Source organism: Agathobaculum ammoniilyticum (genome assembly GCF_025567315.1).
Classification (GTDB): domain Bacteria; phylum Bacillota; class Clostridia; order Oscillospirales; family Butyricicoccaceae; genus Agathobaculum; species Agathobaculum ammoniilyticum.
Genome location: NZ_JAOQJE010000007.1, coordinates 1 through 56102, shown reverse-complemented (window position 1 = coordinate 56102; position 56102 = coordinate 1). Strand labels below are relative to the sequence as shown.

Sequence of the window (56102 nt, the reverse complement as noted above, 5' to 3'; positions counted from 1 at the left end):
TCGGCCAGCTCGCGCATCCGTTCCAGAAAGCCCCGCATGCGCGCCTCCCGTCCGGCGAATTCCCGCTGATCGGACAGCGCGAGCACCGTGCCACCGGCGACGAACGGGGCGATCAGCCCTGCCGCGACGCGGCCGGACTTTTCCATATCCGCGCCGACATAGCACAGCCGCCCGCTGCGCCGTACATCCGCGCAGCAGGCGACCACCGGCACACCATGCCCTGCTAGGCGGTCGATCTCCTCTGCCATGGCGACCGTATCGGGCGCCGCCACGATCAGGCCGCCGACGCCTTTTTCCTCCATCCGGCCGATCGCTTCAAAATACGAGCGGTGCGACCGGCTTTTCAGCTCTTCCACCCAAAGGTTCACATCGGCAGCGCCGCACTGCCGCACCGCCAGCCGAAGCCCTTCGCGCATTTTCCGGATCAGCAGCGTATCAAGGCACGGCAGCAGCACGCCGATACGGCAGTCTCCCTCCGCGCGCAGCGCATGCCGCTGTGCCGGCGTGGTGTACCCATATTCCCGAATGACTTTCTGCACCCGTTCGCGCACCGCCGGCGCGACGTTCGGCCGACCGTTGACCACTCGGTCGACCGTGCCGCGCGACACGCCGCACTGCTCCGCGATCCACTGTGCAGTTATTTTCATAGCGGATTCCCTCTCTTTTGTGACCATGACCATCTTTTTCACAAGATGAATTCATTTTAGCACAGGCAAACTGCCCATACAAGCGCTTTTCCCCATTTTAGACATCTGTCTTCGATGTGTTGTATTCTCATTGTGCATTTTATTTTTGCACAGTTTTATCGTTTTTTTGCACAGTATTCTCTGGCTTTTCCACGGTGAAATCATGCTTTTTGCACTTTGATTAGCAAAAGCTAACTCTAAAACTTTTCTTTTTTGCTAAAACGTGGTATACTAGGTTCATCCTATAAATTTTACATTGGTGAGGCGAAAGCTATGACAAAAATTGATATCGTTTCCGGCTTCCTCGGCGCGGGGAAGACCACGCTCATCAAGCGCCTGCTGGCGGACGCCCTGCAGGGCGAGCAGGTCGTGCTGATTGAAAACGAGTTCGGGGAGATCGGCATCGACGGGGGATTCCTCAAGGAAGCCGGCATCGTGGTGAACGAAATGAACGCCGGCTGCATTTGCTGCTCGCTCGTCGGCGACTTCGGCAAAGCGCTGCATGAGGTGGTCGACCAGTACCATCCGGACCGCATCCTGATCGAGCCTTCGGGCGTCGGCAAGCTGTCTGATGTAATCGCCGCCGTGCAGAACGCGCATCTGGATGTGACGCTCAACTCGTTCGTCACGGTTGTCGACGCGCTCAAGGCGAAAATGTACCTGAAAAACTTCGGCGAATTTTTTGAAAACCAGGTCGCGCATGCCGGCGCGATCCTGCTTTCCCGCACGGCGGCGTGTACGGCGCGGCGTCTGGACGAAACCGTTGCCCTGCTGCGCGGCCTGAACGAGCACGCCCGTATCGTCACCACGCCGTGGAAAGAGCTGACCGGCGCACAGCTTCTCGCAACTATGGAGGGCAGCCGCGACCTGGTGCAGGAGGTGCTCGACGAGATCGCACGCGAACCGCATCATGCGCATCACCACCACGAGCATGCACACGAACACCATCATGACCACGAACACGAGCATGACCACGAACACGAGCATGACCATGAACACCACCACGAACATGGTCCGGACTGCACCTGCGGCTGCCACGACCATGAGCACGGTCACGCGCATCATCACCACGAGCACGACCACTGCAGCTGCGGCCACGACCACGACGCGGACGAGGTGTTCACCTCCTGGGGTGTGGAGACCCCGCATCTGTACACAGAGGAGGACCTGCAGAATGCGCTGACCGGCCTGGGCGACCTGTCGCTCGGCACCGTGCTGCGCGCCAAGGGCATCGTACCCGCGGCCGACGGCGGCCAGTGGCTGCATTTTGATTATGTTCCGGGCGCGCCCGATATCCGCCGCGGCGCCGCCGACTATACCGGCCGCCTGTGTGTGATCGGCGCCGAGCTGGACGAGGAGCGCATTGCTTCCCTGTTCGGCCTTGCCTGAGGAGGAAGCCTTATGCCCAAAAAGGACCCGATACCGGTTTATATATTTACCGGCTTTCTGGAAAGTGGCAAAACCCGTTTTATCAAAGAGATTCTCGCCGACCCCGGCTTCACGGAGAACGAGCGCACCGCGCTCCTACTCTGTGAGGAGGGCATCGAGGAGTATGACGAGCAGGAGCTGCTGCGCTATGGCACAGCGCTCGTCCCCATCGAATCGGCCAGCCGGCTGACGCCCAATATCCTCAAGCGCGTCGAGCAGAAATACGACCCCGACCGCATCCTGATCGAATACAACGGTATGTGGAAGCTGGACGACCTGACCTCCGTTTTCCCCGCCCGCTGGGAGCTGTACCAGATCGTCACAACGGTGGACGCTTCCACCTTTGCGCTGTACTCGGCGAATATGGGGCCGATGATGTTCGAGCATATCACCACCGCCGACCTAGTGGTGTTCAACCGCTGCACCGATGCGCTCAAGGAGATGCTCTATCAGAAGAACATCCGCGCCATGAACCCGCGTGCGACCATCTATCTGGACGACGTGGACGGAAACAGCGAGGACTACGCCCGCAACATGCCCCTGCCGTTCGATCTCAACGCGGATATCATCGATATCGGGGATGAGGATTACGGCCTGTGGTATATCGACGCCACCGGCGATCCCAGCAAGTACGACGGCAAGACCATCCGCTTCCGCGCGCAGGTGTATGTCGGCGGCAATGTGCCGTCCGGATCGTTTGTCCCCGGCCGGTTCGGCATGGTCTGCTGCGCGGACGACGTCACGTTCCTCGGCTTCCTGTGCCGCTATCCCAACGCAAAGGACCTCAAGCTGCGCGACTGGGTGCGCGTAACCGCCTCGGTCACGGTCGAAGCCCTGCCCCAGTACCGCGGCGAAGGCCCTGTGCTGCATGCGGTCGAGGTCGTCCCCGCCGACAGGCCGGCGGAGGAGCTGGTGTATTTCAACTGACCGCTGTCACAAAACCAAAGGCTTCCCTTTTGGGGTAGCCTTTCATCTTTGCGGCGGCGCGTGCCTGTTTCCCCAGTACTGGACGACAGTCTGCCGGCTCATTCCGCTCTACAGTCTCTTAAAAACACGAACCGGCTTCCCTTGTGGGAAGCCGGTTCGTTTTATATCTCTCTATAATAATCCGTGTCAAGGATCGCGTCGTTGACCTCCTGGAAACGGCGTGCGTACGCGTTCATCTCCGCGACCTCCTCTTCGGCCATCCCGTCGTTCCACACGACCTTTCCATTTTGGACATAGGCGGCGTCGGTCAGCCAGGTGCCGTCAGGAAAAATGGCGCAGCCTGCGTATGACGGGTCAAAGGCATCCCGCCCCAGGGTACGGGGCGCAGGCAGACCGAACAGGTTCGCCAGCGTCGGCAGCAGGTCAACGGTCTGCATCGTCTTGTCCACCGTGCGCGGCGTGCAGCCCTCATACCAGATAAAGCATGGCGTGCGCTCCAGCAGGCGGCCGCCTGCGGCCGCGGAATATTCCTCCAGCACCGCGCGGTCGGTCAGACCGTAGGCATAATGGTCGTCGTACACGCAGAGCACTGTGTTTTCCAGCAGCCCGTCCTCCGCAAGCCGCTCGAGCAGGCGCGCAAACATATCGTCGGTCAGGCGCGCCTTGGCAAACAGGCCGTTTATTTCATACGGTCGGCTGTCATCCGCATATTCCGGATACTGTTCGAGCGCGTAGGTAGTCAGCGCGTCGATCTCGTCATAGCCAAGGTGGCCGCTGTAAGTGATCAAAAAGTCCAGAAACGGTTCCGTGTCGATCATACGCGCATACAGCTCGTCGCAGTCCACCAGAAAGCGATCCACCCCAACCTCCAGCTCGCCGGACGCATAGTGCAGCGCGGAATGGTACTGCTCATAGCCGAACGCCTGGTGCATCGCGCCGCGGTTGTAAAACTTGGCCTCGCTCTTATGAAAGGAGTTTGCGGTATAGCCGGCGTCCCCAAACAGGCTGCCCGCCGCATCGGGAAACGCGCTGCGGCTGAGCGAATAGGCGACGTTTCCGTTAGCATAGGGATAGAGTCCGGTCTGCGCGGCAAATTCCGTATTAAAGGTATAGCCGTTGGAATACTGAGGGGTATAGAACTCGGAAAAACAGATCCCCTCACGCTGCAGGCGCGCGAGCGTAGGCGTATTCTGTTCGTTCAGGACGAAATCGTCAATGCTTTCCAGCTGCACCAGGATCAGGTTTTTGCCCGCGAGCAGGCCGGTCATCTCGTTTTCCTGATGGGCGGGCCGCTCCGCGAAAAACGCGTCCACCCGCGCCCGCTTTTCCGCCCCGTCCGGATCGGGCGCGACCGACAGCCATGCGTCGTGCAGCACAAACTGGTACGGTCCAGTCAACGCCAGGTCGTAAACGGGCGAAGAAAAGCGTTCGTATTCATACCCACTCGATTCCCATGCATCCCAGTCCAGCGTTTCCGGCACCGGCGCGTACAGGCGCGGCGCGAATCCCTGCGCCAGAAGGAACGCCGCCAGCAGTGGGAGAGCCTGCCGCCGTTCCTTCCCCGCGGGCAGCGACCAGACGCCCAGCACGCCCCACAGCAGCAAAAGCATCGCAACCGCTGCGAGCCGCCCGTCGATGATCTGGCGGGCATAGCCGGCAAAATCCAGCCCCTCCCCCGCGAACAGGAAATCCGAGAGGAATAAAACGCGGTCGAGGATGCGCCATACGGCATACTGCACCACGGCATAGACCGCCCACACCGCGTAAATCAGCCCGTAAAGCAGGCGTCCCCAGCGGCGCGGGGGCAGCAGCGCCAAAGCAGTGAACAGCGCGCCGAAGCCAAGGGAGAACAGGTTGGGCGCGGCTGCGTACAGCGGATACCACGCCGCGCCGCCCGTTGCCGCGCGCAGCGTCAGATCGAGCAGCCAAAACGGCAGGGCCGCCAGTAGAATATGCAGCAACAGCCGTTTCCGTTCCCGCGTCTCCATGTATACCGTCCTCCTGTCTCATAAAAGACAGTATACGGTATATTCCGCCGGAACGCAACCGGCTTTTGTGTTTTCATCCGGCAAAGCCGTACAGCAGCCCCGCCGCCCACAGCTCATGAAACAGCAGGAAGCGCCCGGCGAACAGCGCCACGATGTACAGCGCGGGCGTCGGTTCGCAAACCTCTCCCCGCTTTCTCCCACAGCGCTGCCCCGCCCATGCCAGCGCCCGATACAGCAGCAGCCCCAGCGCCGCGCCCAGCGTGTTCATCAGCAGGTCGTCCACATCCGTCCGGCGGTTGTTAAGTAGCTGGCTGAGCTCGATCAGCAGGGAAAAGGCAAACCCGCCCGCGGCCACGCGTCCCAGCCTGTCCAGCGCGGGCCAGAGCAGGGGCAGCAGCAGGCCGAACGGCAGGAACAGCACGACATTCAGCGCATAGCCCATCGGATCAGCTTCCCGTGAAAACGGCAGCAGGTTGACCTGACCGGCGTTCCACTCCAGCCCGCGCTGGAGCGCGTCGTACATCGTTCCCGCGCCGGTCACATGGAACACCCCAAACAGGTATATGGCAAACAGCAGGAGCAGCAAAGGCGGCGCAGCCCGTCCAGTTTTCCCGCCTCGCCGGTACAGCGCCGCGCACAGTACAAGGCCGGGCAGCAAAACCGCTGCCGCTTCATAGGCCAGAAGCAAAAGGTTCCGCATCCGTATCCCTCCTTTATCTCAGGATACCAGACAAATATTAAGAAAAACCGAGGGAATTTCTTAATATTTTCGCTCGCCCCGTTTAGCACACCACGAAAACGGAAAAAGCAGGCCGCGCCGATCGCGCGGCGCGGCCTGCTCAGGGCTCCTCGGGCGGATGCCCGGCGGTCCTCTCTTCATTTGTGATCTCCCAGTGGATCAGGAACGTGAGCGCCGCGCGCAGGAGGATGATCGCGCCAACGAGTACGATCTCCCGAAGCTCCCGCACGACCACGGTTCGCAGGATCTCGCTGCCCAGCTTGAATTCAAGCCCCATCGCCAGGCCTTTGGCCAGCTTAAGGCGCGTTTCCGGATCGCGCCGGACATAACACACCGCGCCCCGCACGCCGGACGCGACGATCACGCCCACGCCCACATATTCAAACAGCAGTATCGCCCACGACACGATGGTATCCAGCACCTGATCTGCCCACGGCAAGCAGACGCACGCCCTTTCCGGTTGTTATGTAGCTATTCCGGCTGGCCGGGCAGGGTGTCGAAGCCGGTCTGCAGTTCCTCGTCTGTCGGCACATGGTTGCGCATCGTGCCGTTATGATATGCCTCGTAAGCCGACATATCAAAGTAGCCCGTGCCGGTCAGGCCGAACAGGATGGTCTTGGCCTCGCCGGTCTCTTTGCACTTAAGCGCCTCGTCGATCGCACAGCGGATCGCATGGCTGGACTCGGGCGCAGGCAGGATGGTCTCGACCTTGGCAAACTGCACCGCCGCGTCAAACACATCGGTCTGCTTGACCGAGGTTGCCTCCATGTAGCCGTCATGGTACAGCTTGGAAAGGATGGGGCTCATGCCGTGGTAGCGCAGGCCGCCCGCGTGGTTGGAGGCGGGCATGAAGCCGTTGCCCAGCGTATACATGCGCGCCAGCGGGGTGACGTGGCCGGTGTCGCAGAAATCATACGCGTATTTGCCGCGTGTGAACGACGGGCAGGAGGCAGGCTCGACCGCGATGATACGCGGGTCGGCCTTGCCGGTCAGCTTATCCCGCATGAACGGCGCGATCAGGCCGCCAAGATTGGAGCCGCCGCCCGCGCAGCCGATGACGATGTCCGGATATTCGTCCAGCAGTTCCATGGCCTGCCTGCTTTCCAGGCCGATGATGGACTGGTGCAGCAACACCTGGTTGAGCACCGAGCCGAGCACATAGCGGTAACCCTCCTGCGTCGTCGCCATTTCGACCGCCTCGGAGATCGCGCAGCCGAGCGAGCCGCCGGTGTTCGGGTCGTGGGCGAGGATGGCGCGGCCCGCCTCGGTGGTGTTCGAGGGGGAGGGCGTCACATCCGCGCCGAAGGTCTGCATGACCGCCTTGCGGTACGGCTTCTGCTCATAGGACACCTTGACCATGAACACCTTGAGGTCCAGCCCAAAGTACGCGCACGCCTCGGAGAGCGCGGTACCCCACTGGCCCGCGCCGGTTTCGGTCGTCAGGCCCTTTAGCCCCTGCTCCTTGGCGTAATACGCCTGCGCAATGGCCGAGTTGAGCTTGTGCGAGCCCGAGGTGTTGTTGCCCTCGAACTTGTAGTAGATCTTCGCGGGCGTGCCGAGCGCCTTTTCCAGGTTATACGCGCGGCACAGCGGGGATGGGCGGTACAGCTTATACATATCGAGGATCGGCTCCGGAATATCGATATAGCGCGTTTTCCCGTCCAGCTCCTGATGGGCGAGCTTTTCGCAGAAAATCGGGTACAGCGCCTCCTCCGGAAGCGGCTGGTGCGTGCCGGGATGGAGCAGCGGATCAGGCTGTTCTTTCATATCGGCGCGCAGGTTGTACCACTGCTTCGGCATCTGGTCTTCGGTCAAATACAGTCTGTGCGGAATCTTAGCCATGGTAGGTTCTCTCCTTTTTCTATGTTTTATGAATGAATGGACAAAATAAAAAAGCCCCTGTCCCAAATCCATGGGACAGGGGCTTGTAAACAAACCCTTGCGGTGCCACCCAAGTTGACGCGCCGACGCGCCCGCTCGCTTCCGCGCATCCGACAATGCACGCTCCCCTGATAACGGGCGGAGTCCCCGTCGCAGTTACTCGGGCGGAACGCCCTTTCGCCTTGCCCTGGTGAAGTCCATTCACAAGGCCCTTGCCTGCCGCGATCCCACCGCCCGCGGCTCTCTTGGAGGTTCGGTCTCCCTGCTACTCGTCTTCGTCATTGGTTTGTTCAGTATGGTCACAGTATATTCTTACTTCCCCGCTTTGTCAAGCGCATTTTGAGAATTTTTATAAATTATTACAATGATATTTTATTATCATAATATCACCTATTCCTTTTCCCCGTCCTCCCGAACGCCTGTCAATTGATCCAGCCGCCGTTCCAGCTCATCGATCCGGCAGAGCAGGCGAAATGCAGCATAGAACAGCAGCGTGACCAGAAAAGCGCCGAAAAGCAGAAGAGACCAAAAACCCCCTTTCACACCCGAAAGGACGGTTGCCGCAATCAGAAGCACTATAACGCATAAGAAATACATAATCAAAAAATCTTTAATCCCTTTCATCCTCCGCACCTCCTTGCTTTTCTATTGTAACCGGTGCGCCGGAACACGGTCAAGCGGCAAAACACACAAATCCACGGCACATTTATTGCCGCGCCGCCGCGGCTGTGTTATAATCAAAAACGAACATCAAACCGGAATGGAGGGAGGTGTACGCCATGTACACGGTCGAGGGCGAAAACGAGCTGCTTCTGACCTGCAGGGAAATACCGGACGGCGTTGCCATCCTGCGCTGCGAGACGCGCGACGACAGCGTGCGCCTGCCGGACGAGATCGGCGGCGCACCAGTGGTCTCGCTCGGGAATTACGCGCTCAGCGAACGCGCGCCGGACCTGCGTGGGCAGGACGTTTTTCCCGTCCGCGTGACCTGCGGCGGGCCGGAGCCGAAGCACGACGCAAACGCCGTCCGTTCGGTCGCGCTGCCGCAGCCGCTTCAAAGCGTGGGCAGCTATGCGTTTTACAACTGCCGCCGGCTGAAAACGCTTACACTGTCCAGCGCGGTGACCGATTTCGGCGGCGGCGCGCTGATGAACTGCCGCGCGCTGCGCGAGGTGCGGCTGTATGCCGACCCCTCCTCCCCCACCTGCCTGTACAAGCTGCTCGGCGAGTACGCGGGTGAGCTGGATGTGCGTTTTTTCTGGAACGGGACAGTGTACTACCTGCTCTTCCCCGCCTATTCCGAGGACCTGGAAGCGCTCACGCCCGCGCATATCTTCCAGCGGCGCATCCACGGCGCGGGCTACGGCTACCGCCAATGCTTTGACGGCGGCGCGCTCAGCACGCACCAGTACGACCGCGCGTTGTCCGGCCTGCTCGAACGGCACGATTTCCTTGTCGCAGCCCGCGTCACCATACGGCGGCTGGCAACGCCGTTCGGCCTGTCGGACGCCGCCCGCGCCACCTGTCTGGACTGCCTGCGCGCCCACGGCGGCACGCTCGCCCGCCGCTGCGCCGCCGCGGGCGAAAGCGCGGCGCTCACCTTCCTGCTGTCGCTCGGTGTGCTGTCTCCAGCTGAAATCGACGCCGCGTGCGATACCGCCCGCGAAAAGGAGCAGACCGCCGCGCTGTCCGTGCTGCTCGCCGCCGGACAATCATCCCCCAAGGGGCGCGCAAAAACGTTTGACTTATAAAAGAGGGGGTTATGTATGGCACAAAGTGAACGCTGGCAAAAAATCGGGCGGGAAATTCTGTTTTCCGCCCGCACCGAGCTGTATATGAGCCTGCCCTTTCTGGATACGGCGCTGGCCGCGCTGACCGTCTCGGACGGGTACGATACTGCGACGCTCGCAACGGATTCCCGCGCGCTGTATTACAGCGGCCCGTGGCTCGCCCAGCAGTACGAGCGCTCGCGCGCAAATGTGTGCCGCGCATACCTGCACACGGTGTTCCACTGTCTGCTGCGGCATCCCGCCAAGGCGCGCGGCCGCGACCGAGCGCTGTGGGATCTTGCCTGCGACGTAGCGGTTGAAAGCATGCTGGACGCGCTCGACTACCGCTGCCTGCAGGCGGACAAGCCCTCCGTGCGCCGGCAGCACCTGTACCGGCAGCTTCGCGAAAGCATGCCAGTGCTGACTGCCGAGGCGGTTTACCGTCAATTCCGGCGCGAACGGGCGGGGCTTTATGACTGCGCGGCGCTGTCCCGCGTATTCCATGTGGACGACCACGCGCTCTGGCCGGAGGAAAGCGACGACGAGCAGGAGCGTCAGTGGCAGCGCGCCGCCGAGCAGACCCAGACCGCGATGGAAACCGTATTCTCCAACCAGGCGGCCGGCGGCGAGGCCGTGCGCGAGCAGCTCGCGGTCTCCGCGCGCGGGACCGCGGACTACCGTTCGTTCCTGCGCCGTTTTGCCGCGCTGCGCGAGGAGGTTGCGGTGGACGCGGACTCGTTCGATTACGGCTACTACGCCTACGGCCTTCGGCACTTCGGCAACATGCCGCTGATCGAGCCGCTCGAAACGCGCGAGGTACGCCGGATCGAGGATTTCGTCATCGCGATCGATACCTCCATGTCCACCTCGGGCGAGCTGGTGCGCGGCTTTTTATCGCACACCTACGCACTGCTGCGGGAAAACGAGAGCTTTTTCCGACGCTTCAACCTGCGCATCCTGCAGTGCGACGACCAACTCCGCGCGGACAGGCGCATCACCTGCGAGCGCGAGCTGCGGGAGTATATGGAGCATTTTGAGCTGATCGGCCAGTCCGCCACCGATTTCCGGCCGGTATTCGCGCATGTGGACCGGCTGGTCAGCGAGGGCGCGTTCCATCACCTGCGCGGCCTGCTCTATTTCACCGACGGACTGGGCATCTATCCGAAAAAACGCCCCCGATACGACGCGGCGTTCGTCATGCTGGAGGGCGAGGCCTATCCCGACAACGTCCCGCCGTGGGGCATCCGGCTGATCCTGCGGGAAAGCGAACTCTCCGCCGGATAACGGCGGCCCGCCCGTCCCCTTACACCAACGGATAACGCACGAGGTAATGCTTTATGAATATCAAACGAGCAAAAAACGAGATCAAAAACGCACTGCGCGCCTATCTCGCGCGGGATGCGTTCGGCGCGTACCGCATCCCGCCCATCCGGCAGCGTCCCATCCTGCTGATGGGGCCGCCGGGCATCGGCAAAACCCAGATCATGGAGCAGATCGCGGAGGAGACTGGCGTGGGGCTGGTGTCTTACACGCTGACCCACCACACGCGCCAGTCCGCGCTCGGCCTGCCCTTTATCGAAACCGTGCAGCTCGGCGGTGCGGAGCGCACGGTCACCGCCTACACCATGAGCGAGATCATCGCCTCGGTCTACCGCGAGATGGAGCGTATGGGTACCAAGGAAGGCATCCTGTTCCTTGACGAGATCAACTGCATCTCAGAAACGCTCACGCCCATGATGCTGCAGTTTCTGCAGTGCAAAACCTTCGGCAACCAGCGCCTGCCGGACGGCTGGATGGTCGTGGCGGCCGGCAACCCGCCCGAATACAACAAATCCGTGCGCGAGTTCGACGTGGTCACGCTCGACCGCGTCAAGCGCATCGACGTCGAGGAGGACTTCGCGGTCTGGAAGGAATACGCCTACCGGCGCGGCATCCATGGCGCGATCCTCTCCTATCTTGAGATCCGGCGCGACCATTTCTATCGGGTGGAGGCGACCGCGGACGGGCTGCAGTTCGTCACCGCGCGCGGCTGGGAGGACCTGTCCGAGCTGATGCAGGTATACGAAACGCTCGACCTACCCGTCGACCGCCAAGTGGTCGGGCAATACCTGCAGCTCCCCCGCGTGGCAGCCGATTTCGCCAACTACCTGCAGCTTTATGAAAAATACAAGCGCGTCTACCGCGTGGAGGAGATCCTGGACGGCGCCTGGGAAAAGGTGCGCGCCTCCGAGCTGGCGGGCGCGGCGTTCGACGAGAAGCTGGGCGTGCTTGGCCTGCTGCTCGCGCGGCTGGCGGACAGCGCGCGCGAGGCATACCGGCTGGACCGTCTCACCGACGCGCTGCATCAGGACCTCGTCCATATCCGCGAGGGCGAAAAAATGCTCGGCACCCTGCTGGACGAAAAACAGGCCGCGCTCACGCGCCGCCGCGACGCAGGCTCGACCGACAAGGACGCGCTGTTTACCGCCGCGCGCGAGGCCGAGCGGCTCGCGGCTTTCCAGCAGGCGCTCGCGCTGGAAAAGGTGCCTAAGGGGCAGGCGTTCGAGCGGCTCAAGGCGCTGTTCCAGGAGGATGTGCAGGCGCGCGCGGACGCGGCGGACCGCACGGACCGGCAACTGGCGAACGTCTTTGCTTTCCTCGACGCGGCCATCCCGAACAGCCAGGAGCTTGTGCTGTTCGCCACCGAGTTGACCGCGAATTACTTTACCTCCTGGTTTATCCAAAATTTTGGCTGCGAGGCCTACTTCGCGCACAATAAGCAACTGCTGTTTGACGATACGCGCCAGCGGCTTCTGCGGGAAATCGGCAGCGCCGAACCGGACTGAGGCGCGGAACCTTCTGCCTAAGCCGGAAAAGGAGGTATGTATCGTTCTTTTCTGCTCCTGCCGCTGCTTTCCCTTCCACTATACAGCTGGGGAGCGGCTCCGGACAGCGGCGCGGGCCATCTGGAGGCACCGCCGTCCCCCACTGTAGAGGAGAACCACCAGCACCACCCCACGGACGAGCTGCAGTTGATCGCGAACAGCCCAACCGGCGGTTACTGCGGCAACACCCTTACGCAGGTGCGCCCGTTCAACGCTGCGCTGGGCGGCGACGCCCAGGCCGGACTGACCGCGGAACAGGTTGAAGCGATTCGTGATATTCCGGCCGCAACGGCGTGCAATAGAAAAAGGACAAGGCCCCGCCTTGTCCTTTTTTGCGGTTATCCGAAGCGCCCCAGCGCGCCGTACATCTCCGGCCGCCGGTCGCGGAACGTCCCCCAGCTCCGGCGCAGCTCGCGGATCCCGTTCAGATCGAACGTATGCGTCAGGACGCAGGCGTTTTCCCGATCCGCCTGCTCGACCAGCGCTCCGGTCTCATCCGCGATGAAGGACGAGCCGTAAAACGTCAGCGAGGACGACTGGTTCTGGTTGTCGGGCGAGGGGGTCACGGTTTCCGTACCAATGCGGTTGGCCGCGACCAGCGGCATGATGTTCGCCGCCGCGTGGCCCTGCATGCAGCGGCGCCAGTGCGGCATGGAATCGCATTCCAGGATCGGCTCGGAGCCGATCGCGGTCGGATAAAACAGCAGCTCCGCGCCCATCAGCGCCATGCAGCGCGCGGATTCCGGAAACCATTGGTCCCAGCAGATGCCCACGCCGATTTTGGCATAGGCCGTGTCCCACACGCGGAAGCCCGTGTCCCCGGGAGTGAAATAAAATTTCTCCTGATAGAAATGATCGTCCGGAATATGCGTCTTGCGGTACTGGCCGAGGACCGTCCCGTCCGCATCGATCACGGCGACCGTATTGAATGTGGTGTTGCCCACGCGCTCGTAATAGCTGACCGGCAGCACGACCCGAAAGTCGCGTGCGACCGTCCGCAGCGCGTTCACCGCGGGGTTTTCCTCCAGCGTTGTCGCCAGATGGTAGTTTTCATAGCTCTTTTCCTGGCAGAAATACCAGTTTTCAAACAGCTCGGGCAACAGGATGACCTGCGCGCCCTGCGCGGCCGCCTCCTCGACCCTTTGCACCGCGTTTTCCAGCCCATAGGTCATCTGTACCGCGGCTACGGTTACTTTGCTCATATGCTTTCACTCCTCATACGGTTGGTGATTCCCGCGCTCACGCGCGGGGGATCTGCTGCGTGATGCAGTGGATGTTCCCGCCACCAATCAGAATATCGCGCGCGGGGATGGCGACCACCCTGCGCGTCGGAAACAGGCCCTGCAGGATTTCTTTCGCCGTCTCGTCCATCGGGTCGTCAAACGCGGGCATGACGACCGTCCGGTTGGCGATATAAAAATTAACGTAGCTTGCCGCCAGCCGCTCGCCCGGCGTGCGCGTCGGCTCGCCCTCGCACAGGTCGAGCCCCTCACATTCCTCCGCCGTGATGGTCACGGGCGCGGGCAGCGGCAGCTTATGCACCCGAAGCCGGCGCCCCTTTGCGTCCACCGCCGCCTCAAGCGCGTCCAGGCTCGCCCTGGAAAGCGCATACTGCGGGTCGCTTTCGTCGTCCGTCCACGCCAGCACGACCTCGCCGGGCGCTGTGAACGCGCATACGTTGTCCACATGCTCGTTGGTTTCGTCATGGTAGATGCCGCGCGGCAGCCAGATCACCCTGGAAACGCCGAGGTACGCGCACAGCGTGCGCTCGATCTCCTCCCGCGACAGGGACGGGTTGCGCCCCGCGGAGAGCAGGCAGGCCTCGGTGACGAGCGCGGTACCCTCCCCGTCCACATGGAGCGAGCCACCCTCGCAAATGAAATCCCGCTTGTCATAGCAGTCGTTTTCCAGCAGGTCACAAAATTTGCGGGCCACGCGGTTGTCCTTTTCCCAGCTTGGGTAAAGCCCGTCCACCGCGCCGCCCCAGGCGTTAAAGCCCCAGTCGATGCCGCGGCGGCCGCCCCTGCCGTCGATCACAAAGGTCGGCCCCACGTCGCGTGCCCAGGCGTCGTCCGTCTCCATCACAACCAGCCGCACCGCATCCGGAAGCTGGGCGCGGGCATTGTCATACTGCCCCTCCGAGCAGAGAACGGTCAGCTTTTCGCTTTCCGCGATCGTCCGCATCACCTGAATAAACGCGCGCCGCGCCGCATAGGCTCCATACTGCCAGGAATCCCCGCGCTCCGGCCAGATCATCAGGCAGCCGTCGTGCGGCGCGAACTCCGCAGGCATAAAAAATCCGTCCTGTGCGGGCGAAGTGTGTAAAATCCTCATTGTCGTTTCTCCGTATCGTTTTCTCCCTTATAGCGTACAACATTTCGATTTAACTTGCAACGCTTTCCCGCATATGTTACACTAAATACACAAATGCTTCAATATTTTTCAGGAGGAAACTATGAGCAGCTACCCTTACCTATATACGCAAACCTATTCCTATACGCCGTTTTTTAGCCTCGTGCTGCCGGTGCTGGCGCTGCTCGTCATTGTAGCGGGCGGGCTTGCGCTGTATTTCCTTTTCGTGCGCAAGCCCAACACCTATAAAGGGTCGGCTGCCAAGCTGCATGATATTTTTACGTTCCGCACCTTTTTCACCGAAAAGCTGATCCGCGCCCTATACTGTATCGTTGCAGTCGCCATCGCCGTATACAGCGTCATGCTGCTGTTCTCGCATTTTTTTGCCGCGCTTTTCGTGTTCGTGGTCGGCAATCTGGTTGCCCGCATCACGTTTGAGTATGCGCTGCTGCTGCTCGTGCTATGCCGCAACACGCAGGAGATCAACCGCAAGCTGGGACCCCTGCCCGCTGAAGAAGCCGCGCCGCAGGAGGCCGCGCCCCCTGTCCCGCCCCAGCCGCCGGAGCAGGCGCCCGTGCCGCCCCAGCCGCAGGACAATCCCCCGCATTAACGCCATACCAAGGCCCCGCCCGTCCTCCAAAGGACAGGTGGGGCCTTTCTCGCTTCAGGACATCTTCCCGCGGCGCTTCCCTGTCACACGCTGACAATAAAGGTCAGCGTGTGGTTGTCCGACAGGCTTTGCTCATACCGGAAATCGTTCCAGTCAAACAAAGTGAGCTGCTCGGGCGACTCGATGCGGTTTTGCAGGATATACCGCGTCATGCGGCCGCGCGCCATTTTCGCCATGGTGGGCAGGCAGCGCAGCTTCCCCTTGCGGTAGGTCAGGAATTCGCAGGTCACCATCCGGTCGCCTGTCTGCAGATAGCGCCGCACCGCCTTGCTGTATTCATTTGAGGCGAGGTTGACCACCGCTTCACCCGCACCGAACAGATCGTCGTAAAACGCACGGCCCCAGAACTCGTACAGGCTGCGCCCATCCAGCCGGTGCGCCAGCTCAAGCCGGTAGGGGCGGATTGCGTCGAGCGGCCGCAGCGGACCGTAAAACGCGGAAAACAGCCGCAGGCTGTCCTGCGCGAACCGCAGTTCTGCCGCCGTGAGCGTTTCCGCCTCCAGATATTTATAGGCCAGCCCATCATACGCCAGAATCGCGGGTACGCCGCCCGCGTCTGTCCAGTCCTGGTAGAGCGCCGCCGCCCGCAGCGCGATCGCCGGACTGGTCTGCAGGATGCTCTCCAGCTCAAACGGCGCCTTGGCACGCAGGGCCGCGGCGAGCGCTTCCGCCTGCTGCAGATAGCGCGGCGCTGTCATATCCGGCAGCGCCGCCGCTGCGGCGCGCATATTTTTCGCCGGGGATAAAAATACTTTCATGGGGCATCCCTCCGTCTTCCCCATTGTACCCAAAATTGCGCGGCCTTGCAAGCATCGCTATATTGCCAAAATCAGCCGGATATGCTAAAATAAAAAACATGGAAAAGAGAAAAAGGAGGACAAGGCACGATGAAAGTGCAGGAGAGTGCTGAGAATTATCTGGAAGCAATCCTGATTCTGCAGCACCAAAAAGGGTCGGTCCGCTCGATTGACGTTGCCCACTACACCGGCTTTTCCAAGCCGAGCATCAGCCGCGCTGTCGGCCTGCTGCGGGACAACGGCTATGTTTCCATCGATCAGAACGGCTTGCTGTGCCTGACCGACGCCGGACGCACGATCGCGGAAACGATCTATGAGCGCCATACCGTGCTGACCGAGCTGCTGACCATGCTCGGCGTTTCGCCCGAAACCGCGGCCGAGGACGCCTGCCGCATTGAGCATGTCATCAGCGCGGAAACCTTTGCCAAGCTTAAGGAGCATGCGCGGCAACACGGCGTGAAAGCCGGCAGATAAACCAAACGCACCTGCGGCCGGTCCGTCACGGACCGGCTCTTTCTGTTTCCGGATAAGGAGGTATTATGGCGCAGACAACCGAACGGCTTCCCAACGGCCTGCTCCTGCATCAGGACGACCGATATTTCAAGCTTGGGCAGGACAGCGTACTGCTTTCTTCCTTTGCCAGACCGCGCCGGAACGCGCGCGTGCTCGACCTCTGCTGCGGCACGGGCACGCTCGCCCTGCTGCTTTACCGCCCCGACCTGCGTATGACCGGCCTGGAGCTGCAGGAGGGCGCGCTCGCCCTGTTCCGGCGCTCGATCCGCGACAACGGCGTGGACATCACCGCTCTACAGGGCGACCTGCGCGAGATCCGCACGCTCCTCCCCCACGGCAGTATGGACTATGTGGTGTGCAATCCCCCGTATTTCGACCGGAACGCGGGCAAAAACGCGCCCGCGCCGGAACGCCGCGCCGCCCGTCAGGATGGCACCTGCACGGTGGAGGACCTTGCCGTGGCCTGTTCCTTTGTGCTGCATACGGGCGGCAAGGCCGCGGTCGTGTTCCGTCCCGAGCGCATGTGGACGCTACTGGAAGCGCTCGCCCGCGTCCGTCTCGTCCCTAAACGGCTCCGCTTCGTACACCAGACCGCGCAGGCCGTCCCCAGCGCGGTGCTGGTCGAATGCCGCAAGGGCGGCAGCGCGGAAGGCCTTTCGGTCGAACCGCCGCTGCTTGTCCAAAGCGAGGAATATAACAAAATATACAAAAAATAATTTTTTAAGGGAATATTACAATGAGTGAATCCATTCTGTATCTGGTCGCCACGCCGATCGGCAACCTGGGCGACCTGTCCCCCCGCGCGCGGGATATTCTTTCGTCGGTCGATTTCATCGCCGCAGAGGATACGCGTGTGACGCAAAAGCTGCTGACCGCCTGCGCTCTGCCCAGGAAGCCCCTGATCTCCTATTATGAGCATAACCGCCGCGCGCGCGGCGAGGAGGTGCTGGCCAGGCTGCGCGCGGGTGAAAGCTGCGCCCTGGTCACGGATGCGGGTACACCCGCCGTTTCCGACCCCGGCGAGGATCTGGTCGCACTGTGCGCGGCGCATGGCATACCGGTCGTGCCCATCCCCGGCTGCTGCGCCGCGGTCTGCGCGCTCGCGGCCTCCGGCCTGCCGACCGGACGCTGGTGTTTCGAGGGCTTTTTATCCGTGAATAAAAAGGCGCGCCGCGCGCACCTGGACGCGCTGCGAAACGAAAAACGCACCATGATCTTTTACGAAGCGCCGCACAAGCTGTGCGCCACCCTGCGCGACCTTGCGGACACCTTCGGCGGGGCGCGCCGCCTTTCCCTGTCCCGTGAACTGACCAAGCTCCACGAGGAAACACTCCGCATGACGCTGGACGAAGCCGTTCAGTACTTCGACGCACATCCGCCGCGCGGCGAATTTGTGCTGACCATCGAGGGCGCGCCGGACGAACCGGATGCCGCGCCGGACGAACCGGCGCGACTGACTGCGGCGGCGGAGGCCGTGCGCCTCCGGATGGCAGACGGGCAGACGCAGAAGGACGCAATCAAAGCGGTGTCCGCGCAGACCGGCGTCAAAAAGAACGCCCTGTACCGGTATGTATTGGAGCAGGATATGTAAAAACCTGTTTTTTGTTCACAGAACGGACAAACTGACACGGTATACTGGTATTATCCGATACAAGGGGTGAAAGCCTGATGTCAATGATATTGATTGCCGACGACGAGGCGCGCATCCGGCGCCTGGTCAGCGATTTTCTCAAGAGGGACGGCCACAGCATCCTCGAGGCCGCGGACGGCCGTGAGGCCCTGCAGATGATCGAAAACCGCCAGTCTGGGCTTGACTTGGCGATTCTGGACGTGATGATGCCCGGCATGGACGGGTTCGAGGTGCTCCGCGCGCTGCGCGCACAGGAAAGCGGAGACAAGCACCTGCCTGTCATGATGCTGACCGCGCGCGCGGAGGACGCCGACCAGGTCCGCGGGCTGGAGGAGGGCGCGGACGATTATGTGACCAAGCCGTTCTCTCCCATCGTTCTGGCCGCGCGTGTACGAGCCCTGCTCAAACGCGAGGGCCGCGCCGCCATGCCGGTCGAGCAGTTGGGCTCGCTTTCCGTCAACGAGTTGCGCCGCGAGGTGCTGGTGGACGGCGCTCCGGTCGACCTGACGCCCAAGGAATACGAGCTGCTGATTTATTTCAAGAACAACCGTGCCATCGCGCTATCCCGCGAGAGCATCCTCAACGCCGTATGGGGCTATGATTACTTCGGGGACCTGCGAACGGTGGACACCCATGTGAAAAAGCTGCGGGCCAAGCTGGGCGGCTGCGGCACCATGATCGAGACGGTGCGCGGCTACGGCTACCGCTTTGAGGGATGACGGATACAACATGAAGGGCCATTCGATCCGGTTTAAGTTTTTTGCCGCGATCAGCGCCGTTGCGCTGGTCTTTATCGGCGTGCTTTTGCTGCTCAACCTGTTCTTTTACGAGGATTATTACATGCTGACGCGCCGCGGGGAGCTGCGCGACGCCTATCAAAGCATGCGTGGCAGCTATACCGGCAACGTGGAGGATATCGCGGCCGTGCTGGACAGCTACGAAAGTCGCTCTGCCATCCGCCTGTCCGTGGTCCGTGCAGACGGGACGGTGCTGTATTCCTCCGCGTTTTCTCCGGACGCGGCCCGACCAGAGGAGGACGGACCGCTGCAGTTCCATCTCCCCGATTTCAATCGGGTGGAGCAGCAGTACCGCAGCTATGCCATCCTCAGCTCAATCGCGCAGAGCATGGACCGCGAATTTATCACCAAGCATAATTACCAGTTTTTGAACGTCTCCCTTTGGGATAACGACCAATACCTCTGCCTGGTCGGCGCACTCGACCGTAATGCGGGCGACTGCCTGTTCGCCTATATGCCGTACGCCTATATCGAGCAGAACTCCTCCCTTAACCTGGTTTTCCTTCTGATCGCGGGCGGCTGCGCGCTGCTGATCTGTCTGGTCTGCGGCTTTTTCATCTCCCGCCAGTTCACCCGCCCGTTGATCGCCATGGCCGGCGTGGCCGACCGGATGAGCGAGCTGGATTTTTCCACCCAGTATCAGGGCGGCGAGCGCGACGAGATCGGCCAGCTCGGCCAGTCGCTCAACCGCTTGTCCGCTTACCTGGAGCAGACGATCCGCGAGCTGCAGGAGTCCAACGACCAGCTTGCTCTGGAAATCAAGGAAAAAGAACGCGTGGACAACATGCGCCGTGAATTTATCGTCAATGTTTCGCATGAGCTGAAAACGCCGATCGCGCTGATACAGGGCTATGCGGAGGGTCTGACCGCCGGCGTGGCCGACGATCCGGAGGACCGGAAATTTTACTGCGACACAATCGCGGACGAGGCCGACCGCATGAACAAGCTGGTCATGCAGCTTTTGAACCTCTCCAAGCTCGAGTTGGGCGCGGAGCAGACCTATTACGAGGATATCGACCTATACGCCCTCTGTCGGAACGCGGTCGAAAAGACCGCCGTTTTGTGTGCAAGCCGTGGCCTGGCCGTCCGGTATGCGGATACGCACGTCACCATCCGCACGGACGGCGACCTGCTTGAGCAGGTGCTTATGAACTATCTGTCCAACGCGATCCGTTACACGGCGGATGGCGGCCGCATCGAGATCACCGCCGCCTATACCGAAAATGGGATGCGGCTGGCCATATTCAACGAGGGCGACGGGCTGCCGGAGGATGAGCTGCCGAAGATCTGGGAAAAATTTTACCGCACCGACCGCGCGCGCACGCGCGAGGCCGGCGGCACAGGCATCGGCCTGTCCCTGGTGCGCGCGATCGCGGACACGCTGCACGGCAGTTGCGGCGCGGAAAACGTGGAGGGTGGCATTTCCTTCTGGTTTGAGCTTCCCTATTTTCCGGAGCGGGATGCGCCCGCGTAAATTGTCGACGTTTTTTCTTTACACACTCTTGACAACCCTTTCAAATCATGGTATAGTTAATAGGCTCCTTAAAGCAAGGGGCTTATATCGCGGGGTAGAGCAGTTGGTAGCTCGTCGGGCTCATAACCCGGAGGTCGTTGGTTCAAGTCCAGCCCCCGCAACCATTAAAAAGCACTGATTCGACAAGAATCAGTGCTTTTTCTTTACTTTTTCGAGGTTTACACTTGTTCTTTGCTCCCGCTCGCCCTGTATCTGTTCTTTGTTTGTTCTTTATGCAGGCAAACCCAAAGGCCGATATACAACCGTAATTGGTGTATATCGGCCTTATTTTTTTACTTTTGTGCCAAGCGGGTGCAGCAGGTCTTGCAGGGTTTCCGCTGCCGCTGCATCGGCTGACTGTATCGCATGGGCGTAAATTTTGCCCGTCGTTGTCACGCTGGCATGACCGAGCCGCGCCGCAACGGTCTGCAAATTCGTCCCTGCCGCGATCAGCAGAGTAGCGTTTGTATGCCGCAGCGAGTGCAGCGAAATATCAGGCAGGTTATTTTCCCTGATGAAGCGCGCAAACCAGCCCGAAATTGTGTCGGGGTGTATCAGCGCGCCATTCCACGCGGTGAACACGCGCCCGCTCGCCTGCCACTGGTCGCCAAGCTGCAACGCCTGCTGCCGCTGCCATGCACGGAAGCCGCGCAAAGCCTGTATCGCGTCGGCGGGTACTTTGATACTGCGCCGCGAAGTGGCGTTTTTCGTTTCGTCCTCAAAGATGCCCTTATCAGCCAGATACAGCGACGAACGTCGAATATGGATAACCAACTTTTCAAAGTCAATATCTTCCCATGTCAGGCCGCACAACTCGCCGCGCCGCATACCCGTATAGAGCAGCAGCTTTATCATGGTGCGGTTCTGTATATCTGCACTTTCAAGTGCTTCCATCAAGCGGGCTGCCTGTTCCTCATCCAAATACCGCGCTTCCTTATGCTCCACGCGCGGCGGCTTGACGCGGTCGCAGGGATTGGAAAACAGCACTTGCCATTCGACCGCCGTTTGCAGGATAACAGAAATAAGCCTGTGATGATGCAGAATGGTCTTTGCCGACAAGCCCTTGTCATTCCCCACCGGCTCAAACAGCGCGCTTACAGGCTCGCCCAACGCGTCAGAAATGCGCCTCGCGCTTTCGGCTGATACATTCTTGCCCTGCGTGATGCTGGCAAGCACCGCGAGCGACACACCCGTTTGCTCGGCAAATGCGGTTTTCGTGATCGAGCGGGCGCGCAGCATTTGCCACAAATCGCCCTTGAAATGCTGTTTTCCGTCCTCCCTTATCCCCGCTTCTTCCAGATTGGAATAAAACTGCATCAGGTGGTGCGGCTGCAAGCGGTCAAGCCGAATATGCCCGATGGCTGCATTGATACGCGGCAGCATGGCTTTATAGCGGTCAAACGTAGTGGGGCGCACCTGCTTTGCGGCATAGTCCCGCAGCCATATTTCCGCGAAATCCGCAAAGCGCACATTGCCTTGCAGCACTTGCCCCGTGCGGCATTTTTCCTCGAAAAGCACGGCCTGCCGCTGGGCTTCTTTTTCGGCCTGTGCGTCGGTCATGTCCGGCTGGGGCTTCCTAATAATCTGCCTGCCGGTCATGTCATAGCCGCAGGAAACGCGGATAGAATACGACTTGCCGCGTCGGGTTACGGTTGCCATGTGGTGCACCTCCTTTCGAGCGGGTGTGTGTTCAAATTGAATACCGTTAGGCTTGAATTATAAACACGGTCAATTTTGACAGTGTTAATCGTTCTCTTTTTCGCTGATTAGTTTAGCTCTATTAGCCAGTTCAGCCCTCATCTTCTCCACGGTCACTTTTGACTTAATAACGCGCTCTTTTTTAATATCATCGACTGTTTTCTCAATTATTGAGTCTATTTTTGCATCATACTCAAATATTGCATCTGTATATTGATCGTCCCGAGAAGACCATATTTCATACGCATCAAAAATTTCAGCAAAAAAGTTTTGAAGCGCACTACTTTTTATTTCAATGCGATCTACTGCATTATCAACTTTGCCTATCATCTTATATTCAAGCATTTCAACGCATGCGCGCAACTCGTTTTCAAGCGGGTCTTCTCCAAACAGTAAATAATCTACTGATACACACAACACCTGAGATAATTTCATAATATTACTGATATTTGGCTCAAGGTCTCCGCGATCATATTTCGCCATAGTGCTTTTTGTCACCCCGATAGCTTTCGCAAGCTCCTCCTGTGTAAAACCTTGCTCAATGCGCGCAGCGCGTAATCTTTCATGAAATGATTTCATAATCCCACCGCCTTTTTATAATTGTATCTGCACTTCGAGTGTAAGTCAACAAGCAACGCCACAAAAGGTGTATAAAACAGACACAAGAATTTTGTATGATGTGTCTATTGTGGACACACACAAAATATTGTATTGTATTATCATCAAGTGTCCATTTTAGATACAAAGAGGTGATACAATGAAATTAGCTGAATTGCGCGGTTCAATGACACAAGAGGAATTGGCAAAAAAACTTAATGTAAGTTGTTCCTCATTGGGAAAGTACGAACGCGGCGAGCGCACGCCCCGCGACAACGTAAAAAAGCGCATTGCCGCTTATTTTGGCAAGACCGTGCAGGAAATCTTCTACGACGATTAAGGAGGAAACCCCATGAACGAACAGCAGACCAAGCAAACCCTGCCCCGTATGCGCACCCTTGCAAAGGCCATTGAGGAAATCAAGGCCGAAGACCCTAACACCGCCCTGACGCAAAATCAGCTTCGCGTGCTTGTGAAGTCGGGCGCAATCCCCAGTGTACACGCAGGGCGGCACACCCTGATTAACCTTGATTTGCTCATTGCCTACTTGGCAAGCGACTCTTACCAGAACGGCGAAGCGGCGCAGCCTGCGCCCGAATATGGCAAGCTGCGCCGCATTGACGAATGAAAAAGACCTTTTCAGCAGCTTTGGACGGCACTGAAAAGGTCAGATAACATATACACCCGCGAGCGGGCTTGTTTATATATAGTATACCGCACCCGCTCGCCCTTGTCAAACGGAAAGGACGATAACAAATGCACACCGAAACACACGAAGCCACAATCCGCGCTTGGTTCTCCACCGAAACCATGCCCGCAGCATGGAAAGCCGCCGAGCCTGCGGCCTGCGTAGAATTGGCGCAGCTCCTGCGCGATAAGGTGCTGAAAGCCTATCAAATGGGGCTGCTGGACGGTGCAGCGCGCCGTGATGATATGCATTATAAGACGATCTTTGACGCTGATAACGCATTAGGCGATTGCCTGCGCTACCTGTTGGAAGCAAAGTATGTTGCGCAAACAATCTTATATGAATTTACGCCCTTGTGGCATGGCGACAATTTAGACGCGCGCAAAGGCGATGAGTTTATAAGAAAAATGGGTGTTGCCAGCGGCATTGTAGTAGAAAAGACCGCCGACGCACTGAACGCTTTGAGCGAAGCGCAAAATGCAATAGACCCAAAGCGCGCCACTGAACCAACCAGCGCGGCATAACAAATACATATCTGCACGATGTGCGGGGCGTTTGCCCCGCACATCGCCGTTTAAGGGGCATTGCACATAGCGTGTGTGCAATGCGATACAGCGAAATATATCTTTTATGGAGTGTAACGAATGAAGAAAAGAAAACGCGTTGTCCGAGCGGGCAACCTTGTTTGGGCGACGATCTGCACGCCGCCCGCGCCGAACGACCCCGAACACGTCCGCGCCGCGAAATCCCGCGCAACCACCGCCGCGCGCAAGGCTCTTAACCTGAAAGCCGCCTGCCGCCGCCTTGAAATGCTGCTTGCTGCCAGCTTTGCACCAAGCGATTTTCACCTGATACTTACCTACCGTCCCAACGATCTGCCCGCTACACGCAAGGAAGCATTAAAGCGTCTACGCAAATTCCTTGCGCAGCTGCGCGCCTACCGCAAGGCGCGCAGCCTACCGCTGAAATATGTGTACGCCACAGAGGGCTTGCACGGTGACAAGCGTTTCCATCATCACCTTGTAATCAACGCCACAGCGGGTGACTATGACCTGATACGCAGCCTTTGGGTGTGGGGCGATCAGATAGACTTGGAACGCATTGCAGACCGCGATTATTACGGGCTGGCTCGCTATCTCACCAAAGAAGCCGCCGAGGGCAAGCCCAACGGCGCGCAAAGCTGGACACCCTCGCGCGGCCTGCAAAAGCCAACGGTTGAAACAAGCTGGGTGGACGGCGACGAAACCTTGACCGCGCCCGCTGGCTGCTATGTAATCGAGCGGGACGAACGGCAAAACGAGTTTGCGGGGTACTCCTATATCAAATACCGCATAGCGCGGCCACAGCCGCGCCAGACGCGTCCGCGCCGCACCAAGGCCAGCTTGCCCATACCGCCGACACTGTACGAAATTGACGCGCCTATGCGCCCGCACGTGCGGCGGTAAGCCGCACCCGCTCGGAAACCTGTACAACTCAATAGCAAAACCTTTCAGGCTTGAAGCCATGTATAACTGTAGAGTGGCGCATAGAGAAAATACCCCGCGCGCCTTGTAATCTGCCGGGCGGTCGGGTATTCTGGAAACAGAACAGGAGAGCCAACGCGCGCGACCGCGTGCAGTGTGTGCAGAGCACTCCCCCCATTCGCCGCAACTGTCCGCCTGCCCCAAGACCGCACCCCAGACAGGAATTTTACTGCGGCACTTTCGCAAGCGGGGTGTGGTTCATGCAAGCGCACGTTACGCCGCCCGTTCGGCTCCCCTGACCGCCGCTTTATATCGCCCTGCAAACCCTGCAAAAGCCGCTATAAACGCCGCTTTTCTCCCCTTGGAAACCGCGACAAAAAAACAAACGCTTGGGTGCAAGCGCCCGCCTGCCCGCCTGTGCGCTATGCCTGCGCCCGTTATGCTCCTCCCCCCGCCCTGAAAAAGTTTCGGGGCATCGGGTGTAAGACCGCACAGCCCCATGCACGCAAGATTTTTTCCCTATGCCAAGAAAATTTACGAGGTGACACCATGAAAACCAAAAGCGCAGCCGTCATAGCTACCGAACACCGCTGGAACACCTACCAGTCGCGGAAGCATCTTGCGGCCAAAATCGCCGCCAGCTTTTCCCCTGACAGCCGTTTATACACCCTCCCGCTCGACCTGCACCGATTTAACCTGTCTGCCGATCTGCTGCACTGGCACTGGAAGCAGGCGTTTATACGCCCTCTGCGCGGGCAGCTCGCCATGCACGCGCAGCCTTTACCCCTGCGCTATATCTATGCTTTCGATATGCGCACGCCGGACGCGACCAAGGTCTATTTGCTCACCGATGCACCCGACGAAGAAGTGCAGGTGGCATTTTCCTGCTTCTGGCTGCACGGCGACAATCCCCATGCTGAACGCTTGGCCGATATAGGCGCGCAATACATCGCGGAGTTGATGACAGTGCAGGCGCACGGCATCGAGGGCAAGCGGGCGAAAAAAATGTACACATCTTCCCGCGCGCTTTGTGCTGCCGGATAAGCCCGCCGCACGGTGTTCCATTTGAATACACGCCCGCTCGCCTGCCGCTTCACCCTGTCCCCATTTGGGGGACACCATTTCACCAGACGGTGAAGCGCCTACCTATGGAAATTTTCTTCTATAGGGCAAGCGTGCTATTACTCATGCCAATTCCCGAAATGCATTTCCGGCTTTTCCGAAATGCCCCACATAAGGAGTACGCTACAATGAAACGAAAACGCATCATAAAACCCAAACACCGACCCACACGCGCAGCAATCCCTTGCCCTGTCTGCGGTGTGACGCTATTCTATCTATATGCAGACAGCATTTGTAAACGCATCGGCTTTATCTGCCCTGTCTGCGGGCATGACGGCGATATAAGCGTAAGCATCAGAGAACAAGGGGCATAACCATGAAAATCAAAAGCACAGCGGACGGCAGCACATGGTTTTACTGCCCGATCTGCGGAAGAAAACTATTCAAAGTGATACGTCACACGCAATGCCGCGATTTTCCCGCGTGGTGTCGCGGCTGCAAGCGGGAAATCCTCGTCAATATCGACGGGCAAACCATCTTTGCCGCCGCATCCGCACAAGCGGGTGTTTCCTGATACGCCCTTTCATGGCGGCTGTATGCCTTTTCCATTGCATACCCGCTTGAATATAGGGAATCCCGCACGCGCAGCCGTGCGGGAACAGCAAAAGCCCCCGCACAACGTGCAGGGGCTTTGCTTGCAGTTTCGACGTTTTTCTGCTATACTACGGGTACGGTGCTGCCGCGCCAGCGGTAGGCGGTTAAGTCTTGCCCCTGAAAGGGGGCGCTGCTATGGAATATCTCATAATGCTTGTAGTGATACTTGTACTTATCGAGCGTATTTTAAGCAATAAACAGAAGTAACCGCCTCACTCCCAATGTTGCGGTTACTTCCAACCCAATATTCGGGGCTAACCGTCTACCGGCAGCACCCTTTTCTATGTTTAGTATACCGCCCGCAAGCGGGTTTGTCAATCCCTCGCACACGCGGCCATGCATCCATTACTTTCGCAGAAAAACGCGCGAAAGTCAACAATCCCTCGCATGCGCAGCCGTGCGGGGGATTGTTGGTATTATGCCGCATCAATATACCGCTTCAAAGCGTCACGCGTGATAATATACTTGCCCGCGATCTTCTTCCCTCGCAGCTTGCCAGTGCTGAACAGCCGCCGCACGGTTCGGGCGGTCAATCCCAATTCCCGCGCAACGTCAGCTACGGTCAAAAAGTCCTTTTCGCTCATACGCCCGCGCTCCTTTCGTATTCCCGCACTTTTCGGTAAAAGGTGGCCTTGCTAAGCTGTAACTGCTCCACAGCGGCCACAGCCGTTATTTCGCCTGCTTTCCATGCCTGATATACTTTCGGGAAGTCTGCCCGCACAATCGGCTTGCGCCCTTTATACTTGCCCTGTTCCTTGGCAATGGCGATCCCCTCGGCCTGCCGCGCGTGTATCTTCTGCCGCTCCTTTTCGGCCATATAGGCCAGCAGTTCAAAAACGATATTGGTAATAAGCTGCTTTTCAAGGTCGGTCTTATTGGCTGTATTCAGCAGCGGGGTATCGGTTACGATAATACTTGCCCCGATCTGCTGCAATTCCTGCCACTCCCGCTTGATTTGCTCCATGTTGCGCCCCATGCGGTCAAGTTCTTTGATAATGACAACATCACCAGCGCGAAGCGTCGCTTTCATGGCCTGATATTGTGGCCGCTGGAAGTCCCGCCCGCTCGCCTTATCTTCATAGGCGCGATCTATTACAATACCGTTTGCCGCAGCATATTCCGCGATTGCAATATGTTGCCGTTCGGGGTTTTGGTCATTTGTGCTGACGCGCGTATATTCAAAAGTCATGGTCTGCGCCCTCTCTCTGACGTGTGCTGTCTATATGCCTTTTCCATGCTTTAAGTATACACTATATATGCTTTTGTGTCAATAGGGTATATATTATTTTTAATACGTTTCATAAATCATTTTAAAATCCGTGTGAGACGCTTTTGAGGGCTTTTTAAGTGTATCAATAGGGTATACTCTATTGACCCATCCAAAGAAGCCGTTTACAAGCTCCACGCAATTTATTATACTATATTTGAGAATATAGAATTTATTTACATAAATAAAGGGGATAGCGCTATGTCTGCACCTAAGGTTTTTGTAAGCTCTACATGCTACGATCTCAAGCAAGTCCGACAAGATATAGAAAGCTTCATTTTATCATACGGCTATACGCCTATTTTAAGCGAACGACACGGTGTCACATATAATGTCACAAGCACCTTAGAAAATGATTGCTATAATGAACTATCCCAATGCGAAATCATTGTTGGTGTAGTCGGTGGTAGATACGGTGCTGAATCGTCCGATCAAAGTGGTAACTCAATCACTATGAACGAAATGAAACACGCTATAACTTTAAACAAGCAAATATATATTTTTATTGAGCGAAATGTATATACAGAGTATGCCACATACTGCTCTAATAAAAATTTAGACGGATTCTCCCCCGCATTTGTTGATGATGTTCGTATTTTTGAATTCATCGAACAAATTAAAAGCAGCCGAAATATAATTATCAATGATTTTTTAACTGCTTCCAACATAGTAGAATGCTTGCGAATACAATGGGCAGGATTATTCCAAACATTTCTTTACAATAAGGAGCAGCAACGACAAAGCGAGGGGCTAATGACCATTAAATCCCTTACAGACGAATTAAGGGAAGTCATTAGCACGATCAACTCCTGTTCCGACACTCTTCTGAATACCTCTAATTCACTTTATTATAATATTGAAACTACAAGATTGTCAGTAAATCCAATACTTATCCACATCTCGAATATTTTACTAAATCTTAATCGTGAACCCACACAATTCAACAACAACTCCGTAATATTCTTTAAAACGAAAAATGAACTGCTCGATTTATTAGAATTTGTTTTTGGATTTGAGGAATCACTTGAGAACAGCAATATGTTTTGTTTGGGTAGCAAGCAACTGTTTATTGATCTTGATTTCATGTTCACTTCTAAAGACACTCTCAAATTTATTTCACAAAACGCGATACAACAATATGAAAAAGATAATCAGCACCCCTTTATTTCGATAGAAGATACTGCTTTCGAACTGCCCAGCAACTTCGACGATAGCGATGTTCCGTTTTAAATGTCTGTTCTTCTTTTGTTCTTCCCCCTCAAAAAAGAACAAATCGCTGCCGCTCGAAAACACACTATATAGATTATTCTGCATTACAGAAATCTATATATAGTGTTTTTCTTCTTTCTGCGCCTTTGCTTCATCGCTCATAACCCGGAGGTCGTTGGTTCAAGTCCAGCCCCCGCAACCATAAAAGACCTGATTTCATTTGAAATCAGGTCTTTCTTTTTTGTCTGGAGGATACCGGCGCTGTCTCCTTCCCCATCGTAACGAAAAAACAGCAGAGGCGGCGCCCGTTCCGGCATGCCACCTCTGCTCTTATTTTTCCGCTGTTATTTCACCGTGAGCACGTTCTCCCCGGGCTTTACCGCGCCGGTTTTGCACAGCTCAAACGACGAGTATTGATCCGAATTCGTGACCACTACCGGCGTTACCGTGCGATAGCCCGCGTCCAGGATGGCCTTTTCGTCGAAGCTGCCAATCAGGTCGCCTTTCTTGAGCGTGTCGCCCTCCTTGACTTGGATGGTAAAGGGCGCGCCACCCAGCTGCACGGTGTCGATGCCCAGATGGATAAGCAGCTCGCAGCCCTCCGTCATCACCAGACCGATGGCGTGCTTGGTGCCAAACACGGTCGCCACCTCGCAGTCGGCCGGCGCGTAAACCTGGTTGCCCGACGGTTCGACCGCGAAGCCGTCGCCCACCATCTTTTCGGAGAACACACCGTCCGCGACGTCCTCGAGCGGGATCACCTTGCCCGCGAGCGGGGACGCGATAACGATGGGTTGACCGGCCGCAGGATCGGAAGAAGCCGTTTCTGGAGCCGCTGAAGGTGCTGCGGGCTCCGGCGCGGCCTGGTCGCTCACCGGAGAGGCCAGGAAGGCTTCCAGATCGGACTTGATGTTGGATACGCGCGGGCCGTAGACCACCTGTACGCCCTGGCCCTTGCAGATGACGCCCGAAGCGCCGGTTTCCTTCAGAAGCTGCTGGTCGACCTTGGACGCATCCTGTACCGTGCAGCGCAGGCGGGTGATACAGCAGTCCACATCCGAAATGTTAGCCTTGCCGCCCAGACCCACCATGATCTGGCGCGAGAGCGAATCCTCGCGGCCGCCTTGCGCAGCCGCCTCGCCCTCCTTGCGGGCGTTGACATCCTTGCGGGTGTACAGCTTGATTTCGCTGTCGTCGCGGCCCGGGGTCTTATAGTCGAATTTCTTAATCATGAACGAGAACACCAGGTAGTAGACGATGAAGTAGATAACACCCACCACTGGAATCCACAGCCAGCTCGTTTTGGCGTTACCCTGCATCACGCCGAACAGCGTCAGGTCGATCAGTCCGCCCGAGAAAGTCAGGCCTACACCGACGTTCAGGATGTGCATAATCATATAAGACGCGCCCGCAAACACACAGTGTACCACATACATCACCGGCGCGACGAACAGGAAGGTGAACTCGAGCGGCTCGGTGATACCGGTGAGCATGGAGGTCAGCGCCGCGGAGAGCAGCAGGCCGCCGACCGCCTTGCGGTTTTCCGGCTTGGCGCAGCGATACAGCGCGAGCGCCGCGCCCGGCAAGCCGAAGATCATCAGCGGGAACTTACCGGCCATAAAGCGGGTCGCCTCGACCGAGAAATGCTTGATGTCCGGAGTGGCCAGCTCGGCGAAGAAGATGTTCTGCGCGCCCTCCACCAGCGCGCCGCCCACCATGGCCGTGCCTCCGAGCGCGGTCTGCCAGAACGGAATATAGAACACATGGTGCAGACCGAACGGGATGAGCGCGCGCTCAATAAAGCCGTACAGCCAGGTGCCGCCATAGCCGGACGCGAGGACAAAGCCGCCGAGCGCGTTGATGCCGCTCTGAATCACCGGCCAGATATAATACATTGCGATGCCCACCACCAGGTAGACCGCCGCTGAGATAATCGGCACGAAGCGCGTGCCGCTGAAAAAGCTGAGCACCTGCGGAAGCTGAATCTTGTAAAAGCGGTTGTGCAGCGCCGCCGTACCCAAGCCGACGATAATACCGCCGAACACACCCATTTGCAGCGAATTGATGCCCAGCACGCTCGCGGTCGCGCCGGACAGGTCGGGCGCGCCGAAGTCACCAATCATCGCACCGATGGTCGCGTGCATAACGAAGAACGCGATGACCGCCGACAGGGCGGAGACCTCCTTCTCCTGCTTGGCCATGCCGATGGCGACGCCAATGGCAAAGATCAACGGCAGGTTATCGAACACGACCGAACCGGCTGCGTTGAGTACCTGCAAAATCGCGTTGATGAACGTGCCAGGCCCCATCAGCCCCATCAGGCCATAGGTTTCCAGCATGGTTTCATTGGTAAACGACCCGCCTACGCCCAGGAACAGGCCGGCTACCGGCAGGATCGCGATCGGCAGCATGAACGAACGGCCGACACGCTGCAGCACGCCAAAAATCTTATCTTTCATATACCTTACTCCTCTTTATCAGATATACCCATATTCATGGCAAGGCGGTGCAAATGGATGGTCAGGAAGGTCATCTCCTCCGGCGGCAGCCGGATGGAGAACGCCTGCGCCAAATCATCTCGGATGCGCTCGGCGCACTGGTAGTCATACCGGTAGCGCCGGACGATCATGGACTGGAACTCGGAATCATTATCTTGTGCATACTGGCCCTGTGTAATGCGCTGTCCCAGAAATTTGAGGTGGGTGATGAACCGCCCGTAATCCAGGGATTGGTCGTCCAGCGCAACGCCATAATACGCCTGCACCTCTGCGACAATGCGGCTGATGAGCTCGGTGATGCGGACCATGTCGGCCATACGCCCGTCGATCTCCGCGTTGACGATATGAAGCGCGATGAATCCTGCCTCATCCTTGGAAAGGCGGTAACCGAGCCGCCGCTCGATGATATCGAGCGCTTGAATCCCCATGGCGAACTCGGTGGGGTTCTCCCACAGCAGTTGATTGGAATACGCCGTGCCGGTGCGCAGGCGCTCCACCGCAAAGCAGATGTGATCGGTCAGGGTGATATAAATATTTTCGCTCAGCCGCCGTCCAGTCATCCTTTTCGCTTCCTCTATGATCTCCGTGCTGACATCCAGAAATTCCGCCGGCACGTCGCCGAGCAGCTCCATCAGGCGGGAGGATTTCTCCGGATCGCGCAGGTCGTAGATCTTCTCCACCTTACACGCGGGTACAAGGTCGCCCGACTGCTTTTTGAAGCCGATCCCCAAGCCGCGCAGGATAACCTCGCGTCCATCAGGGTCAATGATACATACAAAATTGTTGCCAATGACGCGGCTGATCCGGTAGGCCTCCTGCCCGCCCAGCTCCGCCGAGGTCATAGCGTCTCCCGAAAGAACGCCTGAAGTTGCTGCGCCGCAGCCTCCTCGTCCGGTCCCTCCACGGTAACGGTGACCACGCTGCCATGCCGGATGCCCATTCCCATCACGCTCATCAGGCGGGTAGCCTCGGTCTGCTTCCCGTTATACTCCACCATGACCTTGCTCTGGAACGCCTTCGCGGTCTTAACCAGCTGTCCTGCCGGACGAGCGTGGATACCAATGGGATCGGTGATCTCATACTGAAATGTTTTCATAGTGCAACTCCCCTTCATCTTCTGAATCTGAACCGTGCTGTTAAAACAAAAAAGACCAAACGCCCGAATACGGATAATATTTCCCGTTCGGTTGTTTGGTCTTGCCTGCCATACCAGTCACAAGCCTGTATGATTTTCTGATGGAAGCATACTATAACTGCGGCGCTTTTGTCAATAGCTTTGCTCGGAAAGCCGGTAAAACTGTAAGTTTGTCCAACCAGAAGCGTGTCGTTTTGTTCACAATACCAATATTATGTTGCATGTACTTCCACAAAGGTTATAATGTCCTCTATCATTGCAAAGGCATCCGCCCTCCGCTCCTACAGGCGTTGGCATTGGCGCCGCCGCGCGCTCACAGCTTCATGTCCCCATCCTTGACCCAGCCGAGACGGCGTACCGCCAGGTTGATCAGCGGACACAGCACCGCTGGCAGAAGGAACGATACCAGCAGCAGCCCAACCCAGTCCTGCGCCGTAACGGCGGCCTTGGTTCCGGCCGCGATATCGTTCATCCAGCCGGTATAAACCCCGATCTGGCCGACCAATCCACACGTCCCCATGCCCGAGGAAACCGGCGTACCATTCATCTGCAAACCAAATACACAGGTCGCAATCGGTCCGGTGATGGCCGAGGTCAGGATAGGCGCGATCCAGATGCGCGGGTTCTTGACAATGTTGCCCATCTGAAGCATGGAGGTGCCGATCCCCTGAGACACCAGCCCGCCCCAGCGGTTCTCCTTGAACGACATGACCGCAAAGCCGACCATCTGCGCGCAGCAGCCCGCCACCGCCGCGCCGCCCGCCAGACCGGTCAGACCGAGCGCCGCGCAGATCGCGGCGGAGGAAATGGGCAGCGTCAGCGCCACGCCCACCAGCACGGACACCGCAATCCCCATCAGGAACGGCTGCAGATTGGTTGCCCACATAATCAGGCTGCCGACCTGCATCGCCGCCGCTCCCAGCGCGGGCGCCCACCAAGCGGACAGCGCAATGCCCGCGCCGATCGTGACCAGCGGGGTGACCAAGATGTCCACCTTGGTCTCACCCGCGACCGCCTTGCCCAGCTCGGCGGCGATGACCGCCACAAACAGCACGGCGAGCGGCCCGCCCGCGCCGCCCAGCGCGTTGGACGCAAAGCCGACCGTAATCAGCGAAAACAGCACGAGCGGCGGGCAGCGCAGCGCATAGCCGATCGCCACCGCCATCGCCGGCCCGCTCATCGCGGAGGCCAGGCCGCCCACTGTGTAGGATACGTCGCTCACCGTCGCGACCGGCATGGTCAGAAACGGGATGCCGAACTGTGCACCTACCGTATCGATGATTGTCCCAATCAGCAGCGAGCAGAACAGCCCCTGCGCCATTGCCCCCAGCGCGTCGATCCCGTACCGCCGAACCGAGATTACAATGTCCTTGCGTTTGAGAAACGCCTTTACCTTTTCCGTAGTTATCCCCTCCCAACACAGCCGCACGGCGGCTACACTGCTGCTATTATAGCACACCTGACGGCGGCGCGGCGCTGTTTTTGTATTTTTTTGCGGCACCGTGTTCCTCCGCGCAAAAAAGCGACACGCAGGGCCGACTGCCTGCGTGCCGCCGTATTGGGTCAGTCTGAGACTTTAATCAGGGTCTTGATGACTTCCTGCGCATGGGTGATCGTATACTGGAAAGCCTCGTCCGCCTGCTCAAACGGGAATTCCTTCGGCTCGATCGCCTTGAGGTCGATATAGCCCTTTTCGACCGCCTCGATTGCGAGTGGATAAATATTACGGTAGCGGAACACCGTGCGGATCTCCACTTCCTTGCGGGATATCTCCAAAAAATTATAGCTGACATCCTGTGCAATGTTGCCCACCACAACGATCACGCCGCCGCTTTTGACATACCGGCCGGTCTGCGACATTGTCACCGGCGAGCCCGCCGTTTCAAAGACCACGTCGCAGCCCTTGCCGCCCGTCGCCTGCAATACGGCCTCGGTCACATCCACCTCTTTGGGGTTGGCCGTGACCGTCGCGCCCAGACGCTTCGCGCTCTCCAGCCGGTGCCCCACCAAGTCGGACACGATGATCTCGGTCGCGCCCATGGCCTTGCAGGCCAGCAGCGTCATAATGCCGATGGTACCCGAGCCCAGGATGCAGACGCTCTTCCCCAGCCCAACGCCGCCGCGCCTGGCCGCATGCATGCCGACCGCGAGCGGCTCCAGCATGGCGCCCTCCTGCATGGTCATATCGTCCGGCAGCTTGAAGCACATTTTGGCCGGAAAGGCCATGAACTTACGCAGCGCGCCGTCATACGGCGGCGCCGCGAGGAAATGCACATCCGGACAGAGGTTGTATTTTCCTGTCAGGCAAAGCTCGCACTTGCCACAGGGTACGCCCGGCTCGAGCGCCACACGATCGCCGGGCTGCAGAGCAGTCACATCCGCGCCGCATTCGGTCACATATCCCGACACCTCATGCCCCAGGATAAACGGCAGCGGCGCCACCTTTTTCCCGATGCGGCCCTCCTTGTAAAAATGCGCGTCCGAACCGCAGATGCCGCAGTACTCCATCCGGACGACTACCTCGTCCGCGCCCGCCGCCGGCATTGGGCAGTCGGCCAGCTCAATGCGGCCCACCGCGGTCATATGCGCTTTTCTGTTTTTCAATGCCGTTCCCTCACTTTCGCGCGATCGCCTTTTTCGCCTTTTCGCAGATCGCCTGCGCCGTCAGGCCGAAACGCTCCTGTAGGTAATCCACCGGACCGACTTCGCCGAACTCGTCCTGTACGCCGACCTTTTCCAGCGGCGCCCAGCAGGCCGATGCAAGCACATCCGCGACCGCGCTCCCCAGGCCGTTGATGACGTTGTGGTTTTCCGCAGTCACGACCGCGCCGGTCTCCTGCGCCGCACGGATGACTGCCGTCTCGTCCAGCGGCTTGACGCAAAACATATCCAGCACGCGCGCCTGTATCCCCTCTTTTTCCAGCAGCTCGGCCGCTTTGAGCGCCTCGGCCACACAGAAGCCCATGGCGATGATCGTCACGTCCTTGCCATCGCGCAGCAGGTTGGCTTTGCCAACCTCGAACGTCGTACCCGCCTCGTAAATCGCGGGCGCGGTCTTGCGGTGCAGGCGGATATACCAGACGCCGTACTCCTCCTTTGCCATGCGCACGATCTCGCGTACCGCGACCGCGTCCGCAGGCTCCACGACCGTGATCTCCGGAATGCTGCGCATGATCGCGATGTCCTCAAACGGCATGTGGGTGCCGCCGTTGAGCGCGGTCGTGATGCCGGGGTCGGAGCCGACGATCTTGACATTCTGCTTGGCATAGGCACAGGAGACAAAGATCTGGTCGCAGGCGCGGCGCGCCGCAAAGGGCGCGAACGTATGGGTAAACGGGATCTGTCCGGTCGCGGACAGGCCCGCCGCCACGCCGAGCATGTTGGCCTCCTGTACGCCGCAGTCAAACGTATTTTCCGGAAACGCGGCCGCAAACGGCTTGGTCGCGGAGGCGTTCATCAGGTCCGCATCCAGAACGCAGACGCGCTCGTCCTCCGCCGCCAGCTCCATCAGAGTGCTACAGTACACCTTACGCAGCTCGGTATCGCCGTGCTTGTGAAAATCAGCTACTATTACGCCCATGGCTCTCCCCTCCTTTACAGCGCCGCGAGCTGGCTGTCCAGCTCGGCCATGGCCTGATCCATCTGCTCCCTGGTAACCGGCATGTTGTGCGAGCCGACCTTGCCCTCGGCCAGCGAAACGCCCTTGCCCTTGACCGTGTTCAGCACGATCATGGAGGGCCGCTCGCCCTGCTGCTTGGCCTTATGGATGGCCTCGCTGATCTGCTCTACGTCGTGTCCGTCCACGCTCTGCGCGTACCAGCCGAACGCCTCGTATTTGCCCGCCAGATCGCCCAGCTCGCAGACCTCGCTGATCGTCCCGTCGATCTGGCACTTGTTGTAATCCGTAAACGCGATCAGGTGGGACAGCTTGTGCTGCGCCGCGAAAAGCGCGGCCTCCCATACCTGGCCCTCCTGGCTCTCGCCGTCGCCGATGATCAGGTAGGTGTAGTTATCCAACCCCTTTTTGCGGTTGCCGCAGGCGATGCCCACGGCCGAGCTGGTCCCCTGTCCCAGCGAGCCGGTCGTCATGTCGATGCCGGGCGTGCGGTTCATGTCGCAATGGCTGGGCAGGTTGGTACCCGGCTTGTTGAGCGTGAGCAACTCCTCTTTTGGGAAAAAGCCCTTCAGCGCCAGCGTGGCGTATACCGCCGGCCCCGCATGCCCCTTGGAGCAAACCAGCCAGTCCCGATCCTCCTTGTGCGGGTCGGCTGGATCGATGTTCATTTCCCCGCCGTACAGCACGGCCAGCACGTCGCAGATGGACAGCGCGCCGCCCACATGCCCAACGCCCAGCGTGCCGATCGCGCGCATGGTCTCCTTTCGGATGGAAACGGCAAATTTCTGGAGGTCTTTTTTGGCCTGCATATCCATATTTTCCCCTCCTCAGTTGTGGTAGATGCCCTTTTCGATGCCCTTGACTTCCTCGCGCGCCTTGGTCAGGAACTCCTGGCGCCACGGCTCCAGGTTCTCGGTGAACGCGGTGTTCAGGAATTTATCCACAATGGCGCAGCCCGCAAAGTCCGCGGTGATCCAGCCGCCCATGGTCAGGATGTTTGCGTCGTTGATGGCGCGACACTTTTCCGCCGCATAGGTATTCTCGCAGACCGCCGCGTAAACGCCCGGATATTTGTTCGCCACGATCGCCATGCCCATACCGGTGCCGCAGATCAGGATGCCCTTTTCATACTCCTTCCTGGAGATCTTTTCCGCGACCACGGGCGCCACCATGTAATACGGCTGGCCGTGCTCCATATCCTGCGTGCCGCAGTCCTCCACCTCATACCCAAGCTCAACCAGGTGCGCCTTAACCGCCTCCTTGAGCGGGAAGCCCGACTTATCCGAACCAATCACAATCTTTTTCATAGATATCCTCCCCTTCTTTATCACAGGATGCCTTTCAGCAGTGCATATACGGTTTGTTCATTCATTACTGCGGGCGTGAGCTGGATGATCGCCGCGCCCAAGCCGACCTTGGTGATATGCTCCAGGTTTTCCTCCCGCACGCCAAGCTGCCCCAGGCGGGTCGGCATGCCCATGGATTCCATCAGCGCCTCGACCGCGTCCGCGAGCGCGCCCGCATCCGCATAACCCAGGTAGGCGGACAGCGCCTGCAGCTTTTCCGCCGCCCCTTCCCTGCACAGGCGGATAAACGCCGGCAGGGTGATCGAGCAGGCGGTGCCGTGGCTGGCGTGGTACTCGGTGGTCAGCGGAAAGCTGAGCGCGTGGATGCCGGTCGTGCGCGTCTGGCTGAATGCCACGCCTGCGATCATGCTCGCCTTGATCATGGCGCCGCGCGCCTCGAGATCGTTCGGGTCGTCGTACGCCCGCTTGATAAAGCGGAGGATGAGCTGCATCGCGCCCATCGCCAGCATATCGCACATGGGCTGGCTCTCCTTGTTCCAATACGCCTCGATCGCGTGGCAGAACGCGTCCATGCCGGTCGAAGCGGTCACGGCGGGCGGCAGCGAATAGGTCAGTTCCGGATCGATTACCGCGTAATCCGCCCAGAAGCGGTCGGTAACGAGCGGCATTTTAATGCCGGCCTTTTTATTCGTGAACACGCCGACATTCGTGACCTCACTGCCGGTACCCGCAGTCGTGGGTACGCAGATCAGCATGGTTTTGCGCTCGGAAAAGGTCTTGGTGCCGCCGCTGTAATAGTCGTAGATGCTGCCCTCGTCCCGCGTCAGGCAGGCGACGATCTTGGCAACGTCCATCGAGCTGCCGCCGCCCAGACCGATCACGCAGTCCGCTTTCAGCGCGCGCGCGGCCGCGGCCGCGGCATCCACGCTTTCACACGACGGATTCGGCTCGATATCGCTGAAATAGCCGACGGTTTTGCCGATCAGGCTTTCGCCGATCCGCTGCGCCACGCCGTTCTGGTACAGGAACGGGTCGGAAATAATCAGCACGTTTTCTCCCGCGATGTACGACGCCATCTTTTGCGAGACCCCGTAATCAAACAGGATCTTGACCGGCATGTAATAATGAAACGCTTTTTCCATTTTGAAATTTACCCTCTTTCCTCAACAGGTTCCATGCTGCCCGTCTCGTTTTTGCGCTGCTCCATCAGGATGCCGAGCGCGCCGGCCAGGATGACCGCCATGCCGCCAAGCTGCACCGCGGTCAGCTTTTCCCCGAACGCGAAAAAGCAGATCAGCGACGCCACGACCGGCATGAACAGCAGGAACACCTTGACAAACCATACGGGGAACCGCCGCAGGTCGTAATAGTAAACAATGTAGACCAGCGTCTGCCCCACGCTGGCGAGCAGCAGCATCCAGCCATAATAAGGCGTGCGGATACAATTCATGATCTCACCCAGGCTGCCCGCCACGGCGGATGCCGCGATAAAGCACAGCATACAGACGAAATTATTGTAGTACGCCACAACATTGTCGCACACGGGGTTGCGCTTGTCGTGCTGCGCGCTTTTGATGACAAACGCGTTGATCGACACAAAGAGCGCGCTGAGCAGATAGAACAGGTTGCCCAGGTTGAACAGCTCCAGATGGGCGGGGTTCAGCCCCATCGTGATGAACACGCCCAGCAGCATGACCACGATGCAGCACCACTGCTTCCAGCTCAGGCGTGTCTTGTAGATCACGGCGGAGATCACCGCCACCATCAGGATATCGCACTTGAGCAGCGCCGTACCCGTGCTGGCGCTGCCGAGCGACAGGCCCACGAACGCGGTCGCATCCAGCAGGAAGCCCAGCACGCCGATCGTCACCAGCTTGGGCCAGACAAAGCGCACCTGCAGCAGGAGCTTCAGCTCCCCGCGCAGCGCCATCAGCACAGTCAGGAACACCATGACGATCAGGCGGATGTATACGCCCATTGAAAACACGGACATGCCCGCCACCGTTTGCTGGCTCGCCACATAATAGGTACCCCAGATCACGGCAAGGAGCAGCACGGGAAAGACCGGTCTTCCTTTCATGTCGCCTCGCCCCTTACCACCATTTGATCTGGCTCGTTACATATTCACGCAGGCGGATGAATTCCTCGCTCGCGATATCGCGCGGGCGGGGCAGGTCGATCTTCAGCTCTTCCTTCACCGTTGTCGGCTTCTGCGACAAAATCAGGCACTTGTTGGAGAGGTAGACCGCCTCCTCCACGTTGTGCGTGATGAAAATGACCGTGCTTCCGGTCGCCTGCCACAGCTTGATGACCTCGTCCTCCAGATAGTACCGCATTTTAATATCCATCTGGCCGTACGGCTCATCCATCAGCAGCAGGTCGGGGTGCAGCGCGAAGCTGCGTCCGATAACGATGCGCTGCTCGGTCGAGGTGCTCAGCTCATGCGGATAGGCGTTGCGCGCCTTTTCCAGGCCGAGGAGCTCCAGAATTTCATCCGTGCGCTGCTTGATCACCTTTTCCTCGACCTTTTTGGTTTCCAGCCCGAAGCGGATGTTCTGTTCAACTGTCAGCCACGGGAACGCGGACGGTTCCTGGAACACGAACGAGAGGTTGTGCTTCTGCGGGTCTGCCGGCTCGCCGTCGATCAGGATCTGCCCCTCGGTCGGCTCGATCAGCTTGACGAGCAGGTTGAGGAACGTCGTTTTGCCGCAGCCCGTCGGGCCGACGATGCAGACAAAGTCGCCCTTATTGATATCGAACGAGATATTGTCCAGCACTTTCAGGTCGCCAAAGCATTTTGTCAGGTTCCTGACCTTTACCTTTACTTGATCGCTCATACGGATACCTCCCTGCGTTACAGGCTCAGATCGGTATCCGCCACGATTTCGTTGCGAAGCCGCAGGAATGCCTGATCGGTATAGTTTCTTGGTCTGGGCATGTCGGGTATGTATTCCTTCTTCACGCTGGTCGGATGGCCGCCGAGCAGGATGATCCGGTCGCCCAGGTAAATGGCCTCCTCCACGTTGTTGGTGACGAAGATGACCGTGCGCTTGTTCTTCTCCCAGATCTTGAGGATTTCGTCCTCCATGGAATAGCGGGTCTGCGCGTCCAGCGCGCCGAACGGTTCGTCCATCAGCATGATATCGGACTCGCTGGCATAGGCGCGCGCAATGCCCACGCGCTGCTTCATGCCGCCGGAGAGCTGCTTGGGCAGCGCCTTTTCAAAGCCCTGCAGCCCGACCAGGTCGATATATTTCTGCGCGTTTGCCTGACGGGTGGCCTTATCCACGCCCTTGAGCTTCTGGTTCATCTCCACGTTGCCCATGACCGATTTCCACGGGAAAAGCGCATAGCGCTGGAACACCAGGCCCAGGTCGCCCATTTTGGGCCGCCCGTCTGCAAACTCCACCGTACCCGAGGTCTGCTCGTCCAGCTCGGCAAGGATGTTCAGCAGAACGGTTTTGCCGCATTGTCCCGGCCCCAGAATCACGAGGAATTCGTTTTCCTTCACCGTCAGGTTGATATCCTTCAAAACCTCTACCGAGTTCTTTTTGGAAGCGAATGTTTTGGAGAGGTTTTTGATCACAATTTTGTCTCTGAGAACTGCCACGGGCAAAGCACTCCTTCCATTTTCTGCAGTATCGTGGACAGCAGGAAGCTTACCACGCCGATTGCCAGCATGCAGACGACGATCAGCGCCGTGTCGCCGCTCTCCTGCCCGCGGACGATCAGGAAACCGACGCCCTGCCGCGCTACGATCATTTCCGCCGCGACCACGCACATCCAGCCGCTCGACAGCGCAGTGCGGATGCCGGCCAGGATAGCGGGGATGGTGGCCGGAAACGCCACGTCAACCAAAAGCTGCTTGCGGTTCGCGCCCAGCACCTTGCCCGCGCTGATCATCAGCGGGTCGATCGCGCGGATGCCCGCGCTGGTGTTCAGCACGATCGGCACGAACGAGCCGATGAATACGATCACCCATTTGGAAAGCTCGCCGATGCCGAACCACAGGATAATTACGGGGATCCATGCGATCGGCGGGATCGGGCGCAGCATTTCGAAAAGCGGCCCGAAAAGCGCGTTAAAGCTCTTGCTCCAGCCGATGCCGATGCCGAGCGCAACGCCCAGCACAACCGCGAAGAAGAACGCGATCAGCACGCGCTGCAGGCTGGCCCAGATATGCGCCGGCAGCGTCGCGTTGGCGATCGGGTCGGCCATGATCTGCAGGAATTTCTCCAGCGTTGCCGCCGGCGTCGGCACCATCGAGCCTTCCTGTCCGGCCAGGACCACCCAGAGGACAACGAAAATGCCGATCGAGCAGACGGACAGCAGTATATTCACCCATTTGATATTTTTCATCACTTATACCTCCAGGGCGCAACCTTTTTCTCGCAGAGGCTGAGCAGCCCGCTCATGATGGCGCCGGTGACGCCGATGACCGCCATGCCGACAATGATGATCTCCGGCCGGCTGAGCGAGCGGCCGATCTGGATCATATAGCCGAGGCCCTGCGTGGAGGCGAGCATTTCCGCCGCGACCAGCGTGGACCAGGAGTTGCCGAGCGATATGCGTATGCCCGTGAACACCATGTTCATGGACGAGGGGATGCATACCTTTGTGAACACCTGCCATCGCGAGGCGCCGAATGTTTTCGCCACGTTAATCAGCGTCTGGTTGGTCAGCTTGATACCCAGATACGAGTTGACCACGCATGGCACAAACGCTGATACAAATATGATGAATACCTTTGCGTTAAAGCCGATGCCCATGGTCAGGATAATGATCGGGATCCATGCGATCGGCGGGATCGGGCGAATGATCTCAAACAGCGGGGTGAACAGCGAATCCAGCACCTTATAGTATCCCATGAACAAGCCGAGCGGGATGCCGATGACAATCGCCAGCAGGAAGCCGCTCAAAGAAAGCTTGATGCTTGCCAGGAAATGCACCGGAATGGTCGCGCCGTCCGGCTTCTTTTCGACCATTTTGGTGAACAGGGTTTCCAGTGCTGTGGAGGGCGCGCACAGCGTGCGCTCGGATACCAGGCCGAACCGGACGCTGCATTCCCATATGCCGAAAAACAGGACCAGGCCCAGTATGCTCAACAGCACCAGCTTGAGTTTTTTGTTTTGTTTCATAATCCACCAGCCTGCCTCACTTGATGATTTACAAAAAGGAGAGGGGCGGAGAGCCCCCCTCCTTTGCCAACAAACGTGTTTGGGTTGTCAGTTCATCGTCTTGCCATGACGCTCGGCAAGCTCTCGAATGAAGGTGTCGTCGATAAAGTTGTTTTCGATCAGGTACTGCTTATCGGATTCTTCGATCGAGCCGGTCTGCACGAAGAAGTCCATCAGGTTTTCCATCGTCGTATCGACATAGCGGGTTCCCTTTTCGCCGGAGAACCATTCGATCTCGTCGTCCAGCGTGGACAGCGGGCGCTTTTCTGCGCAGCGGGTGGCGATCTCCAGGGTCTGCTCCACACCGTTGTCCAGACCGATATCCATCATGTACTGTCCGTATGCGTCCAGATCGTCCGCGTACTTCTCACAGATCTGATAATAGCAGTCCAGGAAGTCCAGAATCTCGTCATGCTTGGTCTCGATCGCTTCCTCAGAGGCGACGATAACGGTCGGCTGGTCCTCGCCGGTCGCCTTGCCGGAGGAAATGCAGACCCAGTCCTCGTTCTCCGCGTCGAAGCCCTGCGGGTCCCACAGGCAGACAATGTCAGCCTCGCCAGCCTTAAACGCCGTGTACGCTTGGGCAACGCCCATATCGATGATGCTGACGTCCTCGGTCGTCAGACCGAGCTTTTCCAGCGTTGCGACCAGAGTGAAGTGCGCCGAGGTACCGAGCGGGCAGAGGATGGTCTTGCCGCGCCAGGTATCCGCATTGCCGTAGATCTCGTCATAGCCCGCGACCTGGCCCTGAATCTGCGCGATATCGCTGTCGCTTCTCGCCCAGATCGTGACCGCTTCCGTATCCGGCGAGCCGAAACCGATCACCTTGGCGCCGTAGGCAATGCCGCCGGTGATGGACGGGGGCGAACCGTAGCAGCCAACGTCCCATTCGCCCGCGCCGAGCGCTTCGTTCTGCACATTGCCGCCCGTGAACATAATCAGTTCCACATCCAGCCCCACGTCTTCAAACTGCCCTTCCTCCAGGCCGATGTAAGCGGGGAGTGTGTGCGAATAGGGCTGGCCGCTGACCGTCAGCGAACGGCTTCCGGAATCGCCGCCCGCAGCGTCGTCTCCGCCACCGCAGGCTGTCAGAGAAACTGCCATTGAGAGTGATAATGCCAATGCGATTAACCTTTTCATAGTGTCCTCCTTCTTCCTTCTCTACATTTCGTATCAAATTAATTAATTGAATTAACTAATTTGTATGCTCCTATTATAGCGATTCTTTCCATTTGTGTCAATTTATCAAAAGCAATATATTTGTTTTTATCTTTTTGTATATACCGCACAATATTTCTATTTAATTTTCTGATTAGCTGCTATGTTGATTTTTTTAATTATATTGATATAATAAAATTAGAACAAAAAAGGAGTTGAATTTCATGCTCACGCCCAACCCGTTCCCCCTGGACCTGGGCGGCCGCACCGCTGTTGTCACCGGTGCCGGCGGCATCATGTGCAGCCATTTCGCGGGCGCGCTCGCACAGGCGCATGCGACCGTGTGCTTGTTGGATATCAACCTGCCTGCGGCGCAGGCTGCGGCGGATGCGCTGACCGCAGCGGGGTATCGTGCATATGCCTATCGGGCCGACGTGCTGGACAAGGCGCAGCTCGAAAGCGTACACGCGCAGATTCTGGCCGCGCACGGCCCCTGCAGCATCCTGATTAACGGCGCGGGCGGCAACCATCCGGATGGAAATACGGAGGACGAATATTTTCGCCCCGAAGCGGTGGAGCCGGCGCTCAAAACCTTTTTTCAGCTTGACCTGAACGGCTTCCGCCGGGTGTTCGACCTTAACTTTATCGGCACGGTGCTTCCCACCCAGATTTTTTCCGCCGACATGACCGGCCGCAAGGATAGCTGCATCGTCAACATCTCCTCCATGAACGCCATCCGGCCGCTGACCAAGCTGCCGGCCTACAGCGCGGCCAAATCCGCCGTTTCCAACTTCACGCAATGGCTGGCCGTCTACTTCTCCAGGGCGGGCATTCGGGTCAACGCGATCGCCCCCGGTTTTTTTATCACCAACCAGAACCGCCCCAACCTGCTCCACGCAGATGGCTCGCTTACCCCGCGCGCGGAAAAGATCCTGTCCGGCATACCGGCGGGCCGGTTCGGGGATATTTCTGAATTGACGGGCGCGCTGCTCTTCCTGCTCTCCCCGCAGGCGGCGGGATATGTGAATGGGGTCGTGCTGCCCGTGGACGGCGGCTTCAGCGCCTATGCCGGCGTATAATCCCTGCCCTGCCGCATACGCGGCGTCGGAATTCTATCGATAGCTTAGGAGATTTGCTTATGCGCCCTCTTGGAATCAACATGAGTAATGTAAAACAGGTCAATCGTTCCCATGTTTTGTGGCTTTTGCTGACGGAAGGCGCAATGTCGAGGACCGACCTGGCCAGCCGGCTCCGTCTCACGACCGCCACGCTGACCTCGATCTGCGGCGACTTCATCAGCCGCGGCATCATCATCGAGGAGGGGAAAGAAGCCTCCTCTAGCCTAGGCCGCAAAAAAAGCCTGTTGTCCATCAACCAGACCTATAAATACGTTATTTCCGTCAATATCCACTACACGGGCAGCACCATTGCCATCACCAACCTGATGGGGGAGCCGCTTGCGCTCGAGCACTTTGCGATCGACCCCGCGCTTGATGTGCCGGGCGCCTTTCAGGATATTGCCAACCGGATCGTACTGCTGCTTTGGAAAACCAAGCTCAAAAACAAGGATATCCTCGGCATCGGCGTGGACATCCTTGGTCCTGTCAACCACAACGAAGGCATCGCCCTGCATCCTTTCCATGTTTTCCACGGACAGGAGGTGCCTATCCAGAAGATATTGGAGGAGCTGCTCCCGTTTCCAGTCTGTGTGGAAAGCAACGTCTGCTCGTTCCTGAACGCGGAAAACCTTTACGGCACGGCAAAATACACCGCCAATACCATGGTCGTGAAATGGGGGCCGGGCGTCGGCTCGGCGGCGTCGATCAACGGCGCGCTGTATAAGGGCGCTAATTACCAGTCCTCGGAGATCGGGCATACCTACTTTTACCGCGGCTCGACCACAGTTTGCCGCTGCGGCAAAACCGGCTGTCTGGAAACCGGTGTCCACTTAAACCAGATCACCGAAAAAATCCTCTCGCTGCAGGAAAGCTCTCCGGTTATCCGCGGCGCCCTGCTCGAATACGGCCAGCCGACTATCCATAACATCCGCAAATACCTTGCGCTGGACTGTCTGGAGCTGCGCAGCTATCTGACCACCTTGATCTATGACCTCTCCATCGGCATCAACAACGCCATCTCGGTTTTCGCGCCCAATAAGGTCATTTTGTTCGGCGAGATTTTCGAATGCCCCTTTGTGATGGAAACGTTCATCCAGCAGGTATCTAAAATCAACCCGTTTTTGTCCACGGACATTTTCGAGCAGAGTTCCCTCGCCCCCCGCAAGGAATTCATCGGCGGCGCCGCGACCGCGGTGCAGAGCTTTCTGCTGGAGCCTGGGGGCGCCTGACGCCTCCCTTCTCCGCCGCACATCCTCCTCTCTTCCAGACAGGGGACGGAAGCATCCGCTTCCGTCCCCTGTCGCTTTCGCCAAAAAAGGGCCTGCTTGTACGAAGCAGGCCCTTTCCGGCTTGTATTTATTTTTTCTGCAGCTTACGCTTTTGGGTATACTCCGCCACCGCGGTATACAGCACGTCGGTCGAGGAATTGATCGCGGTTTCGCAGGAATCCTGGATCACGCCGACGATAAAACCGACACCCACTACCTGCATCGCGATATCGTTTGGAATGCCGAACAGGCTGCAGGCCAGCGGGACCAACAGCAGCGAGCCGCCCGCCACGCCGGATGCGCCGCACGCGCTGACCGCGGAGAGCACGCTCAACACGATCGCGGACGCCAGATCCACCTCTATGCCCATGGTATGCGCCGCGGCAAGCGCGAGTATGGAGATCGTGACCGCCGCGCCGCCCATGTTGATCGTAGAACCCAGCGGGATGGATACCGCATAGGTATCGCGGTCCAGCCCCAGCTCCTCGCACAGCTTCATATTGACCGGAATGTTGGCGGCCGAGCTGCGCGTAAAGAAAGCGGTGATGCCGCTGTCCTTCAGGCATTTCAGCACCAGCGGATAGGGGTTTTTGCGGATGCCGATAAAAGCGATGATCGGGTTGACGATAAACGCCACGAACGCCATGCTGCCGACCAGCAACAGGATCAGCTTGCCGTAGCTGAGCAGGGCATCGATTCCCTGCTCAGAGATCGTGGTGAAAACCAGGCCCATTACGCCGAACGGCGCGCAGTTGATAATCCACCGGACGATCTGCGAGATCGCGTCCGCAACATTGCCGATCGCACGCTTGGTGCCGTCCGAGGCCTTGCGCAGCGCAATGCCGAGCAGCACCGCCCAGGCCAGGATGCCGATATAGTTGGCGTTCGCCAGGGCGCTGATCGGGTTGGAAACCAGGTTCATCATCAAAGTGTGCAGCACCTCGCCGATACCGCCCGGGGGCGCCACATCGGAAGCGCTTTCCGCCAGCGTAAGCGAGATCGGGAACAGGAAGCTCGCCACAACCGCCACGCAGCCCGCCAAGAACGTACCCAACAGATACAACCCGATGATGCTTTTCATGTTGGTCTGCTTACCCTCTTTGTGGTTGGACAGCGCGCCCATGACCAAAAACAAGACCAGCAGCGGCGCGACCGCCTTCAGCGCGCCGACAAACAGATCGCCCAGCAGGGAGAGCGCCGTCAGCTGCGGCGCGGCCACCCCGAGGAGGATGCCGACCGCCAAGCCGCAGATAATCCGTTTGACCAGGCTGATGTCATTCCATTTTTTGAGTATTTCTTTCATATTTCCCCTCGTTCCATTTTTGTTGTTTTTTAGTATACCACATTTTTCTTATTTCGTAAAATAAATTCATACTTCTCTTTCCCACGCCAGTATTTCCGTTTTTTCTCTTGACAGCGGACGCGGATGTGTTATAATTGATATATAATATCAATTAATATTTTAGGTGGTTTATCCCATCCCCGCTCTAAGGAGGTTACTTAAAATGGATCGCAAGGTTTCCGAATTGCTCAACGACCAAATTAACAAGGAATTTTATTCTGCCTATCTGTATCTTGACATCGCTAACTTTTACTCCGACAAAGGGCTGGACGGTTTTGCAAACTGGTACGAAATCCAGGCCAGGGAGGAGCAGGACCATGCCATGCTGATCTATCAGTACCTGCACAACAATAACCAGAAGGTCACGCTGGAAGCGATCGCCAAGCCGGACAAGGCGTTCTCCACGCTGATGGACCCGCTGCAGGTCGCATACGAGCACGAACAGTACGTCACCGCATTAATCAACGCCATTTATGGGGCCGCCCAGTCGGCAAATGATTTCCGCACTGTTCAGTTCCTCGACTGGTTTGTCAAGGAGCAGGGCGAGGAAGAAAAAAATTCCTCCGACCTCATCACCAAGATGGAGCTGTTCGGCAGCGACGCCAAAGCACTCTACATGCTCAACAGCGAGCTGCAGGCACGCGTTTACGCCGCTCCCTCCCTTACCCTGTAAATAGCCATACGGCCAGGCGGACGTCCCGATCGGGGCGTCCGCTTTTTTTGCATTATCCAAGCCTTGACAAACCCCGCTGTTTTGGCGTATAATTCTGGCTATGAGTTAGTTTTAGCTAACTACAAGTTAGTCATTGCAAACTTTTCTATGGAGGATCGGCATGCTGGAAGCGCTATTGGAACAATTATCGGATGCCGGGCTTTCGTCCGGCCATATCCGCTGGACCGCCCCCATGGCCGGCGTGCGCGTCTGCGATTTTGACTGCGCGCCGCCGGAGCGCTTTCCCGCCCGCCCCACACATCCGCACCTTGAAACGCTGTACTGCTGCCGCGGCGGGCTGCTGCTTTCTTTGGCGGGCGGGCGGCAGGTCAGGCTCAAGCCGCGGGAGATCCTGCTGCTTTCCGATCCCGCGCAGGTTCGATCCGTCCAATTTGCGGACAGTCGCTTCGCGGGCATCCTTATTTCGTTCGTCTGCTGTGAGGCTCGGCACAGCCTGCAAGGGCTTTGCGCCCTGTTTGGCGGCCTGACGCTGGACACCCGCCAGGTAGGCGCGCTGATGGCAGCGCATCACGGCTGTGCGGCGGTGCGCGGCAGCGCCTGGGGCAACGCGGTGTTCTTCGCGCTCAGGGACCTGCCCGCTTCCGATCGCGGGCAGTACTGCACGCTCAAGGCGGTGGAGCTATTGTATCTTCTGTGCCGCCAAAGCCCGCTGGTCTCTCCGGTAGCCGCGAGCTATTACGATCAATACCTGACGGATGCCGTGCAGCAGGTCCATGCCTATATGTTGGAGCACCTCGCGGAGCATCTGACGATCAGGTGCCTTGCGCAGCAGTTCCATATCTCCCCCACCTCGCTCAAAAGCTGCTTCCGGCAGCTATACGGCCAGCCGCTCCACCAATACCTCCAGCAGCAGCGGCTACAGCGCGCGGCCGAACTTTTGACCTCCTCCCCCCTGTCCGTGATGCAGGTTTCGGTTGCTGTGGGGTACGGCAGCGTCAGCCAGTTCGGCGTGGCGTTTCGCCGCCTGTACCATCTTCCCCCCTCCCGCTACCGCCGCATTGCGGCCGAGAAAAATGTCTAAAACCGTTTATCTCTGTCCAAATCCGGTGGAATTTGCCGAACAGATATGCTATGCTTATCCCCAACGGGAAACGACCCATCCAGGAGGTGTTCGCCTTGAAACAACATCGGTTTTGGGCCTGGGGCGCTGTGATCTGCATGGTCATGGTCATGATCACGGGCTACAGGCGCAAGTGATAAGGAGGAAGCATTTATGAAGAAATACTGCAAGGATATCGCCCTGTTTGTCGGCGGCGCGCTGTTCGGTTCGGCCGGCATTAAGCTGCTGTCCAGCAAGGACGCCAAAAAGGTTTATACCCATGCCACCGCCGCCGCGCTGCGGGTGAAGGAATCCGTCATGACCACGGTCAACACCGTGCAGGAGAACGCGGCCGACATCCTGGCTTCCGCGCAGGATATCAACCAGGCCCGCACGGCGCAGGAAGAGGCCGTTGAGGATACCGCCGCAGAAACCCAGGGCTGATTACAACCCGTTTGTCAAAGAGGGGCGCATAGGCGGCCCTCTTTTTCCCGTTTTGGAGGTCAAGCAATGAAAGCAACCATTTTACACGAAAGCAACGGACGCCTGCGCGTCCGTCTTGCCCAAAAGCGGATGACGCCGGAGCAGGCAGACCTGCTGGAAGCTTATCTGCAGTCCTGCACAGGGGTGGCGCAGGCCGCAGTTCATGAGCGCACCCGCTGCGCCGTAATCCGCTATCAGGGCGGCCGAGCAGCCGTACTGGCGGCGATCGGCCGCTTCTCCTATCAGGACCCGCGCGTCGCGGCGCTCGCCCCCCTGCACAGCAGCCGCATGCTCAACCGGCAGTATCAGGAAAAGCTGGTCGGCAAGGTGCTGGTCAAAGCGGCCTGCAGTCTATTCCTGCCCTCCCCGCTTCAAATTGCGCGGATCTGCTGGATTTCCTTTCCTTTCCTGCGGCGCGGCCTGCGCTGCCTGCTGCGCCGCCGCATGCACGTTGAGCTGCTCGACGCGCTTTCCATCGGCATCTCGATCGCCCGTCGCGACTTCGGCACGGCCGGCTCGGTCATGTTCCTGCTCGAGCTGGGCGAGCTGCTGGAGGAGTGGACGCACAAAAAGTCGGTCGACGACCTGGCCCGCTGCATGGCGCTGGGCGTGGACCGCGTTTGGCGCAAGGACGGCGATACCGAAACCCTCGTCCCACTCGGCCAGATCGGCGCGGGCGACTGCATCGCGGTCCGCATGGGCGGCGTGATCCCGATTGACGGAACGATCGCCGAGGGCGAGGTCATGGTTAACCAGGCATCCCTGACCGGCGAATCCATGCCGGTCGCCAAGCGCCCGGGTACGGCCGTTTACGCCGGAACGGTCGTCGAAGAGGGCGAATGCGTGCTGCGCGTCACCCAGCATTCTGGCGAAAGCCGTTATGACAAGATCGTCTCCATGATCGAGCAGTCCGAACGGCTCAAATCCGCGGCGGAAGGCAGAGCCTCCCGCCTGGCCGACCGCCTGGTCCCCTATACGCTCGCCGGCAGCGCGCTCAGCTTCCTGCTGACGCGCAGCGTCACGCGCGCGCTGTCCGTCCTGATGGTGGACTTCTCCTGCGCGCTCAAGCTTGCTATGCCGCTGGCGGTGCTGTCCGCCATGCGCGAGGCAAGCGCTTACCATATCACGGTCAAAGGCGGCAAATTTCTGGAAGCGGTCGCGGGCGCGGATACGATTGTGTTTGACAAAACCGGCACGCTGACCCACGCCTGTCCGGTCGTCGCGCGAGTCATTCCGTTCGGCGGACGCAGCGAGGCCGAAATGTTGCGCGTCGCCGCCTGCCTGGAGGAGCATTTCCCGCATTCCATGGCCAACGCGGTCGTGCGCGCCGCCAGAGAGCGCCGGCTCGCCCACGAGGAAATGCATTCCCAGGTCGAATATCTGGTCGCGCACGGTATCTCCAGCACGGTGGACGGGGAAAAAGTCATCATCGGCAGCGCGCACTTTGTCTTTGAGGATGAGAAAACCGTAATCCCCGCTGGAGAGCAGGCGGCGTTTGACGCGCTTCCCCCGGAATTCTCCCACCTGTATCTCGCCATCGGCGGCGAACTGGCGGCGGTTATCTGCATTGCGGACCCGCTCCGCGGCGAGGCAAAGGCCGCGATACAGGCGCTGCGCGCGCTCGGCATCCGGCGCACCGTCATGCTGACCGGTGACAGCGAGCGCACCGCGGCCGCGATTGCGGCGCAGGTCGGGGTGGACGATTACCGCGCAGAGGTCCTGCCCGAGGACAAGGCGCATTTTGTAGAGGCCGAACGCGCCGCCGGCCGCACGGTCATCATGCTGGGCGACGGCATCAACGATTCGCCCGCCCTGTCCGCCGCCAGCGTAGGCATTGCAATCAGCGATGGCGCGGCGATCGCGCGTGAAATCGCGGATGTCACCATCGCGGCGGACAACCTATTCGAGCTGGTCGCACTGCGGCGGATCGCGCAGGGGCTGATGCTCCGCATCCACTCCAATTACCGGTTCGTGATCGGCTTCAACGGCATGCTGATCGTCCTGGGCGCGGCTGGCGCGCTCATGCCGGCCGCGTCGGCCATGCTGCACAACCTTTCCACCCTAGGCATCAGCCTGCGGAGCATGACCAATCTGCTGTCGCCCTCCTTTGACGCGGTTGCGGCCGGCGAATAATGCCAACCAATCCAAAAACACGGCTGACCCAAACGGTCAGCCGTGTTTTTTACAAAAAAAGCTCGTTCTCACGCCGCTCTGCGTCAAACGGCGCCAACTTTCCCCGCAGCGCTTCCAGCATCGGGGCAGGCAGGGCGCGGGCCTGCTGCGGACAGATGGCGACACAGCGCATGCACAGGATGCAGCGCGACGGGTCGGTCGTATCCGGCTGTCCGGTCGGGATCGCCCGTGCGGGACATTTTTCCGCGCACAGGCCGCAGCCGGTGCAGGCTTCCGATACCTGCGGCACGGCAGGCATGCCGCTCCACTCCTTATAGGGGTGGCTGCCTGGCACGGCGGGTTCCTCCTGCGAGCCGTGGTCCAGCTTCGCCGCGATCTGCCTGCCGAACGCGCCGAGCTGCCGCGCGTCCTGTTCATCCGGACGTCCAGCGGCAATATGTACGATCGAATGCTCCGCCAGCAGCGCGGCCGCTGCCATGACGCGGAATCCCTGCCCGCGCAGCAGGTCGCTCAGCTCGATCAGCGTGTCCTCATAGGCCCTGCCGCCGTACACCGCAGCCGCCACCGCCCGCGCGCCGTTGCCCTGCCATTTTTTCAGCCGTCCGGTCATCATGGCCGGCAACCGCCCGCCGTAAGCAGGGCCGGCAACCAGCACCACGTCGTCCGGATGAAACACTGTCGGCTCGGCCTGCGGATCGCAGAGGTCATACTCCCGCACGTTGGGTGCCATCCCCTTTGCGAGCAGCAGCGCCACGCGCCGCGCCCCTCCGGTTGGGCTGAAATGCAGGATTTTGATGGTTTGTGGCATAAACACCGCTTCCTCTCCTCATGTTTCCCTACATGGTGCTTACCAGTATAGCACCTTCTTCCTCCCGTTGCAATTCGCTTTCAACAGTCCGGCTGGCTGCAAAAGCGCCGCCTGTGTTTATTTACAGCGTAACGCCGTTTTTAAAGATGGCGATTTCACGGTAGCCCAGCAGCTCAGTTTTGGAGGGTCTGCCGCCCGCGATGTCCAGCACCAGCGCGTACAACCGCTTCGCCGCCTCCGCGATCGGCTCGCCGTCCGCTACCGGACCCGCGTCAAAGTCGATCCATCCCGGCTTGCGCGCCGCAAGGCCGCTGTTGCTCGCGATCTTTACCGTCGGCGCCGGCGCGCCGAACGGCGTCCCGCGTCCCGTCGTGAACAGCACAATATGCGCGCCCGCCGCGGTCAGCGCTGTCGCTGATACCAGATCGTTCCCAGGCCCGTACAGCAGGCTCAGGCCGTGCGCCGTTACCTGCTCCCCGTACCCGATCACATCCGCCACCGGCGCCGTGCCGCCCTTCTGCACGCACCCGCACGACTTGTCCTCCAGCGTCGTGATGCCGCCTTTCTTGTTCCCCGGCGACGGGTTCTCGTACACCGTCTCGTTGTGGCTGATAAAGTAATCCTTAAAGCTGTTGAGCATGGCGGCCGCCTTCCCGAACACCTTCTCGTTGACGCACCGGCTCAGCAGCATCCCCTCCGCGCCGAACATCTCCGGCACCTCGGTCAGCACTGTCGAGCCGCCACGCGCGATCACCATGTCGCTGAACGCTCCTACCGTCGGGTTCGCCGTCACGCCGGACAGGCCATCCGACCCGCCGCACTTCAGACCGATCACCAGCTCGCTCACCGGCACCGCCTCACGCCGGTACCGTCCCGCATATGACGCGCACTGTTCCAGCAGCGTGCGTCCCGCAGCGAACTCGTCCTCCACGTCCTGGCAGGTGAGGAACTTGACGCGCTCCGCGTCGTACTCCCCCAGCTCCTCTACGAACTGGTCGTGCTGCAGGTTCTCGCACCCTAGGCTCAGCACCAGCACTGCACCCGCGTTCGGATGCCGCGCCAGCGCCGCCAGCAGCTTCCTCGTCTGCGCGTGGTCATCGCCCGTCTGGCTGCACCCGTATGGATGCGGAAACGTGTACAGCCCGTCTATGCTTCCGCTCACCAAGTCCTGGTTGTCCGACACCAGCTTTTTCGCCACGTCGTTGACGCAGCCCACCGTCGGGATGATCCAGATTTCATTCCGCACCGCCGCACGGCCGTCCTCCCTCCGGTAGCCCTGGAATGTCTCCGCCTCCGCCGCCTCTATCTCGGGTACCGACGGCTCATAGGCGTACTCCTCCTCGCCGGACAGGTTGGTCCGCATGTTGTGCGTATGCACCCAACTGCCCGCCTCCACCGGCTCCGTCGCATGGCCGATCGGGAAGCCGTATTTCACCACCGCTTCCCCTGCCGCGATCGGTACGAGCGCGATCTTATGCCCCTGCGGGATATCCTCCCGCGCGGTCACCACCGCGTCTCCCGCTTTCAGCGTTTCTCCCTTCGCCGCAGCATGCAGCGCCACCGCCACGTTGTCCCGCTCTGTGATCCGTATCAGCTTTGTCATCTTATCCTCCCTCTCACAGGCAGGAGGCGAACGCGGCCTCCGCGCCCTCCGCGCGGATCTTCGTAAGCCCCGCCAGCACCGCGGCTTCCAGCCCCGCGATCTCCGTCAGGTCCTGATCCCACATCTGCCGGTTGGTCAGCACCGCGTGTACCAGGTCTGCCGCGCTGTCGTCCTTATGCGCCCAGTAAAATTCCAGCGCCCAACGGTCGTCCGAGCAGATATAGGTGTTGCCCTTCGCGCGCCTGCACACCAGACCCGCTTCGGTCAGCTCCTGCACATCGCTCGTATAGAACGCGATATACGCCGCAAGGCTCATACTCAGGCATTCCGGCAGCCTGCCTGTCTTTTCCACATATTCCAGCAGGCTCGGCAGGTTGCGCGCTTTCCATTTGGAGGTCGAATTGAGCGAAATGCTCATCAGCTCATGGTCCACGAACGGGTTGTTGAACCGGTCCTGCACCGCCGCCGCGAACTCCTCCAGGTCCTTTTTATCCAGCGGCAGGGTCGGGATGACCTCCTCGTACAGCATCTTGTTCATAAAGCCGCGGATGCTGTCGTTGTGCATGCAGTCCCGCACGATATCCAAGCCCGCCAGGTACGCACCCAGCACAAAGCCCGTATGCGCGCCGTTCAGGATGCGCACCTTGCGCTTTTTGTACGGCGTCACATCCGGCACCACGATACAGTTCAGCCCCGCCGCCTTGAACGGCAGCTGCTCCTCCAGCCACGACGGTCCCTCGATGTTCCACACGCCGAACACCTCGCCCACGTCGATCAGCTCGTCATGGTACCCGTTTTCCTCCTCCATGCGCGCCGCTTCCGCCGCGTCCTTGATGCGCCCCGGCACGATCCGGTCCACCAGCGTCGAGCAGAACGTGCAGCTCCCGCACCAGGCTCTGAACGCCTCCTCCAGACCCCACTGGCCGATGTACTGCTCCACGCACTTCTGCAGCTCTTTGCCGTTGTTGTCGATCAGCTCGCAGGAGAGGATGACCACCGGCTTTTTCCCTGCCTGCCAGCGCCGGTACAACACCTGCGTCAGCTTCGCCGGAAACGACGCCGGCGGGCAGTCCTCCTTCCGGCAGGCAGGGTCGTACACAATCCCCGCCTCGGTTGTGTTGGACACGATGTATTCCAGATCGTCCGACTCCGCGACCTGCATCATCGCGTCGTAGCCCGCCTTTTCATATGGGTTCAGGCACCGCGACACCGACGAGATCACCCGCTTCCGGTCCACCTTTTCCCCGTTCTCCCGACCGCGCAGGTACAGCGTGTACAGCCCCTCCTGCCGGTTGATCTGCTCCGCCAGCCCCTGCGCGATCGGCTGCACCAGCACCGCCTTGCCGTTCCAGCCCACGCGCTCGTTCGATACATCAAACCAGTAGTCCACGAACGCGCGCAGAAAATTCCCCTCGCCAAACTGCAGAATCTTCTCCGGCGCTTCCTCCAGAATATATCCCTTGTATCCGCTCGCTTTTATTCTTTTGTAATT

56 protein-coding genes and 1 tRNA gene (1 of these 57 running past the window's edge) are annotated in these 56102 nt (G+C 59.0%); 25 read left to right on the top strand and 32 right to left on the bottom strand.

Annotated features, from left to right (window positions below):
• Positions 1–647: the 5' portion of a LacI family DNA-binding transcriptional regulator gene (locus OCV66_RS09170; RefSeq protein ID WP_054327509.1), read on the bottom strand. Its footprint begins 364 nt before the window's first position; 647 of the gene's 1011 nt are visible here — the first part of the coding sequence; it begins with the start codon at positions 645–647; its stop codon lies beyond the left edge, outside the window.
• A 312-nt stretch (positions 648–959) separates the two neighbouring features.
• On the opposite strand from OCV66_RS09170, the gene OCV66_RS09165 reads away from it, so the two are divergent.
• Both OCV66_RS09165 and OCV66_RS09160 read left to right on the top strand, forming a co-directional pair.
• Positions 960–2075 carry a CobW family GTP-binding protein gene (locus OCV66_RS09165; RefSeq protein ID WP_147574179.1) on the top strand — a complete coding sequence of 372 codons (1116 nt, stop codon included), beginning with the start codon at positions 960–962 and terminating at the stop codon, positions 2073–2075.
• A 12-nt stretch (positions 2076–2087) separates the two neighbouring features.
• Positions 2088–3041: a TIGR03943 family putative permease subunit gene (locus OCV66_RS09160; protein ID WP_054327510.1), complete on the top strand. Its 954-nt coding sequence runs from the start codon at positions 2088–2090 to the stop codon at positions 3039–3041.
• Positions 3042–3202: 161 nt separating this feature from the next.
• Here OCV66_RS09160 and OCV66_RS09155 read toward each other — a convergent pair whose 3' ends face one another.
• From OCV66_RS09155 to OCV66_RS09135, 5 genes are all read right to left on the bottom strand, one after another.
• Positions 3203–5029 (bottom strand): LTA synthase family protein, encoded by a 1827-nt coding sequence (locus OCV66_RS09155; protein WP_147574178.1) that lies wholly within the window; start codon positions 5027–5029, stop codon positions 3203–3205.
• 73 nt (positions 5030–5102) lie between these two features.
• Complete coding sequence (locus tag OCV66_RS09150; protein ID WP_054327514.1) at positions 5103–5729, bottom strand: VanZ family protein; 627 nt, start codon at positions 5727–5729, stop codon at positions 5103–5105.
• Positions 5730–5868: 139 nt separating this feature from the next.
• On the bottom strand, positions 5869–6207 hold the full coding sequence (locus OCV66_RS09145) for a DUF1622 domain-containing protein (protein ID WP_054327515.1): 339 nt from the start codon (positions 6205–6207) through the stop codon (positions 5869–5871).
• A 32-nt stretch (positions 6208–6239) separates the two neighbouring features.
• A complete protein-coding gene (locus OCV66_RS09140; protein WP_147574177.1) occupies positions 6240–7610 on the bottom strand; it encodes a TrpB-like pyridoxal phosphate-dependent enzyme in 1371 nt (456 codons plus the stop codon).
• A 429-nt stretch (positions 7611–8039) separates the two neighbouring features.
• A complete protein-coding gene (locus tag OCV66_RS09135) occupies positions 8040–8273 on the bottom strand; it encodes a hypothetical protein (protein WP_054327516.1) in 234 nt (77 codons plus the stop codon).
• A gap of 155 nt (positions 8274–8428) precedes the next feature.
• On the opposite strand from OCV66_RS09135, the gene OCV66_RS09130 reads away from it, so the two are divergent.
• Genes OCV66_RS09130 through OCV66_RS09120 form a run of 3 tightly spaced genes read left to right on the top strand, consistent with a single transcriptional unit; the run spans position 8429 to position 12243 of the window.
• A complete protein-coding gene (locus tag OCV66_RS09130) occupies positions 8429–9400 on the top strand; it encodes a leucine-rich repeat protein (protein ID WP_054327517.1) in 972 nt (323 codons plus the stop codon).
• Positions 9401–9415: 15 nt separating this feature from the next.
• Complete coding sequence (locus OCV66_RS09125; protein WP_107631063.1) at positions 9416–10702, top strand: vWA domain-containing protein; 1287 nt, start codon at positions 9416–9418, stop codon at positions 10700–10702.
• A gap of 53 nt (positions 10703–10755) precedes the next feature.
• Positions 10756–12243 carry an AAA family ATPase gene (locus OCV66_RS09120; protein WP_054327519.1) on the top strand — a complete coding sequence of 496 codons (1488 nt, stop codon included), beginning with the start codon at positions 10756–10758 and terminating at the stop codon, positions 12241–12243.
• Positions 12244–12620: 377 nt separating this feature from the next.
• On the opposite strand, the gene aguB is transcribed toward OCV66_RS09120, so the two are convergent.
• Together aguB and aguA are read right to left on the bottom strand one after the other, a co-directional pair.
• The gene (gene aguB, locus OCV66_RS09115) at positions 12621–13484 is read right to left on the bottom strand and encodes an N-carbamoylputrescine amidase (protein ID WP_054327520.1); all 864 of its coding nucleotides are present in this window, start codon (positions 13482–13484) and stop codon (positions 12621–12623) included.
• Between the two features lie 37 nt (positions 13485–13521).
• Positions 13522–14616: an agmatine deiminase gene (aguA, locus tag OCV66_RS09110; protein ID WP_054327521.1), complete on the bottom strand. Its 1095-nt coding sequence runs from the start codon at positions 14614–14616 to the stop codon at positions 13522–13524.
• Positions 14617–14737: 121 nt separating this feature from the next.
• Between aguA and OCV66_RS09105 the strand changes: the two genes are divergently transcribed.
• A complete protein-coding gene (locus OCV66_RS09105; RefSeq protein WP_147574176.1) occupies positions 14738–15244 on the top strand; it encodes a DUF4282 domain-containing protein in 507 nt (168 codons plus the stop codon).
• Positions 15245–15327: 83 nt separating this feature from the next.
• Here the strand turns inward: OCV66_RS09105 and OCV66_RS09100 are convergent, their stop codons facing one another.
• A complete protein-coding gene (locus OCV66_RS09100) occupies positions 15328–16062 on the bottom strand; it encodes a YaaA family protein (RefSeq protein ID WP_054327523.1) in 735 nt (244 codons plus the stop codon).
• 129 nt (positions 16063–16191) lie between these two features.
• On the opposite strand from OCV66_RS09100, the gene OCV66_RS09095 reads away from it, so the two are divergent.
• From OCV66_RS09095 to OCV66_RS09070, 6 genes are all read left to right on the top strand, one after another.
• Positions 16192–16575 carry a metal-dependent transcriptional regulator gene (locus OCV66_RS09095; protein WP_054327524.1) on the top strand — a complete coding sequence of 128 codons (384 nt, stop codon included), beginning with the start codon at positions 16192–16194 and terminating at the stop codon, positions 16573–16575.
• 65 nt (positions 16576–16640) lie between these two features.
• Positions 16641–17330: a tRNA1(Val) (adenine(37)-N6)-methyltransferase gene (locus tag OCV66_RS09090; protein WP_054327525.1), complete on the top strand. Its 690-nt coding sequence runs from the start codon at positions 16641–16643 to the stop codon at positions 17328–17330.
• 20 nt (positions 17331–17350) lie between these two features.
• Complete coding sequence (gene rsmI / locus OCV66_RS09085) at positions 17351–18205, top strand: 16S rRNA (cytidine(1402)-2'-O)-methyltransferase (protein WP_054327526.1); 855 nt, start codon at positions 17351–17353, stop codon at positions 18203–18205.
• 77 nt (positions 18206–18282) lie between these two features.
• Complete coding sequence (locus tag OCV66_RS09080; RefSeq protein WP_054327527.1) at positions 18283–18963, top strand: response regulator transcription factor; 681 nt, start codon at positions 18283–18285, stop codon at positions 18961–18963.
• A gap of 10 nt (positions 18964–18973) precedes the next feature.
• A complete protein-coding gene (locus OCV66_RS09075; protein ID WP_054327528.1) occupies positions 18974–20515 on the top strand; it encodes a sensor histidine kinase in 1542 nt (513 codons plus the stop codon).
• Between the two features lie 88 nt (positions 20516–20603).
• A tRNA-Met gene (locus OCV66_RS09070) sits at positions 20604–20679 on the top strand.
• A 160-nt stretch (positions 20680–20839) separates the two neighbouring features.
• Here OCV66_RS09070 and OCV66_RS09065 read toward each other — a convergent pair.
• Together OCV66_RS09065 and OCV66_RS09060 are read right to left on the bottom strand one after the other, a co-directional pair.
• Entirely contained in the window at positions 20840–22213 is a 1374-nt protein-coding gene (locus tag OCV66_RS09065; protein ID WP_147574174.1) for a tyrosine-type recombinase/integrase, read from the bottom strand.
• Between the two features lie 84 nt (positions 22214–22297).
• Positions 22298–22831, bottom strand: a complete 534-nt coding sequence (locus OCV66_RS09060) for a helix-turn-helix domain-containing protein (protein ID WP_054327529.1) — start codon at positions 22829–22831, stop codon at positions 22298–22300.
• A gap of 178 nt (positions 22832–23009) precedes the next feature.
• On the opposite strand from OCV66_RS09060, the gene OCV66_RS09055 reads away from it, so the two are divergent.
• The 6 genes from OCV66_RS09055 to OCV66_RS09030 all read left to right on the top strand — a co-directional run bounded on the left by OCV66_RS09055 (position 23010) and on the right by OCV66_RS09030 (position 26636).
• The gene (locus tag OCV66_RS09055; protein WP_147574173.1) at positions 23010–23189 is read left to right on the top strand and encodes a helix-turn-helix transcriptional regulator; all 180 of its coding nucleotides are present in this window, start codon (positions 23010–23012) and stop codon (positions 23187–23189) included.
• Between the two features lie 12 nt (positions 23190–23201).
• The gene (locus OCV66_RS09050; protein WP_054327530.1) at positions 23202–23477 is read left to right on the top strand and encodes a hypothetical protein; all 276 of its coding nucleotides are present in this window, start codon (positions 23202–23204) and stop codon (positions 23475–23477) included.
• Between the two features lie 128 nt (positions 23478–23605).
• Positions 23606–24061: a hypothetical protein gene (locus OCV66_RS09045; RefSeq protein WP_054327531.1), complete on the top strand. Its 456-nt coding sequence runs from the start codon at positions 23606–23608 to the stop codon at positions 24059–24061.
• Positions 24062–24181: 120 nt separating this feature from the next.
• Positions 24182–24982 (top strand): rolling circle replication-associated protein, encoded by an 801-nt coding sequence (locus tag OCV66_RS09040; protein WP_054327532.1) that lies wholly within the window; start codon positions 24182–24184, stop codon positions 24980–24982.
• A 567-nt stretch (positions 24983–25549) separates the two neighbouring features.
• Complete coding sequence (locus OCV66_RS09035) at positions 25550–26044, top strand: hypothetical protein (RefSeq protein WP_054327533.1); 495 nt, start codon at positions 25550–25552, stop codon at positions 26042–26044.
• Positions 26045–26438: 394 nt separating this feature from the next.
• A complete protein-coding gene (locus tag OCV66_RS09030; RefSeq protein ID WP_054327534.1) occupies positions 26439–26636 on the top strand; it encodes a cysteine-rich KTR domain-containing protein in 198 nt (65 codons plus the stop codon).
• Positions 26637–27132: 496 nt separating this feature from the next.
• Here the strand turns inward: OCV66_RS09030 and OCV66_RS09025 are convergent, their stop codons facing one another.
• The gene (locus OCV66_RS09025; protein ID WP_082397180.1) at positions 27133–27300 is read right to left on the bottom strand and encodes a helix-turn-helix domain-containing protein; all 168 of its coding nucleotides are present in this window, start codon (positions 27298–27300) and stop codon (positions 27133–27135) included.
• On the bottom strand, positions 27297–27905 hold the full coding sequence (locus OCV66_RS09020; protein WP_054327535.1) for a recombinase family protein: 609 nt from the start codon (positions 27903–27905) through the stop codon (positions 27297–27299). The genes OCV66_RS09025 and OCV66_RS09020 overlap by 4 nt, the downstream gene beginning before the upstream one ends.
• Positions 27906–28184: 279 nt before the next feature.
• Between OCV66_RS09020 and OCV66_RS09015 the strand changes: the two genes are divergently transcribed.
• The gene (locus tag OCV66_RS09015) at positions 28185–29213 is read left to right on the top strand and encodes a DUF4062 domain-containing protein (RefSeq protein WP_054327536.1); all 1029 of its coding nucleotides are present in this window, start codon (positions 28185–28187) and stop codon (positions 29211–29213) included.
• Positions 29214–29536: 323 nt separating this feature from the next.
• On the opposite strand, the gene OCV66_RS09010 is transcribed toward OCV66_RS09015, so the two are convergent.
• The 15 genes from OCV66_RS09010 to OCV66_RS08940 form a co-directional block, all read right to left on the bottom strand.
• Positions 29537–31651 (bottom strand): PTS transporter subunit IIABC, encoded by a 2115-nt coding sequence (locus OCV66_RS09010; RefSeq protein ID WP_147574172.1) that lies wholly within the window; start codon positions 31649–31651, stop codon positions 29537–29539.
• 5 nt (positions 31652–31656) lie between these two features.
• Entirely contained in the window at positions 31657–32532 is an 876-nt protein-coding gene (locus OCV66_RS09005; protein ID WP_147574171.1) for a PRD domain-containing protein, read from the bottom strand.
• Positions 32529–32786, bottom strand: a complete 258-nt coding sequence (locus tag OCV66_RS09000; protein ID WP_054327550.1) for an HPr family phosphocarrier protein — start codon at positions 32784–32786, stop codon at positions 32529–32531. The genes OCV66_RS09005 and OCV66_RS09000 overlap by 4 nt, the downstream gene beginning before the upstream one ends.
• Positions 32787–33138: 352 nt before the next feature.
• Complete coding sequence (locus tag OCV66_RS08995) at positions 33139–34233, bottom strand: PTS transporter subunit IIC (protein ID WP_054327551.1); 1095 nt, start codon at positions 34231–34233, stop codon at positions 33139–33141.
• 155 nt (positions 34234–34388) lie between these two features.
• Positions 34389–35429, bottom strand: coding sequence for an NAD(P)-dependent alcohol dehydrogenase (locus OCV66_RS08990; RefSeq protein ID WP_107631071.1), 1041 nt, complete (start codon positions 35427–35429; stop codon positions 34389–34391).
• A 10-nt stretch (positions 35430–35439) separates the two neighbouring features.
• Entirely contained in the window at positions 35440–36405 is a 966-nt protein-coding gene (locus OCV66_RS08985) for a transketolase family protein (protein WP_054327538.1), read from the bottom strand.
• A gap of 14 nt (positions 36406–36419) precedes the next feature.
• Positions 36420–37256: a transketolase gene (locus OCV66_RS08980; RefSeq protein WP_147574170.1), complete on the bottom strand. Its 837-nt coding sequence runs from the start codon at positions 37254–37256 to the stop codon at positions 36420–36422.
• Between the two features lie 12 nt (positions 37257–37268).
• Complete coding sequence (locus OCV66_RS08975; RefSeq protein ID WP_054327539.1) at positions 37269–37748, bottom strand: RpiB/LacA/LacB family sugar-phosphate isomerase; 480 nt, start codon at positions 37746–37748, stop codon at positions 37269–37271.
• Between the two features lie 20 nt (positions 37749–37768).
• Positions 37769–38890 (bottom strand): iron-containing alcohol dehydrogenase family protein, encoded by a 1122-nt coding sequence (locus OCV66_RS08970; RefSeq protein WP_107631074.1) that lies wholly within the window; start codon positions 38888–38890, stop codon positions 37769–37771.
• 8 nt (positions 38891–38898) lie between these two features.
• Complete coding sequence (locus tag OCV66_RS08965) at positions 38899–39828, bottom strand: DMT family transporter (RefSeq protein WP_147574169.1); 930 nt, start codon at positions 39826–39828, stop codon at positions 38899–38901.
• 13 nt (positions 39829–39841) lie between these two features.
• Positions 39842–40585 (bottom strand): ABC transporter ATP-binding protein, encoded by a 744-nt coding sequence (locus OCV66_RS08960; protein WP_147574168.1) that lies wholly within the window; start codon positions 40583–40585, stop codon positions 39842–39844.
• A 17-nt stretch (positions 40586–40602) separates the two neighbouring features.
• Complete coding sequence (locus OCV66_RS08955) at positions 40603–41358, bottom strand: ABC transporter ATP-binding protein (protein ID WP_147574167.1); 756 nt, start codon at positions 41356–41358, stop codon at positions 40603–40605.
• Positions 41331–42107 carry an ABC transporter permease gene (locus tag OCV66_RS08950; protein WP_147574166.1) on the bottom strand — a complete coding sequence of 259 codons (777 nt, stop codon included), beginning with the start codon at positions 42105–42107 and terminating at the stop codon, positions 41331–41333. Before OCV66_RS08950 ends, OCV66_RS08955 begins: the two co-directional genes overlap by 28 nt.
• Positions 42107–42886, bottom strand: a complete 780-nt coding sequence (locus tag OCV66_RS08945) for an ABC transporter permease (RefSeq protein WP_054327543.1) — start codon at positions 42884–42886, stop codon at positions 42107–42109. Before OCV66_RS08945 ends, OCV66_RS08950 begins: the two co-directional genes overlap by 1 nt.
• 87 nt (positions 42887–42973) lie before the next feature.
• Entirely contained in the window at positions 42974–44065 is a 1092-nt protein-coding gene (locus OCV66_RS08940) for an ABC transporter substrate-binding protein (protein ID WP_082397182.1), read from the bottom strand.
• A 242-nt stretch (positions 44066–44307) separates the two neighbouring features.
• Between OCV66_RS08940 and OCV66_RS08935 the strand changes: the two genes are divergently transcribed.
• Together OCV66_RS08935 and OCV66_RS08930 are read left to right on the top strand one after the other, a co-directional pair.
• Positions 44308–45162 carry an SDR family oxidoreductase gene (locus OCV66_RS08935; protein WP_107631076.1) on the top strand — a complete coding sequence of 285 codons (855 nt, stop codon included), beginning with the start codon at positions 44308–44310 and terminating at the stop codon, positions 45160–45162.
• A gap of 59 nt (positions 45163–45221) precedes the next feature.
• A complete protein-coding gene (locus tag OCV66_RS08930; protein WP_054327545.1) occupies positions 45222–46430 on the top strand; it encodes an ROK family transcriptional regulator in 1209 nt (402 codons plus the stop codon).
• A 127-nt stretch (positions 46431–46557) separates the two neighbouring features.
• Here the strand turns inward: OCV66_RS08930 and sstT are convergent, their stop codons facing one another.
• Entirely contained in the window at positions 46558–47772 is a 1215-nt protein-coding gene (gene sstT / locus OCV66_RS08925) for a serine/threonine transporter SstT (RefSeq protein WP_107631077.1), read from the bottom strand.
• A gap of 202 nt (positions 47773–47974) precedes the next feature.
• Here sstT and OCV66_RS08920 point away from each other — a divergent pair, with 202 nt between their 5' ends.
• The 4 genes from OCV66_RS08920 to OCV66_RS08905 all read left to right on the top strand — a co-directional run bounded on the left by OCV66_RS08920 (position 47975) and on the right by OCV66_RS08905 (position 52199).
• Complete coding sequence (locus OCV66_RS08920; RefSeq protein ID WP_107631078.1) at positions 47975–48484, top strand: ferritin; 510 nt, start codon at positions 47975–47977, stop codon at positions 48482–48484.
• A gap of 160 nt (positions 48485–48644) precedes the next feature.
• The gene (locus tag OCV66_RS08915) at positions 48645–49565 is read left to right on the top strand and encodes an AraC family transcriptional regulator (protein WP_054327547.1); all 921 of its coding nucleotides are present in this window, start codon (positions 48645–48647) and stop codon (positions 49563–49565) included.
• 192 nt (positions 49566–49757) lie between these two features.
• Complete coding sequence (locus tag OCV66_RS08910) at positions 49758–50027, top strand: DUF6110 family protein (protein ID WP_054327548.1); 270 nt, start codon at positions 49758–49760, stop codon at positions 50025–50027.
• Between the two features lie 66 nt (positions 50028–50093).
• Complete coding sequence (locus OCV66_RS08905) at positions 50094–52199, top strand: heavy metal translocating P-type ATPase (protein ID WP_147574165.1); 2106 nt, start codon at positions 50094–50096, stop codon at positions 52197–52199.
• A 49-nt stretch (positions 52200–52248) separates the two neighbouring features.
• Here the strand turns inward: OCV66_RS08905 and OCV66_RS08900 are convergent, their stop codons facing one another.
• The 3 genes from OCV66_RS08900 to OCV66_RS08890 all read right to left on the bottom strand — a co-directional run.
• Positions 52249–53007 carry a 4Fe-4S binding protein gene (locus tag OCV66_RS08900; RefSeq protein ID WP_054327549.1) on the bottom strand — a complete coding sequence of 253 codons (759 nt, stop codon included), beginning with the start codon at positions 53005–53007 and terminating at the stop codon, positions 52249–52251.
• 121 nt (positions 53008–53128) lie between these two features.
• Complete coding sequence (locus OCV66_RS08895) at positions 53129–54610, bottom strand: UxaA family hydrolase (RefSeq protein WP_054328550.1); 1482 nt, start codon at positions 54608–54610, stop codon at positions 53129–53131.
• Between the two features lie 13 nt (positions 54611–54623).
• The coding region (locus OCV66_RS08890) for a tagaturonate reductase (protein ID WP_207724526.1) at positions 54624–56102 on the bottom strand (1479 nt) is incomplete at its 5' end.

What these genes read in the sequence shown, in the direction of transcription:
- OCV66_RS09065 (WP_147574174.1), bottom strand. Translation starts at nt 22,213, where the DNA reads ATGGCAACCGTAACCCGACGCGGCAAGTCGTATTCTATCCGCGTTTCC.
- OCV66_RS09045 (WP_054327531.1), top strand. Translation starts at nt 23,606, where the DNA reads ATGCACACCGAAACACACGAAGCCACAATCCGCGCTTGGTTCTCCACC.
- OCV66_RS09010 (WP_147574172.1), bottom strand. Translation starts at nt 31,651, where the DNA reads ATGAAAGATAAGATTTTTGGCGTGCTGCAGCGTGTCGGCCGTTCGTTC.
- OCV66_RS09100 (WP_054327523.1), bottom strand. Translation starts at nt 16,062, where the DNA reads ATGAAAGTATTTTTATCCCCGGCGAAAAATATGCGCGCCGCAGCGGCG.
- OCV66_RS09000 (WP_054327550.1), bottom strand. Translation starts at nt 32,786, where the DNA reads ATGAAAACATTTCAGTATGAGATCACCGATCCCATTGGTATCCACGCT.
- sstT (WP_107631077.1), bottom strand. Translation starts at nt 47,772, where the DNA reads ATGAAAGAAATACTCAAAAAATGGAATGACATCAGCCTGGTCAAACGG.
- OCV66_RS09075 (WP_054327528.1), top strand. Translation starts at nt 18,974, where the DNA reads ATGAAGGGCCATTCGATCCGGTTTAAGTTTTTTGCCGCGATCAGCGCC.
- OCV66_RS09060 (WP_054327529.1), bottom strand. Translation starts at nt 22,831, where the DNA reads ATGAAATCATTTCATGAAAGATTACGCGCTGCGCGCATTGAGCAAGGT.
- OCV66_RS09035 (WP_054327533.1), top strand. Translation starts at nt 25,550, where the DNA reads ATGAAAACCAAAAGCGCAGCCGTCATAGCTACCGAACACCGCTGGAAC.
- OCV66_RS08930 (WP_054327545.1), top strand. Translation starts at nt 45,222, where the DNA reads ATGCGCCCTCTTGGAATCAACATGAGTAATGTAAAACAGGTCAATCGT.
- OCV66_RS09120 (WP_054327519.1), top strand. Translation starts at nt 10,756, where the DNA reads ATGAATATCAAACGAGCAAAAAACGAGATCAAAAACGCACTGCGCGCC.
- OCV66_RS09160 (WP_054327510.1), top strand. Translation starts at nt 2,088, where the DNA reads ATGCCCAAAAAGGACCCGATACCGGTTTATATATTTACCGGCTTTCTG.
- OCV66_RS08935 (WP_107631076.1), top strand. Translation starts at nt 44,308, where the DNA reads ATGCTCACGCCCAACCCGTTCCCCCTGGACCTGGGCGGCCGCACCGCT.
- OCV66_RS08980 (WP_147574170.1), bottom strand. Translation starts at nt 37,256, where the DNA reads ATGGATATGCAGGCCAAAAAAGACCTCCAGAAATTTGCCGTTTCCATC.
- OCV66_RS09090 (WP_054327525.1), top strand. Translation starts at nt 16,641, where the DNA reads ATGGCGCAGACAACCGAACGGCTTCCCAACGGCCTGCTCCTGCATCAG.
- OCV66_RS09105 (WP_147574176.1), top strand. Translation starts at nt 14,738, where the DNA reads ATGAGCAGCTACCCTTACCTATATACGCAAACCTATTCCTATACGCCG.
- OCV66_RS09155 (WP_147574178.1), bottom strand. Translation starts at nt 5,029, where the DNA reads ATGGAGACGCGGGAACGGAAACGGCTGTTGCTGCATATTCTACTGGCG.
- OCV66_RS09130 (WP_054327517.1), top strand. Translation starts at nt 8,429, where the DNA reads ATGTACACGGTCGAGGGCGAAAACGAGCTGCTTCTGACCTGCAGGGAA.
- OCV66_RS08910 (WP_054327548.1), top strand. Translation starts at nt 49,758, where the DNA reads ATGAAGAAATACTGCAAGGATATCGCCCTGTTTGTCGGCGGCGCGCTG.
- OCV66_RS09140 (WP_147574177.1), bottom strand. Translation starts at nt 7,610, where the DNA reads ATGGCTAAGATTCCGCACAGACTGTATTTGACCGAAGACCAGATGCCG.
- OCV66_RS08965 (WP_147574169.1), bottom strand. Translation starts at nt 39,828, where the DNA reads ATGAAAGGAAGACCGGTCTTTCCCGTGCTGCTCCTTGCCGTGATCTGG.
- OCV66_RS09050 (WP_054327530.1), top strand. Translation starts at nt 23,202, where the DNA reads ATGAACGAACAGCAGACCAAGCAAACCCTGCCCCGTATGCGCACCCTT.
- OCV66_RS08950 (WP_147574166.1), bottom strand. Translation starts at nt 42,107, where the DNA reads ATGAAAAATATCAAATGGGTGAATATACTGCTGTCCGTCTGCTCGATC.
- OCV66_RS09150 (WP_054327514.1), bottom strand. Translation starts at nt 5,729, where the DNA reads ATGCGGAACCTTTTGCTTCTGGCCTATGAAGCGGCAGCGGTTTTGCTG.
- OCV66_RS09005 (WP_147574171.1), bottom strand. Translation starts at nt 32,532, where the DNA reads ATGACCTCGGCGGAGCTGGGCGGGCAGGAGGCCTACCGGATCAGCCGC.
- OCV66_RS08905 (WP_147574165.1), top strand. Translation starts at nt 50,094, where the DNA reads ATGAAAGCAACCATTTTACACGAAAGCAACGGACGCCTGCGCGTCCGT.
- OCV66_RS09135 (WP_054327516.1), bottom strand. Translation starts at nt 8,273, where the DNA reads ATGAAAGGGATTAAAGATTTTTTGATTATGTATTTCTTATGCGTTATA.
- OCV66_RS08900 (WP_054327549.1), bottom strand. Translation starts at nt 53,007, where the DNA reads ATGCCACAAACCATCAAAATCCTGCATTTCAGCCCAACCGGAGGGGCG.
- OCV66_RS09025 (WP_082397180.1), bottom strand. Translation starts at nt 27,300, where the DNA reads ATGAGCGAAAAGGACTTTTTGACCGTAGCTGACGTTGCGCGGGAATTG.
- OCV66_RS08985 (WP_054327538.1), bottom strand. Translation starts at nt 36,405, where the DNA reads ATGGGCGTAATAGTAGCTGATTTTCACAAGCACGGCGATACCGAGCTG.
- OCV66_RS08945 (WP_054327543.1), bottom strand. Translation starts at nt 42,886, where the DNA reads ATGAAACAAAACAAAAAACTCAAGCTGGTGCTGTTGAGCATACTGGGC.
- OCV66_RS09125 (WP_107631063.1), top strand. Translation starts at nt 9,416, where the DNA reads ATGGCACAAAGTGAACGCTGGCAAAAAATCGGGCGGGAAATTCTGTTT.
- OCV66_RS09080 (WP_054327527.1), top strand. Translation starts at nt 18,283, where the DNA reads ATGTCAATGATATTGATTGCCGACGACGAGGCGCGCATCCGGCGCCTG.
- OCV66_RS09015 (WP_054327536.1), top strand. Translation starts at nt 28,185, where the DNA reads ATGTCTGCACCTAAGGTTTTTGTAAGCTCTACATGCTACGATCTCAAG.
- OCV66_RS09055 (WP_147574173.1), top strand. Translation starts at nt 23,010, where the DNA reads ATGAAATTAGCTGAATTGCGCGGTTCAATGACACAAGAGGAATTGGCA.
- aguA (WP_054327521.1), bottom strand. Translation starts at nt 14,616, where the DNA reads ATGAGGATTTTACACACTTCGCCCGCACAGGACGGATTTTTTATGCCT.
- OCV66_RS08975 (WP_054327539.1), bottom strand. Translation starts at nt 37,748, where the DNA reads ATGAAAAAGATTGTGATTGGTTCGGATAAGTCGGGCTTCCCGCTCAAG.
- OCV66_RS08960 (WP_147574168.1), bottom strand. Translation starts at nt 40,585, where the DNA reads ATGAGCGATCAAGTAAAGGTAAAGGTCAGGAACCTGACAAAATGCTTT.
- OCV66_RS09020 (WP_054327535.1), bottom strand. Translation starts at nt 27,905, where the DNA reads ATGACTTTTGAATATACGCGCGTCAGCACAAATGACCAAAACCCCGAA.
- OCV66_RS09040 (WP_054327532.1), top strand. Translation starts at nt 24,182, where the DNA reads ATGAAGAAAAGAAAACGCGTTGTCCGAGCGGGCAACCTTGTTTGGGCG.
- rsmI (WP_054327526.1), top strand. Translation starts at nt 17,351, where the DNA reads ATGAGTGAATCCATTCTGTATCTGGTCGCCACGCCGATCGGCAACCTG.
- OCV66_RS09165 (WP_147574179.1), top strand. Translation starts at nt 960, where the DNA reads ATGACAAAAATTGATATCGTTTCCGGCTTCCTCGGCGCGGGGAAGACC.
- aguB (WP_054327520.1), bottom strand. Translation starts at nt 13,484, where the DNA reads ATGAGCAAAGTAACCGTAGCCGCGGTACAGATGACCTATGGGCTGGAA.
- OCV66_RS09030 (WP_054327534.1), top strand. Translation starts at nt 26,439, where the DNA reads ATGAAAATCAAAAGCACAGCGGACGGCAGCACATGGTTTTACTGCCCG.
- OCV66_RS08970 (WP_107631074.1), bottom strand. Translation starts at nt 38,890, where the DNA reads ATGGAAAAAGCGTTTCATTATTACATGCCGGTCAAGATCCTGTTTGAT.
- OCV66_RS08915 (WP_054327547.1), top strand. Translation starts at nt 48,645, where the DNA reads ATGCTGGAAGCGCTATTGGAACAATTATCGGATGCCGGGCTTTCGTCC.
- OCV66_RS09095 (WP_054327524.1), top strand. Translation starts at nt 16,192, where the DNA reads ATGAAAGTGCAGGAGAGTGCTGAGAATTATCTGGAAGCAATCCTGATT.
- OCV66_RS08895 (WP_054328550.1), bottom strand. Translation starts at nt 54,610, where the DNA reads ATGACAAAGCTGATACGGATCACAGAGCGGGACAACGTGGCGGTGGCG.
- OCV66_RS08940 (WP_082397182.1), bottom strand. Translation starts at nt 44,065, where the DNA reads ATGAAAAGGTTAATCGCATTGGCATTATCACTCTCAATGGCAGTTTCT.
- OCV66_RS08920 (WP_107631078.1), top strand. Translation starts at nt 47,975, where the DNA reads ATGGATCGCAAGGTTTCCGAATTGCTCAACGACCAAATTAACAAGGAA.